The sequence below is a fragment of the Sphingobium sp. HDIP04 genome (genome assembly GCF_000445085.1).
GTDB lineage: Bacteria > Pseudomonadota > Alphaproteobacteria > Sphingomonadales > Sphingomonadaceae > Sphingobium > Sphingobium indicum.
The window spans coordinates 1-44,524 of record NZ_ATDO01000143.1; the positions used below are offsets into that span (position 1 = coordinate 1).

At 67.0% G+C, this 44,524-nt stretch carries 44 protein-coding genes; 26 read left to right on the forward strand and 18 right to left on the reverse strand.

The genetic code is table 11. From position 1 onward, the window contains the following. Positions 1 to 42 precede the first annotated feature (42 nt). The gene (metH, locus tag L286_RS47220; protein WP_021224207.1) at positions 43 to 2,655 is read left to right on the forward strand and encodes a methionine synthase; all 2,613 of its coding nucleotides are present in this window, start codon (positions 43 to 45) and stop codon (positions 2,653 to 2,655) included. A gap of 118 nt (positions 2,656 to 2,773) precedes the next feature. Here the strand turns inward: metH and L286_RS47225 are convergent, their stop codons facing one another. Then, positions 2,774 to 3,943 carry a serine hydrolase gene (locus tag L286_RS47225; RefSeq protein ID WP_193746257.1) on the reverse strand — a complete coding sequence of 390 codons (1,170 nt, stop codon included), beginning with the start codon at positions 3,941 to 3,943 and terminating at the stop codon, positions 2,774 to 2,776. A 157-nt stretch (positions 3,944 to 4,100) separates the two neighbouring features. Here L286_RS47225 and L286_RS47230 point away from each other — a divergent pair, with 157 nt between their 5' ends. Beyond that, positions 4,101 to 4,937: an alpha/beta fold hydrolase gene (locus L286_RS47230; protein WP_021224209.1), complete on the forward strand. Its 837-nt coding sequence runs from the start codon at positions 4,101 to 4,103 to the stop codon at positions 4,935 to 4,937. Positions 4,938 to 5,067: 130 nt separating this feature from the next. Here the strand turns inward: L286_RS47230 and nadB are convergent, their stop codons facing one another. From nadB to purM, 5 genes are all read right to left on the reverse strand, one after another. Further along, entirely contained in the window at positions 5,068 to 6,672 is a 1,605-nt protein-coding gene (nadB, locus tag L286_RS47235) for an L-aspartate oxidase (RefSeq protein ID WP_021224210.1), read from the reverse strand. An 8-nt stretch (positions 6,673 to 6,680) separates the two neighbouring features. Beyond that, the gene (locus L286_RS0125185) at positions 6,681 to 7,121 is read right to left on the reverse strand and encodes an endonuclease domain-containing protein (protein ID WP_031293708.1); all 441 of its coding nucleotides are present in this window, start codon (positions 7,119 to 7,121) and stop codon (positions 6,681 to 6,683) included. Further along, positions 7,118 to 8,059: an ABC transporter ATP-binding protein gene (locus tag L286_RS47240; RefSeq protein WP_021224212.1), complete on the reverse strand. Its 942-nt coding sequence runs from the start codon at positions 8,057 to 8,059 to the stop codon at positions 7,118 to 7,120. Before L286_RS47240 ends, L286_RS0125185 begins: the two co-directional genes overlap by 4 nt. A 133-nt stretch (positions 8,060 to 8,192) precedes the next feature. Continuing rightward, positions 8,193 to 9,143 carry a phosphoribosylglycinamide formyltransferase gene (purN, locus tag L286_RS47245; RefSeq protein WP_031293710.1) on the reverse strand — a complete coding sequence of 317 codons (951 nt, stop codon included), beginning with the start codon at positions 9,141 to 9,143 and terminating at the stop codon, positions 8,193 to 8,195. Between the two features lie 162 nt (positions 9,144 to 9,305). Continuing rightward, positions 9,306 to 10,400: a phosphoribosylformylglycinamidine cyclo-ligase gene (gene purM / locus L286_RS47250; protein WP_021224214.1), complete on the reverse strand. Its 1,095-nt coding sequence runs from the start codon at positions 10,398 to 10,400 to the stop codon at positions 9,306 to 9,308. A gap of 151 nt (positions 10,401 to 10,551) precedes the next feature. Here purM and L286_RS47255 point away from each other — a divergent pair, with 151 nt between their 5' ends. The 4 genes from L286_RS47255 to L286_RS47270 are packed head-to-tail and all read left to right on the forward strand — an operon-like array spanning position 10,552 to position 16,082. After that, entirely contained in the window at positions 10,552 to 11,775 is a 1,224-nt protein-coding gene (locus L286_RS47255; protein ID WP_152522379.1) for a heavy-metal-associated domain-containing protein, read from the forward strand. Then, positions 11,772 to 12,398: a DnaA/Hda family protein gene (locus tag L286_RS47260; protein WP_021224216.1), complete on the forward strand. Its 627-nt coding sequence runs from the start codon at positions 11,772 to 11,774 to the stop codon at positions 12,396 to 12,398. The genes L286_RS47255 and L286_RS47260 overlap by 4 nt, the downstream gene beginning before the upstream one ends. Positions 12,399 to 12,423: 25 nt before the next feature. Then, positions 12,424 to 14,562 (forward strand): RNA degradosome polyphosphate kinase, encoded by a 2,139-nt coding sequence (locus L286_RS47265; protein ID WP_021224217.1) that lies wholly within the window; start codon positions 12,424 to 12,426, stop codon positions 14,560 to 14,562. Between the two features lie 5 nt (positions 14,563 to 14,567). Further along, a complete protein-coding gene (locus tag L286_RS47270; RefSeq protein ID WP_031293712.1) occupies positions 14,568 to 16,082 on the forward strand; it encodes a Ppx/GppA family phosphatase in 1,515 nt (504 codons plus the stop codon). Positions 16,083 to 16,123: 41 nt separating this feature from the next. On the opposite strand, the gene L286_RS47275 is transcribed toward L286_RS47270, so the two are convergent. Further along, on the reverse strand, positions 16,124 to 16,804 hold the full coding sequence (locus L286_RS47275) for an OmpA family protein (RefSeq protein WP_007687515.1): 681 nt from the start codon (positions 16,802 to 16,804) through the stop codon (positions 16,124 to 16,126). A gap of 151 nt (positions 16,805 to 16,955) precedes the next feature. Here L286_RS47275 and L286_RS47280 point away from each other — a divergent pair, with 151 nt between their 5' ends. After that, positions 16,956 to 18,272, forward strand: coding sequence for a hemolysin family protein (locus L286_RS47280; RefSeq protein WP_013041036.1), 1,317 nt, complete (start codon positions 16,956 to 16,958; stop codon positions 18,270 to 18,272). A gap of 1 nt (position 18,273) precedes the next feature. Then, on the forward strand, positions 18,274 to 19,077 hold the full coding sequence (locus tag L286_RS47285) for a kinase (RefSeq protein ID WP_021224219.1): 804 nt from the start codon (positions 18,274 to 18,276) through the stop codon (positions 19,075 to 19,077). 97 nt (positions 19,078 to 19,174) lie between these two features. Here L286_RS47285 and L286_RS47290 read toward each other — a convergent pair whose 3' ends face one another. Beyond that, complete coding sequence (locus L286_RS47290) at positions 19,175 to 19,798, reverse strand: c-type cytochrome (protein ID WP_007687523.1); 624 nt, start codon at positions 19,796 to 19,798, stop codon at positions 19,175 to 19,177. Positions 19,799 to 19,984: 186 nt separating this feature from the next. Between L286_RS47290 and L286_RS47295 the strand changes: the two genes are divergently transcribed. From L286_RS47295 to L286_RS47320, 6 genes are all read left to right on the forward strand, one after another. Continuing rightward, the gene (locus tag L286_RS47295; protein ID WP_013041033.1) at positions 19,985 to 20,875 is read left to right on the forward strand and encodes a prephenate dehydratase; all 891 of its coding nucleotides are present in this window, start codon (positions 19,985 to 19,987) and stop codon (positions 20,873 to 20,875) included. A 64-nt stretch (positions 20,876 to 20,939) separates the two neighbouring features. Beyond that, the gene (locus tag L286_RS47300) at positions 20,940 to 21,653 is read left to right on the forward strand and encodes a sterol desaturase family protein (RefSeq protein WP_021224220.1); all 714 of its coding nucleotides are present in this window, start codon (positions 20,940 to 20,942) and stop codon (positions 21,651 to 21,653) included. A 34-nt stretch (positions 21,654 to 21,687) separates the two neighbouring features. Further along, positions 21,688 to 22,101 carry a DUF2141 domain-containing protein gene (locus L286_RS47305; RefSeq protein WP_380775724.1) on the forward strand — a complete coding sequence of 138 codons (414 nt, stop codon included), beginning with the start codon at positions 21,688 to 21,690 and terminating at the stop codon, positions 22,099 to 22,101. Between the two features lie 146 nt (positions 22,102 to 22,247). Beyond that, entirely contained in the window at positions 22,248 to 23,159 is a 912-nt protein-coding gene (locus L286_RS47310) for a tetratricopeptide repeat protein (protein ID WP_007687531.1), read from the forward strand. A gap of 13 nt (positions 23,160 to 23,172) precedes the next feature. Then, complete coding sequence (locus L286_RS47315) at positions 23,173 to 23,781, forward strand: LON peptidase substrate-binding domain-containing protein (RefSeq protein ID WP_007687538.1); 609 nt, start codon at positions 23,173 to 23,175, stop codon at positions 23,779 to 23,781. Continuing rightward, positions 23,778 to 23,957: a Trm112 family protein gene (locus L286_RS47320; protein WP_021224222.1), complete on the forward strand. Its 180-nt coding sequence runs from the start codon at positions 23,778 to 23,780 to the stop codon at positions 23,955 to 23,957. Before L286_RS47315 ends, L286_RS47320 begins: the two co-directional genes overlap by 4 nt. A gap of 48 nt (positions 23,958 to 24,005) precedes the next feature. Here L286_RS47320 and phoB read toward each other — a convergent pair whose 3' ends face one another. The 7 genes from phoB to L286_RS47355 form a co-directional block, all read right to left on the reverse strand. Then, a complete protein-coding gene (gene phoB, locus L286_RS47325; RefSeq protein ID WP_031293714.1) occupies positions 24,006 to 24,707 on the reverse strand; it encodes a phosphate regulon transcriptional regulator PhoB in 702 nt (233 codons plus the stop codon). A gap of 2 nt (positions 24,708 to 24,709) precedes the next feature. Beyond that, positions 24,710 to 25,405 (reverse strand): phosphate signaling complex protein PhoU, encoded by a 696-nt coding sequence (gene phoU / locus L286_RS47330; protein ID WP_021224224.1) that lies wholly within the window; start codon positions 25,403 to 25,405, stop codon positions 24,710 to 24,712. An 18-nt stretch (positions 25,406 to 25,423) separates the two neighbouring features. Continuing rightward, positions 25,424 to 26,224: a phosphate ABC transporter ATP-binding protein PstB gene (gene pstB / locus L286_RS47335; protein WP_274518542.1), complete on the reverse strand. Its 801-nt coding sequence runs from the start codon at positions 26,222 to 26,224 to the stop codon at positions 25,424 to 25,426. Between the two features lie 5 nt (positions 26,225 to 26,229). Next, the gene (pstA, locus tag L286_RS47340; RefSeq protein ID WP_021224226.1) at positions 26,230 to 27,474 is read right to left on the reverse strand and encodes a phosphate ABC transporter permease PstA; all 1,245 of its coding nucleotides are present in this window, start codon (positions 27,472 to 27,474) and stop codon (positions 26,230 to 26,232) included. Then, entirely contained in the window at positions 27,474 to 28,868 is a 1,395-nt protein-coding gene (pstC, locus tag L286_RS47345) for a phosphate ABC transporter permease subunit PstC (RefSeq protein WP_021224227.1), read from the reverse strand. Before pstC ends, pstA begins: the two co-directional genes overlap by 1 nt. A gap of 10 nt (positions 28,869 to 28,878) precedes the next feature. Next, positions 28,879 to 29,931 (reverse strand): substrate-binding domain-containing protein, encoded by a 1,053-nt coding sequence (locus L286_RS47350; protein WP_013041024.1) that lies wholly within the window; start codon positions 29,929 to 29,931, stop codon positions 28,879 to 28,881. A gap of 155 nt (positions 29,932 to 30,086) precedes the next feature. Further along, positions 30,087 to 31,343: an ATP-binding protein gene (locus L286_RS47355; RefSeq protein ID WP_021224228.1), complete on the reverse strand. Its 1,257-nt coding sequence runs from the start codon at positions 31,341 to 31,343 to the stop codon at positions 30,087 to 30,089. Positions 31,344 to 31,441: 98 nt separating this feature from the next. Here L286_RS47355 and L286_RS47360 point away from each other — a divergent pair, with 98 nt between their 5' ends. From L286_RS47360 to L286_RS47405, 10 genes are all read left to right on the forward strand, one after another. Continuing rightward, complete coding sequence (locus L286_RS47360; RefSeq protein WP_007687549.1) at positions 31,442 to 31,858, forward strand: hypothetical protein; 417 nt, start codon at positions 31,442 to 31,444, stop codon at positions 31,856 to 31,858. Between the two features lie 96 nt (positions 31,859 to 31,954). Beyond that, positions 31,955 to 33,139, forward strand: coding sequence for a glycosyltransferase (locus L286_RS47365; protein WP_021224229.1), 1,185 nt, complete (start codon positions 31,955 to 31,957; stop codon positions 33,137 to 33,139). Between the two features lie 67 nt (positions 33,140 to 33,206). Next, entirely contained in the window at positions 33,207 to 33,488 is a 282-nt protein-coding gene (locus L286_RS47370) for an HPr-rel-A system PqqD family peptide chaperone (RefSeq protein ID WP_007687550.1), read from the forward strand. Continuing rightward, positions 33,485 to 34,348 carry an HprK-related kinase A gene (locus L286_RS47375; RefSeq protein ID WP_021224230.1) on the forward strand — a complete coding sequence of 288 codons (864 nt, stop codon included), beginning with the start codon at positions 33,485 to 33,487 and terminating at the stop codon, positions 34,346 to 34,348. The genes L286_RS47370 and L286_RS47375 overlap by 4 nt, the downstream gene beginning before the upstream one ends. Continuing rightward, the gene (locus tag L286_RS47380; protein ID WP_013041018.1) at positions 34,345 to 35,334 is read left to right on the forward strand and encodes a nucleotidyltransferase domain-containing protein; all 990 of its coding nucleotides are present in this window, start codon (positions 34,345 to 34,347) and stop codon (positions 35,332 to 35,334) included. Before L286_RS47375 ends, L286_RS47380 begins: the two co-directional genes overlap by 4 nt. A gap of 75 nt (positions 35,335 to 35,409) precedes the next feature. Continuing rightward, a complete protein-coding gene (locus L286_RS47385; protein ID WP_013041016.1) occupies positions 35,410 to 36,759 on the forward strand; it encodes a S41 family peptidase in 1,350 nt (449 codons plus the stop codon). Positions 36,760 to 36,900: 141 nt separating this feature from the next. Beyond that, positions 36,901 to 37,386: a disulfide bond formation protein B gene (locus L286_RS47390; RefSeq protein ID WP_021224231.1), complete on the forward strand. Its 486-nt coding sequence runs from the start codon at positions 36,901 to 36,903 to the stop codon at positions 37,384 to 37,386. After that, a complete protein-coding gene (locus L286_RS47395) occupies positions 37,383 to 37,934 on the forward strand; it encodes a demethoxyubiquinone hydroxylase family protein (protein WP_021224232.1) in 552 nt (183 codons plus the stop codon). Before L286_RS47390 ends, L286_RS47395 begins: the two co-directional genes overlap by 4 nt. Before the next feature lie 24 nt (positions 37,935 to 37,958). Then, positions 37,959 to 38,543, forward strand: coding sequence for a hypothetical protein (locus L286_RS47400; protein WP_021224233.1), 585 nt, complete (start codon positions 37,959 to 37,961; stop codon positions 38,541 to 38,543). 93 nt (positions 38,544 to 38,636) lie between these two features. After that, entirely contained in the window at positions 38,637 to 39,032 is a 396-nt protein-coding gene (locus tag L286_RS47405) for a hypothetical protein (protein ID WP_021224234.1), read from the forward strand. A gap of 27 nt (positions 39,033 to 39,059) precedes the next feature. Here the strand turns inward: L286_RS47405 and L286_RS47410 are convergent, their stop codons facing one another. Both L286_RS47410 and L286_RS47415 read right to left on the reverse strand, forming a co-directional pair. Continuing rightward, complete coding sequence (locus tag L286_RS47410; RefSeq protein WP_021224235.1) at positions 39,060 to 39,461, reverse strand: RidA family protein; 402 nt, start codon at positions 39,459 to 39,461, stop codon at positions 39,060 to 39,062. Between the two features lie 64 nt (positions 39,462 to 39,525). After that, entirely contained in the window at positions 39,526 to 42,147 is a 2,622-nt protein-coding gene (locus L286_RS47415; RefSeq protein ID WP_031293718.1) for a TonB-dependent receptor plug domain-containing protein, read from the reverse strand. Between L286_RS47415 and L286_RS47420 the strand changes: the two genes are divergently transcribed. Then, positions 42,117 to 42,368 (forward strand): hypothetical protein, encoded by a 252-nt coding sequence (locus L286_RS47420; protein WP_021224237.1) that lies wholly within the window; start codon positions 42,117 to 42,119, stop codon positions 42,366 to 42,368. The two genes, L286_RS47415 and L286_RS47420, sit on opposite strands and share 31 nt — an antisense overlap. 80 nt (positions 42,369 to 42,448) lie before the next feature. Here the strand turns inward: L286_RS47420 and L286_RS47425 are convergent, their stop codons facing one another. Continuing rightward, a complete protein-coding gene (locus L286_RS47425; protein ID WP_021224238.1) occupies positions 42,449 to 43,024 on the reverse strand; it encodes a TlpA family protein disulfide reductase in 576 nt (191 codons plus the stop codon). A gap of 43 nt (positions 43,025 to 43,067) precedes the next feature. Here L286_RS47425 and argH point away from each other — a divergent pair, with 43 nt between their 5' ends. Then, complete coding sequence (argH, locus tag L286_RS47430; RefSeq protein WP_021224239.1) at positions 43,068 to 44,447, forward strand: argininosuccinate lyase; 1,380 nt, start codon at positions 43,068 to 43,070, stop codon at positions 44,445 to 44,447. Positions 44,448 to 44,524 lie beyond the last annotated feature (77 nt).

The window sequence follows — 44,524 nt, forward strand, 5'->3', positions numbered from 1 at the left end:
CCCCCAGCCCCTCCCGCTTGCGGGAGGGGAGCAGGTAGTAAAATGACTGAGACCTCCCCCGATCTTTCCCGCGCCACTTTCGTCAACATCGGCGAACGCACCAACGTCACCGGATCGGCCAAGTTCAAGAAGCTGATCATGGCGGGCGACTATGCCGCGGCCATCGACATCGCCCGCGATCAGGTGGAGAACGGCGCGCAGATCGTCGACGTCAACATGGACGAGGGCCTGCTCGACGCGGTCGAGGCGATGACGACCTTCCTGAAGCTCATGACCTCCGAACCGGACATCAGTCGGGTTCCGGTGATGATCGACTCCTCCAAATGGGAGGTGATCGAGGCGGGCCTGAAATGCGTCAGCGGCAAGCCGGTCGTGAACTCCATCAGCATGAAGGAGGGGGAGGAGGCCTTCCTGCACCACGCCCGCCTCTGCATGGCCTATGGCGCGGCGGTGGTCGTCATGGCCTTCGACGAGACCGGCCAGGCCGACACGAAGGACCGCAAGGTCGAGATTTGCGAACGCGCCTACAAGCTGCTGCTGTCCATCGGCTTCCCGCCGGAGGACATCATCTTCGACCCCAATATCTTCGCCGTGGCGACCGGGATCGAGGAGCATAACAATTACGGCGTCGACTTCATCGAGGCGTGCCGGGAGATCAAGAAGCGCTGCCCGCACGTCCATATTTCGGGCGGCCTGTCGAATTTCAGCTTCTCCTTCCGCGGCAATGAGCCGGTGCGGCGGGCGATGCACAGCGTCTTCCTCTACCACGCCATTCCCGCCGGCCTCGACATGGCCATCGTCAACGCCGGCCAGCTAGACGTCTATGACGCCATCGACCCGGCGCTGCGCAAGGCGTGCGAGGATGTGCTGCTGAACAGCGATCCCGAAGCGGGCGAGCGGCTGGTGGCGCTGGCCGAAAGCTACAAGGGCAAGGACGCCGCCGCTGAAAAGGCGGCGCAGGAATGGCGCGGCTGGCCGGTCGCCAAGCGGCTGGAACATGCGCTGGTCAAGGGCATCGACATGTATGTGGTCGAGGATACGGAGGAAGCCCGCCTCGCCGCCGAAAAGCCCATCCAGGTGATCGAAGGCCCGCTGATGGACGGCATGAACGTCGTCGGCGACCTGTTCGGCGCGGGCAAGATGTTCCTGCCGCAGGTCGTCAAGTCCGCCCGCGTCATGAAGAAGGCGGTCGCGCACCTCCTCCCCTTCATCGAGGCGGCGAAGGAACCGGGCGCCAAGGGCAAGGGCAAGATCGTGATGGCGACGGTCAAGGGCGACGTCCACGACATCGGCAAGAATATCGTCGGCGTCGTGCTCCAGTGCAACGGCTTCGAGGTGATCGACCTGGGCGTCATGGTGCCGTGGCAGGACATCATCAGGGCCGCGAACGAGAATGACGCCGACATGATCGGCCTCAGCGGCCTCATCACCCCCTCGCTGGACGAGATGGTGACGGTCGCGACGGAAATGCAGCGGGCGGAAATGACCATGCCGCTGCTGATCGGCGGCGCCACGACATCGCGGGTGCATACCGCGCTGCGCATCGATCCCGCGTTCAAGGGGCCGGTGGTCCATGTGCTGGACGCCAGCCGGGCGGTGGGCGTGGCGACGGCGCTCGTCTCCGAAACGCAGAAGGATGATTTCGTCGCCAGGACCAAGGACGATTACGACCATGTCCGCAAGGCGCGCGAGGGCAAGGGCCAGAGCAAGCTGCTCGACATCGAGGAAGCGCGGGCCAACGCCTTCGAGATCGACGAGAGCCTGAAACCCGGCAAGCCCCGCCTGCCCGGCGTCCATCGCTTCCCGGACTGGGACTTGAAGGATCTGCGCCACTATATCGACTGGACGCCCTTCTTCCGCGCCTGGGAACTGGCGGGCAATTATCCCGCGATCCTGGACGACGAGGTCGTCGGCGAAAGCGCGACCAGCCTGTTCAACGACGCGCAGGCGATGCTGGACCGCATCGTCAACGAGAAGTGGCTGACGGCGCGGGGCGTGGCGGGCCTGTGGCCCTGCCGCCGGGAGGGCGACGACATCATCGTCCATGTCGAGGATGAGAAACATGTCACCCTGCCGATGCTGCGCCAGCAGATCGCCAAGCGGGAAGGGCGGGCCAATATGTGCCTCGCTGACTTCATCAGCCATGACGGCGACTGGATGGGCGGTTTCGCCGTCTCTATCCACGGCATCGAGCCGCATCTGGCCCGCTTCAAGAACGCCATCGACGATTATTCGGACATATTGCTCAAGGCGCTGGCCGACCGTCTGGCCGAAGCCTTCGCCGAGCGGCTGCACCATTATGTCCGCACCGCGCTATGGGGCTATGCGGAGGGCGAGCAGCTCACCAACGATGCGCTGATCAAGGAACAATATCGCGGCATCCGCCCGGCGCCGGGCTATCCCGCCTGTCCGGAACATAGCCTGAAGCCGCTGCTGTTCGACATGCTGGACGCGCATCACGCGACCGGCATCACCCTGACGGAAAGCTTCGCGATGCTGCCGACGGCGGCGGTCAGCGGCTTCTTTTTCGGCCACCCGCAGGCCGAATATTTCGGGGTGGCGCGGATCGGGCGCGACCAGTTGGAGGATTACGCCCGGCGGCGCGGGGTGGACATGGAAACGGCGGAACGCTGGCTGCGGCCCAATCTGGACTGAACCCTGGCCTTATGAACACCGTGCTCCTGCGGAGGCAGGAGCCCGGTTCAGACGGTTCGATGATATACGGACGGCGGAACTGGGTTCCTGCCTTCGCAGGAACGCTAGGTGCTTGCGCCTAACGCGCCTCGTGGTTCGCCGCGACCGCCTTCGCCACCGCCTGCATCAACTGCCAGCGCGTGGGGATCGGCTCGGTGGTGCTGCCGATCATCACCGCCACCGCATAGCTGGTGCCGTCCGGCGCGGTCATGATGCCGATGTCGTTGAACCCGGTCGACCGCGCGCCCAGCTCCTGCCCCGTGCCGGTCTTGTGCAGATAATGCCACCCCGCCGGCACGCCGCCCTTGATCCGTTGCGGCCCGGTCTTCGCCTCGCTCATGATCGACATCAGCAGTTGCGACGACGCGGGCGAGAGCATGTCGTTCTGCTTCAACTTCGCCAGCGCCTGCACGATGGAGGAGGGCGCGGCCCCGTCCGGCGGGCTGGCGAGATAATTGTCCAGCGCCTTCTGCCGCACCGCCATGGGCAGCCTGGCCCGCGCCGCGTAGAAATTGCGGCCGATCGAATAATCCTGCCGCCATTCCAGCCCCGCCGTGGTGGATTGCAGCAGCCGCTCGCCGGGGCCGAAGCGGATGTCCTTGATGTACCGCCGCGCCAGATAGCCGCGCACCGCGTCCGGCCCGCCGACGGCGCGCAGCAGCGTGTCGTTGGCGGTATTGTCGCTCTGCGTCATGGCGCGGCGCATCAGGTCGGAATAGGTGGTGGTCCAGCCCGAATTGCCGACCAGCGCGGCGGTCGGCTGGTGGAAGAGGGTCAGGTCCTTCTTCGTGATGGTGGTGCTGTCGCTCAGGCGGATCTTGCCCCGGTCCACCGCGTCCAGGAAGGTCATCGACACCCACAGTTTCGACACGCTCTGCTGCGGGAAGAGCAGATTGCCGTTCCACGCGACCGTCCAATCGCTGCCGATGCGGCGCACGGCGATGCCGACCTTGCCGTTGAAGCTTTGCCCCAGATTGCGGACCACGCTGACCAGTCCGGGCGGCGGGGTTTCCCGCTGGTCGACCTTCAGCGCCTCGAAGGGCTTGGGCGGATTGGCGACCGGCTTGATCGGGAAGGTCGCGGTGGAGGGCTGCGGCCGCTGCTGGACCGCCGCATAGGGTTGCTGCGGCGCGCTGACGCAGGCCGAAAGCGCCGCCATCAACAGCACGGGACGGCCCCAGCCGCCCCTGCCGCCATTCGGGCCGCCGCCATTTGGACGCCCGCCGCGCCCTTCCTTGGAAATGATCATCGAAATCCCCGCACTCTCCTCGTCCATTAGGGTTCAGACCCGCGACGGGTGACAAGAATCATGCGACGAACGATTCCACAAATGCGATGTAAGGAGGCTGAACGGGACATGCCTTAACTCAGTTGAGGTTCAGGCGAAGGCCTGCAAGAAAGCGTCCATGATGAACCGGCGAACCATGATGCAGGGCGCGGCGGCGCTGATCGCTGGCGGCATGCTGCCCGCGAAGGCCTGGGCGGCGCCCTTCGTCTCCCGCCGGATCGCGGTGACGGCGCGGGGGGCCGGGCGCGACGTCGTGCTGATCGCCGGGCTGGCGAGCGGGCCGGGGCTGTGGAACGGAGTGGTCGGCGCGCTGCCCGGCTATCGCTGGCATCTGGTTCATGTGCGGGGTTTCGCGGGCCTGCCCGCCGACGCCAACGCCAGCGGCCCGCTGGTCCAGCCGCTGGCGGACGAGATCGCCCGCTATATCGCGGCGGCGGGGCTGGACCGGCCCGCCATCGTCGGCCACAGCATGGGCGGCACGCTGGCGATGATGCTGGGATTGAAGGGGCTGGCCGGGCGGCTGATGGTGGTCGACATGCTGCCCGAAGGGGCGGCGATGGTTGGCGGCACGGCGCAGGGGCTGGGCTTCCTGGCCGACCAGCTAGGCCAATATTTCACGGGGACCAAGGCGGGACGCGCCTATCTGGCGCAGATGCTGGCGGAAATGCCGGGTGCCAGGGGCAGCGATCCCGACGTCATCGCCAATGCGCTGCGCGACCTCGCCAATGTCGACCTCGGCCCGCAACTGGCGCGGCTGACCGCGCCGATGGAGGTGGTCTATGCCGTGGGCGGCGACGCGAAGCAGGCGGGCGAGATCGGCCGCACCTTCCGCACCGCCTATGCCGCCAAGCGCGGCGTGCGGCTGGTGCCCATCGGTCCCAGCGGCCATGTCGTCATGGCGGACCAGCCTGCGCGCTTCAACGCGGTGCTGGGCGATTTTCTGAAGACGGTTTGACGCCGATCAAAGCGGGGGCGGCATGGCCCGCCCATAAGGATCGCGGCGCTTGCAGCGTCACTCCTCTTCCTCATGGCGCAGCGCGATGGACCGCTGCGCCACCTTTTTTCGTGCATTAGGTTGATACAGCCTAGTGCGCCAGCACGGTATCCACCGCCTGCGGCAGCATATCCGGATAATCGAGCGTATAATGAAGCCCCCGGCTCTCCTTGCGATGCAGGGCCGAACGGACCACCAGCCGCGCCACCTCCAGCAGGTTGCGCAATTCGATCAGGTCCGGCGTCACGCGGAAATGGCCGTAATATTCGTCCACTTCCTTGGCCAGCAGGTCGATGCGATGCTGGGCGCGCTCCAGCCGCTTGGTGGTGCGGACGATGCCGACATAGTCCCACATGAAGCGGCGGATTTCCTTCCAGTTATGCTGGACGATGACCTCTTCGTCGGAATTGGTGACGCGGCTTTCGTCCCACGGGCGGACCGGCGGCGGCGCGGGCAGTTCGTCCCAATGGGCGCGGATATGCCGGGCGGCGGCCTCCCCGAAGACGAAACATTCCAGCAGCGAATTGGACGCGAGGCGGTTGGCCCCGTGCAGCCCGCTCTCGGTCACTTCCCCCGCCGCGTAGAGACCCGGCAGGTCGGTGCGCCCGTCCAGGTCGATGACCACCCCACCGCAGGTATAATGCTGCGCCGGGACGACCGGGATCGGCTCCTTCGTGATGTCGATGTCCAGGTCCAGCAGGCGCGCATAGATGGTCGGGAAATGGGTGCGCACGAATTCCGGCGGCTTGTGGCTGATGTCCAGATGGACATAGTCCAGCCCCAGCCGCTTGATCTCATGGTCGATGGCGCGGGCGACCACGTCGCGGGGGGCCAGCTCGGCGCGCTTGTCGAAGCGGGGCATGAACCGCTCCCCGCCGCCGGGCACGCCGGGGGGCAGCTTCAGATGCCCGCCCTCGCCGCGCACGGCCTCGGTGATCAGGAAATTCTTGACTTCCAGATTGTAGAGGCAGGTCGGGTGAAACTGGTTCATCTCCATGTTGGAGACGCGGCATCCCGCGCGCCAGGCCATGGCGATGCCGTCCCCGGTCGCGCCCCTGGGCGCGGTGGAGAAGAGATAGGTCCGCCCCGCGCCCCCGGTGCAGAGGATCGTCGCCCTGCCCAATATGGCGTCCACATGCCTGCTCTGCTTGTTGAAGGCGTAGACGCCCCAGACATGGCCGTCGCCCGAATAGCGCTCCCCATGGCGGCTGGTGATCAGGTCGACGGCGATCCGGTCCTCCAGCAGGGTGATGTTGGGATTGGCGCGGGCGGCCTTCAACAGGGCGACCTGCACGGCATGGCCGGTGGCGTCGTCGACATGGACGATGCGGCGGTGGCTGTGGCCGCCCTCGCGGGTCAGGTGCCAGCGCTCCCCGAATTCCTCGCCCCCGTTAAAGGGCACGCCCAGTTCCGCCAGCCGTTCGATGGCGGCGGGGGCTTCGGAAACGACGAATTCCACGGTGCTGCGGTCGTTCAACCCCGCGCCGGCGACCATCGTGTCCTCGATATGCGCCTCGAAACTGTCCCCGGCGTCGAGCACGGCGGCGATGCCGCCCTGCGCCCAGTTGGTGGACCCGCCGTCCAGCGCCCCCTTGGCCAGCACCACGACCTTGCGGTCCTGCGCCAGGTTGATGGCGGCCGTCAGCCCCGCCGCGCCGGAACCGATGATGACGACGTCATAGGTGGTAGTGGGCATCTTATACCTTACTCCCCTCCCGCTGGCGGGAGGGGCTGGGGGTGGGCTTGCGCAAGCGTCGCCTGAACATGCGATACGACGCCTTCGAGATTTTCCATCACATCGGCATTTGAAAAGCGCAAGATTCGATAGCCCCGGGAACGGCAGTAATCGTCTCGCCTCGAATCATATTGCACGCTGTGATCGTGGCTTTCGCCGTCCAGCTCGATCATGAGCCTGAGTTCACGGCACAGGAAGTCCGCGAAATAGGGGCCGATCGGCATCTGGCGGCTGAACTTGAAGCCCAGCTTTCGGCCGCGAAGTTGTTGCCATAACAGCCGTTCTGCTATCGGGGCGGCGTTGCGCAGTTCTTTTGCGCGAGCGGTAGCGCGTGTTTTGAAAGGTTGCGCCAGCCCACCCCCTAACCCCCTCCCGCCTGCGGGAGGGGGAACATTTCGGCTCTCCCTCACGCCGCGGCGGTCAGGTTCAGGAACACATCCTCCAGGTCCGGGTCGCGCGTCACCACATCGACGATGGAAAGCCCGCTCGCCTGCACGGCGCTCAGCACCTGCCCGGCATTGGCGCGGTTCTTCATATAGGTGATGGTCAGCGTGCGCTCGTCCGACAGTTCGACCTTCTCGAAACAGAGGTCGGCGGGCGGCGTCGCGATGTCGCGGTCCACCGTCACCTGCACCACCTTCTCCTGCGCCATGGCGATCAGTTCGCGGGTCGGCTTGTCGGTGATCACTTTCCCATGGTTGATGATGCCGATGCGGTCGCACAACTCCTCGGCCTCCTCCAGATAGTGGGTCGTCAGCACGATGGTCACGCCCTGCCGGTTCAATTCCCGCACATAGGCCCAAAGCTGTTGCCGAAGTTGCACGTCGACGCCGGCGGTCGGCTCGTCCAGCACCAGGATCGGCGGCGAATGCACCATCGCCTTCGCCACCAGCAACCGGCGCTTCATGCCCCCCGACAGGGTGCGGGCATAGGCGTCCGCCTTGTCCTCCAGATGCACGGCGCGCAGCAATTCCATCGACCGGCGGCGGTCCTTCGGCACGCCATAATAGCCCGCCTGATTCTCCAGCGTCTCGAACGGGGTGAAGAAGGGATCGAAGACGATCTCCTGCGGCACGATGCCGATGCTGTTCTTGGCGTTGCGGGGATTCTGGTCGATGTCGAAGCCCCATATCCTGGCGCTGCCGCTGGTCTTGTTGACCAGCCCGGCCAGAATGTTGATCGTGGTAGACTTGCCCGCGCCGTTCGGCCCCAGCAGGCCGTAAATCTGCCCTCGGGGGATCGAGAGGCTGATATTGTCGAGCGCGCGCTTGCCGCCCTTATAGACCTTGGAAAGGTTGGTGATCTCGATGGCGGCTTGCGGGGCGGGGGAGGGGAAAGTGTCGGTCATGGCTGCCTATCTGGTGCGAAACAGCAGAAAATCAAAGCTGCGTGCTCCTGCGAAGGCAGGAGCCTAGATCAAACATCGGAACTGGGCTCCTGCCTTCGCAGGAGCACGGCAGGCTGTAAAGCCAAGGCGTCCTCTAAAATTCGTCGGCGGCGTCCAGCAGGGCGGTGAGCTTCCTCGGCGCCACCTCCCGCCAGCTACGATGCAGCCGCTCTCCGATCTGGTCCCAGTCCGTATCCCCCAGGTCGAGCCGGATGCCCACCCAGCCGTCCCCGAAATAGGCGGGCCGGTAATAGCGCGCCGGATCGCTTTCGATCAGCATCGCCTGCTCTTCGGGCGCGGTGGTCTTGACGAGGATGGCGATCACCCCGTCGCCATGACGGTCCTGCGTGAAATAGGCGAATTTCTTGCCCTTCTCGATCCCGAAGCAGGGCATGCCGTGCGACGTCACCTCATCCGCCTGCGGCAGGGCCAGGGCGCGCTCCCGCACCTTGTTCAGCAGCCATTCCGGCTGCCGCTCGCGAGTCACGAAATCGGCCAGCGTGCGGGAATAAAGCTGATGCTCGGCGATCAGGATGCGCGCCGCCAGGCTCTCGGCGGTGTCGCCGGGCAGGATCGCGACTTCGGTCTGGCCCAGCACCGGCCCGTCGTCCAGTTCGGCGGTGACGATATGGACGGAGCAGCCCGCATGGGTATCGCCCGCGTCCAGCGCCTTCTGGTGGGTGTCCAGCCCCTTATATTTGGGCAGCAGGCTGGGATGGATGTTGAGCATCCGGTCTTCCCACCCCGCGACGAACTCCGGCGAGAGCAGGCGCATATAGCCCGCCAGCGCCACATATTCCGCCCCCACCCTGCGCAGTTCCGCGTCGATGACGGCGTCGAACTCGGCGCGCTTCATCCCCTTGTGGCTCTGCCCGAAGGTGGCGACGCCCTCGGCAGCCGCCAGCGCCAGGCCGGGCGCTTCGGGATCGTTGGCCGCGACCAGCACGATCTCATAGGGGCAGGACGGATGCCTGGCGGCATAAAGCAACGCCGCCATGTTCGAACCGCGCCCGGAAATCAGAACGCCGACTTTGGCTTTGGTCATTTCTTGCGACCTCCGTTCGTCCTGAGTCGCCGCTTAGCCCTTCGACAGGCTCAGGACAGGCTTGTCGAAGCGGCGTATCGAAGGATGTTGTGCGCCCAGAGCCATGCTTCGATACGGGCCTTCGACTTCGCTCAGTCCCTACTCAGCACGAACGGGGGAAATTTACCCCAGATGCGTCGCGGTCCAGTCCGCCTTCGCGCTCCATGTTTCCTGCGATCCCCTGACCGTGCAGCCCTTCTCGCCCGCTTCCACGGCGCCGACGCGGACCACCGTCTCGCCCGCCGCTTCCAGTTCAGCGGCCACGGCGTCCGCACCATCCGCATCCACCGCCAGCACCATGCCGACGCCGCAGTTGAAAGTCCGCGCCATTTCCTCCGGCTCGATATTCCCCTGCGCCTGCAGGAAGGCCATCAGCCGCGGCTGTTCCCAGCCATCGGCATCGACCACCGCATGGGTTCCTTCGGGCAGCACGCGCGGAATATTCTCCAGCAGGCCCCCGCCGGTGATATGGGCCAGCGCATGGATCTTCCCCGCCCGCACCAGCGGCAGCAGCGACTTCACGTAAATCCGCGTCGGCGCCATCAGCGCGTCGATCAGCAGCACTTCATTGTCGAAGATCGCCGGACGGTTGAGCTTCCAGCCCTTGTCGGCGGCCAGGCGGCGCACCAGCGAAAAGCCGTTGCTGTGCACCCCAGACGAAGCAAGGCCCAGCAGCACGTCGCCCGCCTTCACCCGGTTGCCGGTCAGCGCCTGGGACCGCTCCACCGCGCCCACGCAGAATCCCGCCAGGTCATAGTCGCCCGGCCCATACATGCCCGGCATCTCGGCGGTCTCGCCGCCGATCAGCGCGCATCCCGCCTGCCTGCACCCCTCCGCGATGCCCGCGATCACCCGTTCGGCGACGCCGCTCTCCAGCTTGCCCGTGGCGTAATAGTCCAGGAAGAAGAGCGGCTCGGCCCCCTGCACGATCAGGTCGTTGGCGCACATGGCGACCAGGTCGATGCCCACGCCGTCATGGGCGTCATGATCGATGGCCAGCTTCAGCTTGGTGCCGACGCCGTCATTGGCCGCGACCAGCAGCGGATCGTCGTAACCGGCCGCCTTCAGGTCGAAGAAACCGCCAAAGCCGCCCAGTTCCGCGTCGGCGCCGGGGCGTCGGGTGGCCTTGGCCAGCGGGGCGATGGCGCGGACCAGCGCATTGCCCGCGGCGATGTCGACGCCAGCCTTGGCGTAGCTGTAGGATTCGGTGTCGCTCATGCTGAGCGCCACTAGAGCAATGTACAGGAAAACGGAACGGGAAATGGGTTGCCGCTTGGCAGGGCAGGCAAATCCCGCCAAAAGGACGCGCGTGAGCCTGCCCATTGTCCTTCGCGGCCTGTCCTTTCGGCCTCTGAACCTGATTCGCGTGATGTCGCGGCCCTTCCAGATTCTGGGCGCCATTGCGCTCGGCCTCGCGGCGGCGGCCCTGTTCGCGCAGATGGAGGGGGAACGCGGCGTGCCCCCCATCGCCAGCGGCGGCGATTTTCAGGTCAGCCATGTGAAGGTCGACGTCTTCGCCAAGGATGCGGCCAGCGCCCGGCAGGCGGGCTGGCGGCTGGCGCAGCGGCGGGCATGGCAGATGCTCTGGACCCGCACCCATGGCGGAACCGGCGCGCCTGGCTTGTCCGATTCGCAGCTTGAAGGCATGATCTCCGGCATAGAGATCGAATATGAGCAGGCCGGGCCGAACCGCTATGTCGCGACGCTGGGCGTCATGTTCGACCGGGCGCGCACCGGGCAGGTGCTGGGCGTCACCGGCAGCAATGTCGTGCATTCGCCGCCGCTGCTGGTGATCCCGGTGCTGTGGGACGGCGGTTCGGCCGTGTCCTATGAACGGATCAATGAGTGGCAGAAGGCATGGGCGCGCTTCCGCACCGGGGACAGCGCCATAGACTATGTGCGCGTGGCCGGGTCGATCGCCGATCCGATCCTGCTGAACGCCGGGCAGACCGGGCGGCGCGGGCGGCTGTGGTGGCGCGTGCTGCTCGACCAATATGGCGCGGCGGACGTGGTGATCCCCATCGCCCGGCTCGACCGCCAATATCCCGGCGGCCCCGTGACCGGCACCTTCACCGCCCGCTACGGCCCCGACAATTTCCTGATCGGCAGCTTTTCCCTGCGCGCCTCCAGCGACAGCGCGATCCCGCAGATGATGGACCAGGCGGCGCAGCGGATCGACCAGCTCTACACCCAGGCGCTGAACGACGGCCGCCTGCGCCCCGATCCGTCGCTGATCATCGAGGAGCCGGTCGATCCTGACGCGCTGGCCATCGAAAACGCCGCCGACCTGCCGGTGGAGATGCTGGACGCGCCGACGCCCGCCGCCGCGACCGGCAGCTTCGCGATCCAGTTCGACACGCCCGACGTCGGATCGGTGGCGCAGGGGGAGGCGGCGCTGCGCTCCATCCCCGGCGTCCGCTCCGCCGCGACCAGCAGCCTGGCGCTGGGCGGCACGTCGGTCATGCAGGTCAGCTTCGACGGCACGGTCGACGCGCTGCGCGCCGCGCTGACGGCGAGGGGCTATGGCGTGGCGGTGTCCGGCAACACGCTGCGCATCCGCCGCGCCGCCGCCGGAGCCGCCCCGGCGCAATGAGACAGATCAGCCTGCCGTTCGACCGGCCAATACACGCAGGCTCTCAGGCGAAGGCCGACGAATTTCTGGTCAGCGACGCCAACCGCATCGCCGTCCGCCATCTGGAGAACTGGCGGAACTGGCCGCTGGCGGTCAGCGTGCTGAGCGGCCCGCCTCTGTCCGGCCGTTCGACGCTGGGCCGCCATTTCGCCGCGCAGAGCGGCGGCACGGTGATCGACGACGCGCAGCGGCAGGACGAGCGGACCCTGTTCAACGCCTGGAACGACGCGCAGACGGCGCAGCGCCCCCTGCTGCTGATCGCCGACGCGCCGCCCGAACAATGGCAGGTGGCCTTGCCCGACCTGCGTTCCCGCCTGGCCGCCGCGCCGCACGTCGCGCTGGAGGAACCGGACGAGGCGCTGGCGCGCGCCCTGATCGAACGTTCCCTGTCCTCGGCGGGGGCCAGCTATGCCGCCGACCTGCCCGAATGGCTGCTGCGCCGCATCGAACGCAGCTATGCCGCCATCGCGGCGGCGACGCGCCTGCTGGATGAGGCCGCATTGTCATCGGGACGCAAGATTTCTACCGCTATGGCGAAACATGTCCTGCAAGGCGCGGGATTTTTGCCTATAGTCCCGGACTGACCGGTTCTGAAACGATGAGAGACATGTGGCCGAAGCCGACCCCTCCGCCAGCCTGACGCTGCCCGGCGACCGCTATTTCAACCGGGAACTGTCCTGGCTGGCGTTCAACCAGCGCGTGCTGGAGGAGGCGATGAACCGCGCCCATCCGCTGCTGGAACGGCTGCGCTTCCTGTCCATCTCCGGCGCCAATCTGGACGAATTCTTCTCCGTCCGCGTGGCGGGCCTGAAGGGGCAGCAGTTGCAGGATGTCGACATGCGCTCCGCCGACGGGCTGACCCCCGCGCAGCAGCTTGCCGCCATCACGGAGGAGACGGCGCGGCTGATGGGCGCGCAGCAGAAGGTGTGGGGCGCGCTGCACGGCGAACTGGGCCGGGTGGGGATAGAGGTGATCGGCCCTTCGACCCCGCTGGACGCAAGCTGCGAAAACTGGCTGCGCGACCATTTCCTGACCCAGATCTTCCCCATCCTGACGCCCCAGGCGCTGGACCCGGCGCATCCCTTCCCCTTCATCCCCAATCAGGGCCTGTCCATCGTCTTCGACCTGGAGCGGCTGTCGGACAAGGAATCGATCCGCGAACTGGTGATGATCCCCTCCTCGCTCGCCCGCTTCGTGCGCATGCCGGGCGACATAGCGCGCTACATGGCGCTGGAGGCGGTGATCCGGCGCTTCTCCGCCGATCTCTTCCCCGGATACCGCGTCCGCAACAGCGGCGTGTTCCGCATCATCCGCGACAGCGACATAGAGATAGAGGAAGAGGCGGAGGATCTGGTCCGCTATTTCCGCAGCGCCATCAAGCGCCGGCGCCGGGGCCGCGTGATCCGCATGGAGATAGAGGAGCGCATCCCCGAACCCGTCGAGGAGATGTTGCAGGACATGCTCCAGGGCCATGAGGCGATCATCGCGGAGGTGGAGGGCTTCGTCGGCATCGGCGACCTCAGCGGCATCGTCGAGGAGGATCGGCCGGACCTGAAGTTCGAACCCTATGCCCCCCGCTTCCCCGAACGCATCCGCGAATATGGCGGGGATTGCTTCGCTGCGATCCGGGCGAAGGACATCGTCGTCCACCATCCCTATGAAGCGTTCGACGTGGTGGTCTCCTTCCTGAAGCAGGCGGCGTCCGACCCCGATGTCGTCGCGATCAAGCAGACGCTCTACCGCGCCGGCAAGCAGTCCGCGATCATCCGCGCCCTGATCGACGCGGCGGAGGCGGGCAAGTCCGTGACCGCCGTGGTCGAACTCAAGGCCCGCTTCGACGAGGAGCAGAACCTGATGTGGGCCGACGCGCTGGAACGCGCGGGGGTGCAGGTGGTCTACGGCTTCATCGACTGGAAGACCCATGCGAAGGTGTCGATGGTCGTCCGGCGGGAGGGGGAGCAGTTCCGCACCTACTGCCATTTCGGCACCGGCAACTATCATCCGGTGACGGCGCGCATCTACACCGATCTCAGCTTCTTCACCGCCGACCCCGCCTATGGCCGCGACGCGGCGGCGCTGTTCAATTACATCACCGGCTATGTCGAGCCGCAGCGGCTGGAAAAGCTGGTCATGTCGCCCCGCGACCTGCGCGACCGGCTGTGCAATCTGATCGACGCGGAGATCGAGCATGTCCGCGCCGGGCGGCCCGGCACCATCTGGGCGAAGATGAATTCGCTGGTCGATCCGGCGATCATCGAAAAACTCTATGCGGCCAGCAATGCGGGGGTTCAGATCGACCTCATCGTGCGCGGCATATGCTGCCTGCGGCCGGGGGTGCCGGGCATGTCGGACAATATCCGGGTGAAGTCGGTCGTCGGCCGCTTCCTGGAACATAGCCGCATCACCGTGTTCGGCAATGGCAAGGCGCTGCCCAACAACGGCGCGAAAGTCTATATCAGTTCGGCCGACTGGATGCCGCGCAATTTCGACCGGCGCGTGGAGTTCCTGGCCCCGGTCGAGAACCCCACCGTGCATGACCAGATATTGGACCAGGTGATGGTCGCCAACCTGATCGACACCGAACAAAGCTGGGTGCTGGACAGCGAGGGTCATTACAGCCGGGTGGAAGCGGGCGACCGCCCCTTCAACCTGCACCGCTATTTCATGACCAACCCGTCGCTTTCGGGCCGCGGCGCGTCGCTGGACAGCGTGGCGGTGCCGACGCTGCGCCTGCGCGGGCGGGCCTGACGCGCATGAATTCCATGCTGAGCCAGGTCCGGGCGCTCGCGCCGGGCATGGCGACCTCGCCCCAACAGGCGAAGGCGCGCACGGCGATCATCGACATCGGCTCCAACAGCGTGCGGCTGGTCGTCTATGACGGGCCGCGCCGCATTCCCTTCATCCTCTTCAACGAGAAGGTGATGGCCGGGCTGGGCGCGTCGCTGGGCAGGACCGGCCGGATCGAGCCGGAGGCGATGGAGCGCGGCCTGCGCGCCGCCGGCCGCTTCGCCCATCTCTGCCGGGAGATGGAGGTGCAGGAGGTGCGCTGCGTCGCCACCGCCGCCGTCCGGGACGCGGAAAATGGCGACGAATTCATCCGCCGCGCCAGGGAGATGGGGCTGGAGGTCGAACTGCTGACCGGCGGGCAGGAGGCGGTGGCGGCGGCCCATGGCGTGCTGTCCGGCATTCCCGGCGCGGACGGCATCGTCGGCGACCTGGGCGGCGGCAGCCTGGAACTGGCCCGCATCCGCGACGGCGCGGTGCATGAGACGATATCGCTGCCGCTGGGCGTGCTGCGCCTGCCGCAGATCCGCGCCAAGGGTCCGGCGGTGCTGGAACGGATGGTGCGGAAGATGCTGGCGAAGGCGGGCTGGGACGCGCCTGCGGACCTGCCCTTCTACCTGGTCGGCGGGTCGTGGCGCGCATTGGCCCGGTTCGACATGGAACTGACCCGGTTCCCGCTGCCGGTCGTCCACCAATATGAAATGCCCGCCACCCGCGCCGAACAGTTGACGCGCATCGTGTCCCATGTCGGCAAGGCGCGGTTCAAGGATATTCCCCAGATCACCGGATCGCGCGTGCCCACCCTGCCGGACGCGGCGGCGCTGCTGTCGGTGATCGTCCGCCAGTTGAAGTCGAGCAGGCTGGTGGTCTCAGCCTATGGCCTGCGCGAAGGCCTGCTGTTCGGCGACCTGCCGCCGGACATCCGGGCGCACGACCCGCTGCTGGTCGCGGCGGAGGCGGAGGGGGAGGCGCAGGCCCGCTTCACCGGCCATGGCGACATGATCGAACGCTGGATCGCGCCGCTGTTCCTGGATGACGGCGACGCCTGGCGCCGCATCCGCCGCGCCGCCTGTCTGCTGGCCGATGTCGGCTGGCGCGCCAACCCTGATTTCCGGTCGGAACGGGGCGTGGAGATCGCGCTGCACAGCAATTGGGTGGGCATCAACGCCGCAGAGCGCGCCATGCTGGCGCAGGCGCTGCACAGCAATTTCGGCGGCGGCCTGTCCACCCCGCCCGGCATCGAACGCCTCGCCCCGCCCGAAGCGCTGCGCCGCGCGACCCTATGGGGTCTGGCGATCAGGCTGGGGCAAAGGCTGTCCGGCGGCGTGGAGGGGCCTTTGCTGGCGTCCCGGCTGGGGATGGAGGGCAATGTGCTCGAACTGCGGTTGCGGAGCGTGGACGCCGACCTTTTCGGGGAAGCGGTCGAGCGGCGGCAGCGGCAATTGGCCCAGGCCATGGGCGTGAAGCACCGGCTGGCCTGGTAGGCCGATGCCCCGGCTGAAACGGGGCATCGGCTGCTGGCGCCTCAGCTCCGGACGTCCTGCTCCGTCACGGGAGCGATCTTGATTTCGACGCGGCGGTTGGACGCCTTGCCCTCCGCCGTGGCGTTGGATGCGATCGGCTGGGTTTCGCCGAAGCCGCGGGTGGCGATGCGTGCCGACTGGACGCCGTGGGTCGTCAGATAATCGCCCACCGCCTGGGCGCGCCGTTCCGACAGCGCCTGGTTATAGGTGTCGGTGCCGTCGCTGTCGGTGTGGCCGTACACGTCGATATAGGTCTTGGGATATTGCGCCAGCACCGAAGCGACGTCGTTCAGCGTCGGCTGGAATTGCGGCTGCACGGCGGAACTGTCGGTGGCGAAGGTGATGCCCGACGGCATGCGCAGCACCAGATTGTCGCCGTCGCGGATCACGTCCACGCCGCTGCCGGCGGTTTCCTCCCGCAATTTGCGTTCCTGCGCGTCCATATAGGCGCCGATGCCCGCGCCCGCGACCGCGCCGATGCCCGCGCCCAATATCTTTTCGGTGCGGTCATGCCGGCCGCCGACCAGGTCGCCCAGCAGATAGCCGCCCAGCGCGCCGCCGATGCCGCCGATCGCGGCCTTCGAAATGGTGCGGTTGCCGGTGTTGGGATCGGTGGTGCAGGCCGTGGTCGCCAGCATGGCGGCCAGGCCGGTCGCGCCGACGATGCGATGAAAATTCCGCATGGATATGTTTCCCTTTCTCGTGCGCCCGAACGGATCGGATGCACCCCCAATGGTTGAGACGGGGCCTTTGTTCCACAAGCGAACTGAACTGCACATGATGCGACGGTTGTGAAATTGACAGAATCAAGGCTATAGGTGGCCGCCGACCGCCATGGCCAATATCCCCCCGCACGCTCCGACGCCCTTTCCCTGGGTCGACCTCGTCATCATCCTGGCGCTCGTCGCGCTGAACGGCCTGTTCGCCATGTCGGAACTGGCCATCGTCTCCGCCCGCAGGCCGCGCCTTCAGGCGATGGAGAAGGCCGGGCGGCGCGGGGCGCGCTCCGCGCTGGCGGCGGCGAGCGATCCCGGCAAGTTCCTTTCCACCGTGCAGATCGGCATCACCCTGATCGGCATCGTCGCGGGCGCCTATTCCGGGGCCAGCCTGGGCGGGCCGACCGGCGAGCGATTGCAGATGCTGGGCCTGTCGCCCAACGCCGCGCAAAATGCCGGTTTCGCGCTGGTGATCGGCCTGACCACCTATGCCTCGCTGATCGTCGGCGAACTGGTGCCCAAGCAGTTCGCCCTGCGCGCTCCGGAACCGATCGCGGTGCTGGTCGCCGGGCCGATGCTGTGGCTGGCGAAGCTGACTGCGCCCATCGTCTGGCTGCTGGACGGGTCCAGCGCCCTCATCTTCCGCCTGCTGCGAATGACCCGCGAATCGGAACAGCATGTGACGGCGGAGGAACTGCACCTGATCGTCGCCGAAGCCAGCAGGTCCGGCGTGATCGAGGAGAGCGAGCGGGCCATCATCTCCGGCGTGGTGCGGCTGGCCGACCGGCCGGTGCGCGAGGTGATGACCCAGCGCATGGACGTGGACTGGATCGACATCCACGCCGATGAGGATGCGATTCGCGCCAAGCTGCTCGACACGCCGCACACCCGCCTGCCGGTGGGCCGGGGCACGGTGGAGGACATCATAGGCGTCGTGCAGGCGCGCGACATCATGACGGCGCTGTTCCGGGGGGAGGGGCTGAACCTCGAAACCCTGATGCGCAAGGTGGAGGTGGTGCCCGACCAGGTCGACGCCATGGACGCGCTGGAGGTGCTGCGCCGGGCCGAGGTGCCGATGGTCATGGTGCATGACGAATATGGGCATTTCGAAGGGATCGCGACGCCCGCCGACCTGCTGTCGGCCATTGCCGGCCATTTCGTGTCCGACCTGGACAGCGCGGACGAGCCTGAACTGGTCGAGCGGGAGGATGGCAGCCTGCTGGTGTCGGGGCAGATGCCGGTCGACCTGCTGGCGGACCGGATCGGCATCGACCTGCCGGAGGATCGCGACTATGCGACGGTCGCCGGCCATGCGCTGTGGCTGCTCAAGCGCTTGCCGGAGGTGGGCGATTTCATCGACGATCAGGGCTGGCGGTTCGAGATCGTGGACATGGACGGACGCAAGATCGACAAGCTGCTGATCGCGGAACGATAGCATGGACGGCGCTGCGCTGGACGCGGTGGAGGGATTGGCGCGGCGGGCGCTAGCGGGGTCGGGCGATCGGCTGCTGGCGATCGGGCTGTGCGGGGCGCAGGGCAGCGGCAAGTCGACGCTGGCGGCGGGATTGCGGCAAAGGCTGGAAAGCGGCGGGGTTCCCGTCGCTGTCCTTTCCATCGACGATCTGTATCTGACGCGGGCGGAGCGGGAGGCGATGGCGCGGTCGATCCATCCGCTGCTGCGCACCCGCGGCGTGCCAGGGACGCACGACGTGGCGCTGGGGCTGCGGGTGATCGACGCGCTGGAACGGGGAGAGGCGGCCTTGCTGCCGCGCTTCGACAAGGCGTCCGACGACCGCTTGCCGGAGGCGCGCTGGGAAAGGACGGCTGCGGGGACGCGGCTGCTGCTGCTGGAGGGCTGGTGCGTCGGCGCGCTGCCGCAGGCGCCGGCGGCGTTGGCGGAGCCGGTCAATGCGCTGGAGCGGGAGGAGGATGCGGACGGCGTCTGGCGCGCTTTCGTGAATCGCGCGCTGGCGGAGGATTATCGGCCGCTGTTCGGGCGGCTGGACCGGCTGGTGCTGCTGGCCGCGCCCGGCTTCGGGATCGTCCGGCGCTGGCGGACGCAGCAGGAGCATGAACTGCGCAAGGAAAGGGGAGGCGGCATGTCGGACGCCGGGGTGGCGCGCTTCATCCAGCATTATGAGAGGCTGACCCGGCATATCCTGACGGAGATGCCGGGCCGGGCCGAACTGACGATCGCGCTGGACGAGATGCGCCGGGCGGTCGCGATTCGCGGCGGCTGACGGGCTGTTTCCGGGCAGTGCATGCCCGTCGCGCCGGACCCGACCCAGGCGACGGGATGGAGGAGGGCGCGGCCGGCAGGGACCGCGCCGTCAGTCCTTATTCGGCGGCGTTGGCGGCGGGCGCCTCTGCCGCGTTGGCGGAGGCATTGCCGCCCTCGGCAGCGGCATTGTCGCCGCCAGCTGCCGGGGCCGCATCGGCGGCGGGCAGCGGCAGGTTCGAACCCTGGGTGTTCAGCCAGGCGATCAGATTGGCGCGGTCGGCCGGGTTGCCCAGGCCCGCGAAGGTCATCTTGGTGCCGGGCGCGAATTCACGCGGGCTGGTCAGCCAGTGATCGAGATTCTCGAACGTCCAGTTGCCGCCCTTGCTCTTGAGCGCGTCGGAGAAGGCGAAGCCGCCCTTGCCCTGGCCGATCGGCTCGCCAACCGTGCCGTAGAGGTTGGGGCCGATGCCGTTGGCGCCGCCCTGGTTGACGGTGTGGCAGGCCGCGCACTTGGCGAAGACCTTTTCGCCCGCCGCGACGTCCGCGCTGGCGAGCAGGGTGTTGAGGCCGGGGCCGCTGGCCGCTCCGCCTTCGCCTTCCGCTTCGACGCCTTCGATGGCGTAGCCCATTTTCTCGGGCCGTTCCTCATGGAAGAATTTGGAACTGACGATGGCACCGCCCAGCGCGATGATACCCGCGAACAACGCCCAACCGGCAGCGGTGTTGAAACGATCGCCCATTCGCTCGAATTCCCCTGGATTTCTGTTCTGGCCGCTAGTGTCGCGTCCCCTCTAGCGCGCTGCCATAATGGCGCAAGCGCGAACGCGCAAGCGGGCTTGAACGGGATCGCGCACGCTTTTCATGGCTTTGCGGCCGGAGAGGATGCTTGCGCGGGCGCGATGAAGTGAATAAGCGCGCAGGCGCCCATGGAAAACTATCCCGCCCCCGCCCGCGACCTCGTCGCGGACCTCGCCGCGAAGGCCGCCGTCGATCCCGCTCGCGCCGTCGCCTTCCAGGGCGCGCCGGGCGCCAATTCGCACCTGGCCGCGCTGGATTATGCGCCCGATTGCGTGCCGCTGCCCTGCTTCGCGTTCGAGGATGCGATAGACGCCGTGCGGGAAGGGCGCGCGGCGCGGGCGATCATCCCGATCGAGAACAGCCTGCATGGCCGCGTGGCCGACATGCATTTCCTGCTGCCCGAATCCGGGCTGCACATCGTCGACGAATATTTCCTGCGCATCCGGCACTGCCTGATGGCCGCCGACACCGCGCCGGTGACGAGCGCGGTCAGCCACCCGCAGGCGCTGGGCCAGTGCCGCCATTATCTGCGCGAGCGCGGCATCCAGCCGGTCAGCTATGCCGACACGGCGGGCGCGGCGGCGCTGGTCGCGGAAACGAAGGTTCCCGGCGAAGCGGCCATCGCCCCCTATCTGGCGGCGGAACTCTATGGCCTGCGGCTGGTGGCGGAGAATATCGAGGACAGCGACGACAATATGACGCGCTTCCTGGTGCTCTCGCGAGAGCCGAAGATGCCGGCCGCGGGCGTCGGCCCGGTGATGACCACCTTCCTGTTCGAGGTGAAGAACATCCCGGCCGCCCTCTACAAGGCGATGGGCGGCTTCGCCACCAACGGCGTCAACATGACGAAGCTGGAAAGCTATCAGCGCGGGGCCAGCTTCGCGGCGACCGAATTCTTCTGCGACATAGAGGGAATGCCGGGCGATCCCGCGATAGACCGGGCGCTGGCGGAACTGGAATTCCACACCAAATGGGTGCGCATCCTCGGCAGCTATCGCCAGGCGCGGCCCCGCACTTAAAATCCGCGTCCCCGCACCTGAACGGCGCGTGACGGCGGGCGCGGGACTGCCTATGGTCGGCCCCATGTTCGCCGCCATCCTTCTGTCCGCCCTCGCCATGAGCCTGATCGTGGGCGCGCGCTACCTGCTGGCGAGCGGGGCCTTCGCGCTGGCCACGCGCCATCGCAGGCCGGGCCTCTATACCGGGCTGGACCGCCAGATCCGACGCGAAATCGCCTGGTCGCTGGCGTCTGCGCTGATCTACGGCATGCCCGCCGGGATCGTCGCCTGGGGCTGGCAGGCGCGTGGCTGGACGCTGGTCTATGCCGACGTCCACGCCCGGCCGCTCTGGTATCTGCCTTTGTCGGTGCTGCTTTACCTCGCCGCGCACGACACATGGTTCTACTGGACGCATCGGTGGATGCACCGGCCCCGGCCCTTCCGCATCGCCCATGCCGTGCATCATGCCAGCCGCCCGCCCACGGCCTGGGCCGCGATGAGCTTCCACCCGTGGGAAGCGGTCACGGGCGCGGTCGTCATCCCGGCGCTGGTCTTCCTGATCCCCATCCATGTCGGCGCGCTGGGCGCGGTGCTGACGATCATGACGGTGATGGGCGTCAGCAACCATATGGGGTGGGAGATGTTTCCGCGCCGGATGGTGCGGGGCCCCGCGGGCCGCTGGCTGATCACCGCGAGCCATCACCAGCGGCACCATGAACGATATGCGTGCAATTACGGCCTCTATTTCCGATTCTGGGACCGGCTGTGCGGGACCGACAGGGGATTGGGCGATTTTTGAGGGAAGGACGGGCGTGAAGGGCAGGGCGGCGATGATGGCGGCGGTTCCGCTGGTCATGGGCGCGGCGGCGGCCGACCGGGCGCAGTCGCTCAGCATGGACGTGCAGGGCCTGCGGTCCTCCAGGGGCAATTTCCTGATCTGCGTGACGCGGCAGGCGGACCATTTTCCCGATTGCCGGGGCGATCCGGATGGACGGCATTTCACCGTCCCCGCCACCGCCGGCGTCGTGCCGCTCGGCCGGATGGAGCCGGGAACCTACGCCATCGCGATCATTCATGACGAGAACGGCAATGGGAAGCTGGACAGGCTGGCCGGCATCCCGCGCGAGGGCGTGGGCTTTTCCCGCAACCCCGCGATCCGCTTCGGCGCGCCCAGCTTCCGCTCGGCGCAATTCGCCGTGACGGGCGCGGCGGTGCGGCAGGACATAAAGGTCAAATATTTCCTCTGAGAAATGAATCCCCCCTCCCGCAAGCGGGAGGGGAAGTTCGACCTCGCCTCCTTCCACCCTTCCCTTGTTCCAATGGGGTGACGCCCCACATAAGGCGCTGTATGAGGGCGGCTTGAAAACCGCGTTTGCAGCAGGAGATGAGTGAAGTGGCGACCCTTGGACTGAGCGAGGCCGACAAGGCATCGGTGGAGGCTTTCCGCCGCGATGTGGTGGAGCCGTCGCGCAACCAGTTGGTGATCGTCGATTTCTGGGCCGAATGGTGCGGCCCCTGCAAGCAGCTTGCGCCCGTGATCGAGAAGGTGTGCGCCGACTATGCGGCCAAGGGCGTCAAGCTGGTCAAGATCAACGTCGATGAGGACAAGTTCATCGCCGCCCAGTTCCGCGTCCAGTCGATCCCCACCGTCTATGCCGTGTTCCAGGGCCAGCCTGTCGCCGACCTCAGCCAGGCGCGGACCGAGGGGCAGTTCAAGCAATATCTCGACCAGTTGCTGAGCCAGTTGCCGATCGAATCGGAGGAGAAGGCGCAGCTTGAGGAAATCGCGCCGCTGATCGCCATGGGCGAGGAGATGCTGGCGGGCGGAGAGCCGGAACGGGCGCTTTCCGTGTTCCAGCAGATCGCGCAGATGGTGCCGGACAATGCCGACGTCGCTTCGGGCGAGGCGCGGGCGCTGGTGGCGCTGGGGCGGCTGGACGAGGCGGAGGCGGCGCTCGCGGCCCTGCCCGCCGACGTGGCGAAGGATCAGGCGGTGGAGCGCGCCCGCGCCGCCATCGCGCTCGCCCGCGACGCGAAGCCGGTGGCCGACCTGTCGGGCATCGAAGCGAAAGTGGCTGCCGACGCGGACGATCATGAAGCCCGCTTCGAACTGGCGAACGGCCTGATGGCCAATGGCGACCGCGACGGCGCGGCCGAACAGTTGCTGGAGATCGTGCGGCGCGACCGGGCGTGGAACGACGGCGCGGCGCGGGCGCAACTCCTCAAGCTGTTCGAGGCGACGGGGCTGGAAGACCCCTGGGTCGCGGCCCAGCGGCGCAGGCTTTCGCAGATTCTCTTTTCCTGACCGGCGCTGCGGCATGGCGCGCGTCTCGATCTTTCCCCTGCCGGGCGCGCTGCTGCTGCCGGGCATGGAATTGCCGCTCCATATCTTCGAGCCGCGCTATCAGGCGATGATCCATGACGCCATGGCGCGGGACAGGCGCATCGGCATGATCCAGCCGAGGGAAGAAGGGGTGAAGCCCGCGCTGTTCGACATGGGATGCCTGGGCCACATCACCCATATCGAGGCGCTGGACGGCGGCCGCTACAATATCCTGCTGAAGGGGATTGCGCGCTTTCGGGTGGTGCGGGAACTGGCCGTGCCGACCGCCTTCCGCCAGATCGAGGCGGATGTGGAGCCGGTTGCGCAGGAGGATGAAATTCTCTCCGCCGTGGAGCGGGCGGCGCTGGAGCAGGAATCGCGGCGCTTTGCCGATGCGCTGGGCTATGTGGTCGACTGGACGGCGGTGTCGCGGCTGGACGACATGGCGCTGGTGAACGGGATCGCCCAGATCGTGCCCTTCGATCCGGCGGCCAAGCAGACCCTGCTGGAGGCGGATACGCTGGGCGAAAGGGCCGACCGGATCATCCAGTTGATGCAGATCGTCGGGCGGATCGAACGCGACGGCGGCGCGACCATGCAATGAACGCCACGCTCGACCCGGCGCTGCTCGCGAAGCTGGTCTGCCCGGTGACGCGCATGCCGCTGCGCTGGGATGCGGAGCGGAGCGAATTGCTGTCCGATGCGGCGGGGCTTGCCTTTCCGGTGCGGGATGGCGTCCCCGTGCTGGTGGTGCGGGAGGCGCGGCCCATGGCGGAGTGACGCGGCGCTACCGGCCTATTTCCGTCTCCGGCGATCCCAAGCGCCGGTTCACGCCGCTCCGTCGGTATCCAGCGCATAGCCGGCCGAGCGCACCGTGCGGATGATGTCGCGATGGCGGCCGTCCGCGTTGATCGCCTTGCGCAGGCGGCGGATATGCACGTCCACCGTGCGCAGTTCGATGTCGCTGTCCTGCCCCCATACGCTGTCCAGCAGCCGTTCGCGGGAGAAGACCCAGCCGGGATGCTCCAGGAAATGCCTGAGCAGGCGGAATTCCGTGGGGCCGAGCGGGATCACCTGGCCGCCGCGACGGACCTTGTGCCCCACCGTGTCCATCTCCACATCCGCGAAGGTCAGCGTCTCGCCCGCCAGCGCCGGGCGCACGCGCCGCAGCACCGCGCCGACCCGCGCCACCAGTTCGCGGGGCGAGAAGGGCTTGGTCACATAATCGTCCGCGCCTGTTTCCAACCCGCGCACGCGATCCTCCTCCTCACCCCTCGCGGTCAGCATGATGATCGGCACGTTGGCCGTGCCGTTCATGCGGCGCAGGCGGCGGCAGACCTCTATGCCCGACAGGCTTTCCACCATCCAGTCGAGCAGCACGATGTCTGGCATGTTTTCCTGCGCCAGAAGCAGCGCTTCCTCGCCGTCCACCGTATGGACGACCTCGAAATCCTCGCGCTTGAAGTGCCAGATGAGCAGTTCGGCCAGCGCCGCGTCATCCTCCACCAGCAGCATCCTGGCCCGCGCCATGTTCAGCCCTCCGCCGCCGCCGCGCCGCCACGTTCGCGGTCGGGCAGGGTCTGGCCGGTCGCGGCATAATAGACCATCTCCGCCACATTGGTGGCATGGTCGCCGATCCGCTCGATATTCTTGGCGATGAACAGCAGATGGGCGCATTCGCTGATAGTCTTGGGATTTTCGACCATGAAGGTGACGAGCGTGCGGAAGACGCTGTTGTAGAAATCGTCCACCACCGTGTCGCGCTCGACCACGGCGACGGCCAGTTCCGCATCCCGCGCCGCGAAGGCGTTGAGGGCATCCTGCACCATCTCCGCCGCGACCTGCCCCATGGAGGGAAGAAGCGCGATGGGTTCCTGCGTCCGCTGGTTGGCGGCGATCAGGGGCACGCGCTTGGCGATATTCTTGGCATAGTCGCCGATCCGCTCGACCACGCCGACGATCTTCAATGCCGCGATCACGTCGCGCAGGTCGTTGGCCATCGGGGCACGGAGCGCGATGATCTCGATGGCGAGCTTCTCCACCTCCGCCTCTATGGCGTCGATGCGCTTGTCGTCGGCGACGACCTCCGCCGCCAGCGCCTCGTCATGGCGTTGCAGCGCCAACATCGCCTTTTCGATGGCCGATTCGGCGCGGCCGCCCATTTCGGCGATCAGACCGCGCAGCTTGTCCATCTCCTGATCGAACGCCTTGATAGTATGTTCTGCCATGTCCGTTCTCCCCCGGTCTCAGCCGTAGCGTCCGGTGATGTAATCCTTCGTCCGTTCCTGCTTCGGATTGGTGAATATGTCCGACGTCACGCCATATTCGACCAGTTCGCCCAGGTGGAAGAAGGCGGTCCGCTGCGACACGCGGGCCGCCTGCTGCATATTGTGCGTCACGATCACGATGGCGTAGCGGCCGCGCAGTTCGTGGATCAGCTCCTCGATCTTCGCCGTCGCGATGGGGTCCAGCGCGGAGCATGGCTCATCCATCAGGATCACTTCCGGTTCGACGGCGATGGCGCGGCCGATGCACAGGCGCTGCTGCTGCCCGCCGGAAAGCGCGGTGCCGCTGTCGTGCAGGCGGTCCCTCACCTCGTCCCAAAGCCCCGCCCGGCGCAGCGATTTCTCGACGATCACGTCCAGGTCCGCCTTCGCATGGGCCAGGCCATGGATGCGCGGGCCATAGGCGATGTTCTCGTAGATCGACTTGGGAAAGGGATTGGGCTTCTGGAACACCATGCCGACGCGGGCGCGCAGTTGCACCACGTCCATGCTGGGGGCGTAGATGTCCTCCCCGTCCAGCGTGATCGCGCCTTCGACACGCGCGCTGGCCACGGTGTCGTTCATGCGATTCAGCGTCCGCAGGAAGGTCGACTTGCCGCAGCCCGACGGGCCGATGAAGGCGGTGACATTGTCCATGTCGACATCGATCGACACGCCCTTGATGGCCTGCTTGTCGCCATAGAAGACCTTGACGTCGCGGGCCGTCATCTTGGGCTCTGCGGCGGGGGCCAGCGTCTGTTGTTCATGCATCATGGCTGTCATCGCGGTCACCACCGCCTTTCGAACTTGTTGCGCAGGTAGATGGCGAGGCCGTTCATCGCGAGCAGGAAGACCAGCAGGACGATGATGGCGGCGGAGGTCTTTTCGACGAAGCCCTTGGAGACTTCGTCGGACCAGAGAAAGATCTGCACCGGCAGCACGGTCGCCGGATCGGTGATCCCGCCCGGCGGCGTGGCGATGAAGGCGCGCATGCCGATCATCAGCAGCGGCGCGGTTTCCCCCAAGGCGCGGGCCATGCCGATGATGGTGCCGGTGAGGATGCCGGGCAGGGCCAGCGGCAGCACATGGTGGAACACCACCTGCACCGGACTTGCCCCGATGCCGAGCGCCGCGTCTCGGATGCTGGGCGGCACGGACTTGATGGCGTTGCGGCCCGCAATGACGATGACCGGCATGGTCATCAGCGCCAGCGTCATGCCGCCGACCAGTGCCGCCGAGCGGGGCAGGTGCAGGAAGTTGAGGAAGATCGACAGGCCCAGCAGGCCGAAGATGATGGAGGGGACGGCCGCGAGGTTGTTGATCGACACTTCGATGATGTCGGTCATCCAGTTCTTGCGCGCATATTCCTCCAGATAGACGGCGGTCGCGACCCCTATGGGGAAGCTCAACGCCAGAGTCACCAGCATGGTCAGCAGCGACCCCTTGAACGCGCCCCAGATGCCGACCTGCGTCGGATCGGTGCCGTCGCTGGCGGTCAGGAAGCCCCAGTTGATGCCGGTCGTCAGCAGACCCGCCTTGTCCAGCCGGGCCACCGCCGCTTCCGCTTCGGGCGACCCGTCGCCCTTGGCGGCCAGGTCGATTGCGGTGGCGGCGGGCAGCCTGATCGTCACCGTCTGCGCCAGGATCTTCGGATCGGCCTTGATCGCGTCGCGCAGCGCGGTCCATGCGGTGGGCGCCACCCAATCCTCGGCATTCGCGCCCAGCGCCTTCTTCACGACCTCGCCCGTCACCATCGGCAGGTTGGCGTTGGCGAGCGCCTGGTCGGTGATGGCGTTGGGGTCGAGCAGCAGCGGGGAGGCGGGGAAGTCCACCTTCACCGCGATCTCCGTCCCGGTGAAGCCGCGCAGGCCATTGCCGACCATGGTGAACAGCAGGAAGGCGAGGAAAGCGGCGGACAGCAGCACGGCGAACAGCCCTGCGGCCCGGAAGCGGCGCTCGGCGGCATAGCGCCGGGCGATCCGCCTGCGCATCGCGTCCGACTTCCAGTCGGTGGGGAGGCGTTCAGCGGTCATCAGTCGTAAGCCTCGCGATATTTCTTCACGACCCGCAGGGCCACGATGTTGAGCAGCAGCGTGACGATGAACAGCACCAGCCCCAGGGCGAAGGCGGCAAGCGTCTTGGCGCTGTCGAATTCCTGGTCGCCGGTCAGAAGCTGGACGATCTGCGTCGTCACCGTCGTCACGCTGGCGAAGGGGTTGAGCGTCAGGTTGGCGGCCAGGCCCGCCGCCATCACCACGATCATCGTCTCGCCGATGGCGCGGCTGACGGCCAGCAGCACGCCGCCGACGACGCCGGGCAGCGCGGCGGGGATCAGCACCCGGCGGATCGTCTCGCTGGTGGTGGCGCCCATCGCCAGGCTGCCGTCGCGCATCGACTGCGGCACGGCGGCGATGCTGTCGTCGGCCATGGAGGAGACGAAGGGAATGATCATCACGCCCATCACCAGCCCCGCGGCCAGCGCGCTTTCCGAAGAGGCGCCGTGGATGCCGATCGTCACGGCGAAGTCGCGCAGCGCCGGGGCGATGGTGAGCGCCGCGAAATAGCCGTAGACCACGGTCGGGACGCCCGCCAGCATCTCCAGCGTCGGCTTCATCCACCTGCGCACGGTCGGGCTGGCATATTGGGTGAGGTAGATGGCGCTCATCAGGCCGAGCGGGATGGCGACGGCCATGGCGATGATCGCGCCGATGAAGATGGTCCCCCAGAACAGCGGCACCGCGCCGAAGGCGTCGTCATTGCCATAGCCGAGCGCGGCCGATTGCGGGCTCCACTTGGCGCCGAACAGGAAATCGACGGGGCTGACCATGGAGAAGAAGCGGAAGCTCTCCCACAGCAGGGATGCGACGATGCCCAGCGTCGTGACGATGGCCAGCAGGGAAGCGATCAGCAGGGTCGCCATCACCAGCCGCTCGACCCGCGTGCGCGCCCGGAAATCGGGGCGGACGCGGGTGAAGGCATAGGCCCCCCCGGCAAAGGCCAGCATGATCGCCAGCGCCGTGCCCGCCAGCCCATATTTGCCGATGGCGTCCCTATAGGGTTCGACCAGGCCCTGCGACAGCGGGTTGAACGCCCCCGCCTGCACCCCCGTGGCGATGGCCCGCGCTTCGCCCAATATGGCGGAGCGCGAGAAATCGTCGGCGGGCAGGGCCTGCGCCGCCGGGCTGCCCAGCACGTCCTGCGTGACCAGGCCCGGCGCGACATTCGTCCAGACCGCCAGGAAGATGCCGGCGGGCACCAGCGTCCAGAGCGCGACATACCAGCCATGATAGCCCGGCAGGCTATGCACGGCGTCGCGGCGGCCGGAGGCCCGCGCCGCGCCTTGCAGCCGCAGGGCGCGGGCGCGGGCGCTGACCCAGGCTATGGCGCCCAGGCCAGCCAGCAGCAGGAAGGTGGCGGAACCTGTCATCTCGCCTGTCTTACTTGAGCTGCGAACCGTCGAGGACCGCCAGCGACTTGACGGTTGCCGCGCTCGCCTTGCGCACGTCCTCCGGCGCGGCGACCATGCCGCGCCTGGTCAGCGCGCCGTTGGGATCCCAGTTCGCCGCGAAAGTGTCGAGATAGGCCTGAAGCCCCGGAATGGCCTGCATATGCGCCTTCTTGACGTAGATGTAGAGCGGGCGCGCGCCGGGATATTGGCTGGTGGACACGGTTTCATAGGTCGCCTCGACGCCGTTGATGGAAACGTCCTTCAGCCTGTCCTTGTTCTCCTCCAGGAAGCTGTAGCCGAACACGCCGAGCGCGTTGGGATTGGCGCCCAGCTTCTGGACGATCAGATTGTCGTTTTCGCCGGAGTCCACATATTTGCCGTCCTCGCGGATGCGGGTGCAGGTGGCCTTGAACTCGTCCTCGCTCTTTTCCTTGAGCGCCTTCATCGCCGGGTCGCTCTCGCAGCCCTTGGTCAGGATCAGTTCGGCCAGCGAATCGCGGGTGCCGCTGGTGGACGGCGGGCCGAAGACGGAAATCGGCGTGGCGGGCAGGCTGGGGTCGACATCCTTCCAGCTTTGCGCCTTGTTCGGACCCTTGCCATAGGGATTGGCGGCCAGCGCCTCATAGACGATCCTGGGGGTCAGCTTGAGGCCGGGACCGTTTTTCGATTCCGCGAAGGCCAGGCCGTCCACGCCGATCTGGATTTCGACGATGTCCGTGACGCCGTTCTTCCGGCAATCCTCGAATTCCGACTTCTTCATGCGGCGCGAGGCGTTGGCGATGTCGGGGTGCTGCGCCCCCACGCCCTGGCAAAACAGCTTCATGCCGCCGCCAGTGCCGGTCGATTCGACGATGGGCGACTTCATGCCGGGATTGCCCTGAACGAACATCTCGGCAATCGCGGTGGCGAAGGGGTAGACGGTGGAGGAGCCGACGGCGCGGATCTGGTCGCGGGTGGCGCCGGCTCCCCCGCCGGACTGCTGGCCGCAGCCGGCAAGAGTGAGTGCGGCGGCGGTCGCGGTCATCAGGGCAAAATGCTTCACCGGAAAATCTCCTTCGTCAAAAGGCCGCGATTCGCTTTTCGCCGCCCCCCTCTGGGCACGCGCCGTAGCCGCGGTACGTCGCGCCTTTGTGACAATGGGATTGCACTTTTATGACATTGACGGCGGAAGGCCGCGCTGTCGCCGTCTTTTTTCGTTCAGGCCTTTGCCGCGACCGCCTTTTCCTCGGCTGCGAAGCGGGGCAGCAGGATGGAGATGGTGGTGCCCTTGCCCAGCACGCTGGCGATGTCCAGCCGTCCGCGATGCCGTTCCACGATATGCTTGACGATGGCGAGGCCCAGCCCCGTGCCGCCCACCGCCCGGCTGCGCCCCGAATCGACGCGGTAGAAGCGTTCGGTGAGGCGCGGCAGGTGATCGGGGCCGATGCCTTCGCCCTCATCCGCGACGGTCAGCCGCAACAGGCCGTTCGGCCCATCGGACAGGGACACGCGGATCGGCGTGCCGGCCCGGCCATATTTGACCGAATTGCCGATCAGATTATGGAGCAGTTGGGACAGTTGGGCGCGGTCGCCCTGCGCTTCGGGCAGGCCGGGCGCGATCTCCATCTCCACGTCGCGCCCGCGTTCGCCGTGGCTGGCGCGGAACACGCCCACCACCTCTGCCACCAGGCCGGACAGGTCGACCGCGCTTTCGGGCAGCCTGTGTTTCTCCGCCTCGATGCGGGAAAGGGAGATGAGGTCGTCGATCAGCCGCTGCATCCGCCGCGCCTCCCCGTCCATGATCTTCAGGAAGCGCTGCCGGGTTTCGTCGTCCTTGCCCAGTTCCGGGTCGGCCAGCGTCTCTATGAAGCCCAATATGCCCGCGAGCGGGGTGCGCAGTTCGTGGCTGGCGTTGGCGACGAAATCGACGCGCATCTTTTCCGCCGCATGGGCGCCGCTATGGTCGGCCAGATGGACGAGCCGCCGGACATGGCCGTCCTCCCCCACTGGCGCGATCCGCATCTGCCAGCGCTGGTCGCGGGCGCCCAGGCCGACCAGTTCGATCGTCACCGGCTCGGACAGCGGCGCCTGGCTGGCGAGCCGTTCGGCGGCGGCGGGATGGCGGATGGCGATGCGGGCATCCTCCCCCTCTATATGCGCGCCCAGCAGCCGCTGCGCGGCGCGGTTGGCGGCGACGATCCGGCCCCGCTCGATCAGCATCAGCGGGTCGGCCATGGCCTCCATCAGGTCGCGCGCGTCGGGATGGGCGACGATGTCCGGCACCTCCGCCAGCATGGTCGACAGGGCGGGTTCGGCGCGATCCGGCCCGGCCGCGCAGATGGCGAGCACCAGCAGCGCCGCCAGCACCGGCAGGAGGATGTCGAGCGGCCCCGCCCCCATCATCAACGCGCCCCCGGTGCCGAGCAGCAGAACGGCCAGCGAGGCGGTGATCTGGGAAGCGGTCAGGCGATTCATGGTTACCATGCTGGAAATTTGAGGCATTTGCTGCAAAGAGGGCCGCAGTAGCCGGCAATTTTTACAATTTGGCAAGCGCGATAGCGGATCAGGATGACATGAGCGAGCCGTTCCCCCCACAGAAGGAAGCCGAGTCGCGGGACGATGCCCCTGCCGCGCCGTCGCGCCGCCAGTTGCTGATGGGCGGCGCCGTCGCGGCATCGGCGATCATATCGATCCGGCCGGCGCTGGCGAACACGGCCGCGTCGGTGCTCAACTGCACGATACCCGTTCCCGACCAGGGCAGGGCCGGCAATTATATCGCGGCCAACGGTCAGGTGGTGCCGGCGGGCACCCAGGGCGCGTTCCCCGCCGGCAAGAGCTTCAGCGGGGAACAGGTCCGCCAAGCCATGCGCGGCGGCCGGCTGCCGGGCACCGGCTATGAGCAGAATCAGGCCTATCTGAACTATATCCGCCGCCTCCAGTCGGGGACGAGCGGCTTCACCTGCTACGCATCGCTGCAAATGCCCCGCTGAGGGGGGCGCATCATTTCCACCCGAACTTTTACGGATCGATGGCGTTGACGGCGTCGAGGCTTCGACGATCCGGTCAGGCGCAGCAAGGGCGGCCCCATGTTCCATGCACCCCATTGGGTGAAGCAAGATTATTCGGTCGCGATCTACCTCTATGAACCCGGCGATGGCGGCCTGGATCGGGTGGCGATTCTGCTCGCCAATCATCTGCTGAAGCGCGGCGTGGACGTGGAATTGTGGATGACGCGGACTGACGGCCCGGTGGCGGGCCTCATCGATCCCGCCGTGCCGGTCCGTCGCGTACCGGCGCCGCCCTTTTCGCGGCGGCTGTCGATGATCGCCCAATTCCCGGCGCTGGCCGCCATGGTGCGGCGGCGGCGCCCGGATATTCTCTATTCCGCGGGCAATCAGAGCAACATGCTGTGCGCGCTGGCGGCGCTGGGCACGGCGACGCGGGCGGTGGGCCGGATTTCCAACCCGATCGTCCGCCCCGGCCAGCGCGGCCTGTCCGCCTGGATCAGGCGCAGCCGATTCCGCGCGATCGCCCGGGCCAGCGCCATGACCATCGTGATGGGCGAGGCGGACCGGATGACGCTGACGCAGGCCGGGCCGCTCGCGGGCCGGCAGGTGACGCTGCTGCCGCGCCCGACAGTGACGCCGCTGCTGGAACGACTGCGGCGGCAACGCGGAGCCAGGACCGACGGGCGCCCATGGCATTTCCTGATGGTCGGGCGGCTGGTCGAGCAGAAGGACCATGCGACGGCGCTTCTGGCGCTTGCCCGGCTGAAGCATCTCGACTGGCGCCTGAAGATCGTCGGACGGGGGCCGTTGCGCCGCGACCTGAAGGCGCTTTGCGAGCGGCTGGGGATAGCGGAACGGGTGGATTTTGCGGGCTTCGTCGGTGATCCGGCGGAACTGGCGGCCCTGATGGCGGATGCCGATCTGCTGCTGCAACCCTCGCGCTGGGAGGGGCTCGTCGCGACGCTCATCGAGGCGCTAGGTTGCGGAACGGGGGTGGTGGCGACCGATTCGACGCCGAATATCCGTCCCGTGCTCGCCGCCGCGGGCCAGCATGCGCCGGTGCCGGTGGGCGATGCCGATGCCTTTGCCGATGCGATCCTCTGGGCGCTCGCCCATCCAGCGCCGGCGGCGCGGCTGGGGGAGGCGGTGAAGGAGCATGGGGTCGAAAGCGCGCTCGACGCCTATTTGCGCGCCTTTGTCCGGCTGGCGCGATCCGGCGGCATGCGGTGGCGGGGCGTCGCGCAAAACAGCTTGTCGCGTTAGGCACTTGGCTACGCCTTTATCTTAAGGATAGCGCGACAGTCCCATCCGAAGGCCGAATTCCGCGACCATGCCAGCCCGCTATTGCCAGGACAGCCCCGACGCCATCCTATGCTGCGCGCTGGAGGATATGGTGCTGCTCTACCACCGCCCATCGGGGCAGACCCATATGACGATCAGCCCGGTGCCGGAGATACTGGCGACGCTGGACGATGGCGCGGCGCTGACGGCGGACGAGATATTGGGGCAGTTGGCCCGGCGCTACGATCCGGGCGAGCCGGGGGAGGCCCTGCCGCTGGTGGAGGCGCATCTGGCGGAACTGGCCGCGCTTGGACTGGTCCGCATCGCGTGAACCATGACCTGACCCTGACGATCGGTCCGGCGACCTTCCGCATCGGATCGGCATGGCGGCAGCCGGTGGAGGCGCTGGCGCGACTCTATGCCGATTATCCCATGCCGGCCAACGCGATAGCCGACTTCACCGTGCGGCTGGAGCCTGCGGGGCCGTTCCGGCGCTGGTTTCGGCCATCCATCTTCATCACCGGCGATCATGGGCTGGCCGACGCCGCGCCGATGAGCCTTGCCCACGGGCTGCTGGCGGCGGAAATGGGGATGAACCTGCAAATGGCGCTCGGCTGGCGGCGGCACCTGCTGCTCCATGCCTCCAGCGTGGAAAAGAATGGGCGGGCGCTGGTGATGACCGGCGAATCGGGTTCCGGCAAGTCGACGCTGGCCGCGCAACTGGGCGAGCGGGGCTGGCGGCTGATGGGCGACGAATTCGCGCTGCTCGACCTGGAAACCGGGGCGATCTTTCCCTTTCCCCGCCTCGTCTCGCTCAAGAACCGCGCCATCGACGTCATCGCGGCGGAGGCGCCGGCGCAGCGCATGGGGCCGATGCTCGCGGGGACGGCCAAGGGCGATATTCGCCACCTCGTCCCCCGCGGGGAAGCGGTGGCGCGGATGACGGAAGGCGCGCCGCCCGCGCTGCTGCTGTTCCCGCGTTTCGGCCATGAAGCGGACGTGCGCCCGGTCGGCCAGGGGGAGGTCTTCATGCGGCTGACCCAGGCATCGACCAACTATGTCGCGCTGGGCGAGCCGGGCTTTGCGGCGTTGAGCCGCTTTGTCGGGAATGTCCCCGCGCGCGCCATCGACTTTCCGTCGGGCGACGAAGCCATCGCCCTGGTGGAGCGGCTCTGGGAGGAACTGGCATGAATGCCCGGCGGCTGGCGCAGGCCCTGCGCGACCCCGACGGGGTGGCGGCGCTGGATGCGGGCGGGTGGAACGCCCTTGTCGCGATGGCGAGGGCGGAACGGCTGATCGGCACGCTCGCCCTGCGAATCGGGGATCGGCCCGTGCCCGCGGCGGTGCGGCCGATATTGTCCGACGCCCGCCTGGATGCGGAGCGCGAGGCCAGGCAGGCATTGTGGGAGGCGGATCGCGCGGCGGAGGCGCTTGCCGGCCAGGACGTGCCGGTCGTGCTGCTCAAGGGCACGGCCTATGCGGCGGCGGGGCTGCGCGCCGGGCAGGGGCGCTTCATCGGCGATCTCGACATATTGGTGCCGCGCGATGCGATGGAGCGGGTGGAGCGGGCGCTGATCGACGCGGGATGGGAATGGGTCAAGGACGACCCCTATGACGACGCCTATTACCGGCAGTGGATGCATGAACTGCCGCCGATGATCCATGCGGCGCGGGACCGGATGATCGACGTGCACCACACCGTCCTGCCGCTGACGGCGCGGCAGACGCCGGATGCGGCGGCGATGATCGCGCAGGCGGTTCCCATCACCAACCAATTGTCCATGCTCTCGCCCGAGGACCGGGTCTGCCACGCGGCGGCGCATCTGCTGGCGGACGGCGATCTGGCGGGGGGGCTTCGCAACCTCTGGGACATATATTGCCTGCTCGACGGCGTTGACGGCGCGGCGCTGGAGGCGCGGGCGGCGCGGCATGGCCTGCTGCCCCATGTGCGGCAGGCGCGGCGGCTGGCCAACGCGCTCTATGGCGAAGGGGCGCGGCTCACGCTCTGGGACCGGATCGTCATGGCCCGGCTGCTGGCGCGCGACGGGTGGGGACGGGAAAGGCGCAGGCTGCTGCGTTTCGCCTTCTACCTGCGGTCCCATTGGCTGCGGATGCCGCCCGCCATGCTGGCGCGGCACCTGTTCGCCAAATGGCGCAGGGGGCATCGGCCTGTTTAGGGGCGCGAGCAAGATTTTTGCGTCTGCACGGAAATGCCCTATATTGCCGTTTCGATGCCAGGACTCAGGACACGCATGAAATCCAATTTCTTCCGGGGCGCCGTCGCCCTTGGCGCGCTCGCGCTCATCCCTGCCACCACCGCGGCGCTCGCCGATGGGGAGGCAAGCAGCTACAAGGCGCTCGACGAGTTCATGGACGTGTTCCAGAAGGTCCGCAGCGACTATGTCGAGAAGGTCGACGACGAAAAGCTGATCAAGGGCGCGATCGACGGCATGCTGGCCAGCCTGGACCCGCATTCGAGCTTCCTCGACGCCCGCGATTTCCAGAACCTGCGCACCCAGACGGAGGGCAGCTATGGCGGCCTGGGCCTTTCCGTCACGCAGGAGGACGGCGCGGTGAAGGTGATCGCGCCGACGCAGGACACCCCCGCCTGGCGCGCCGGGATCAAGGCGGGCGACTATATCACCCATCTCGACGGGCAGCTCATCTATGGCGGCACGCTGGACGAGGCGGTCGACAAGATGCGCGGCGCGCCGGGCACGCAGATCAAGCTCACCATCGTCCGCCCCGGCCGCGACAAGCCAATCGACCTCACCCTGACGCGTGAGATCATCCAGTTGAAGCCGGTGAAGTGGGAGGTGAAGAACGGCATCGGCGTCATCAACATCGTCAGCTTCTCCGCCAATACCGGCGCCGACGTGCGCCAGGCGATCCGCAGCATCGACAAGTCGCTGGGGCGCAAGCCCACCGGCTATATCCTCGACCTGCGGTCCAACCCCGGCGGGTTGCTGGACGAAGCCGTGTCGGTCAGCGACACCTTCCTGGAGCGCGGCGAGATCGTGTCGCAGCGCGGCCGCAACAAGGGCGATGTCGAGCGCTATTATGCCAAGCCCGGCGACGACGCGAAGGGCCTGCCGGTGATCGTGCTGGTGGACGCTGGCTCCGCCTCCGCATCGGAAATCGTCGCGGGCGCGCTGCAGGACCAGCATCGCGCGCTGGTGATGGGGGAACGCAGCTTCGGCAAGGGCAGCGTCCAGACCATGCTGCCGCTCAGCAACACCACGGCGCTCAAGCTGACCACGGCGCGCTATTACACGCCGTCTGGCCGATCCGTGCAGGAAGGCGGGATCGAACCGGACGTCAGGGTGCCGCAACTGAGCGACCCCGATTACAAGAATCGCCCGAAATTCCGCGAAAGCGACCTGCGCCGGCACCTGATCAACGAGATCAAGACCGACAATGCGGCGCTGGAAGAGGACAGCAAGGACGACCCCCGCTTCGCCGCCACGGCCGAGGAGTTGAAGAAGAAGGGGATCGAGGATTTCCAGCTCGACTATGCGTTGAAGACCATCGCCCGCCTGGCGGCCAGGCCGGGCGGGGCGGTGGCGCAGGCCACTCCCGCCCGCAAACCCGCCACGCACTGACAGCTAGGGCGATCTCCACAAACCAACCTGCTCCTGCCTTCGCAGGAGCACGTTACATAAAGCGGATAGAACCTTCCCCGTTCCCTTTCACCACCGCAAGTTCAGCATGACGAAAGCCGCGGGACGGTTTAAGCGAACGCTATGACAAACCTGCCCCTCGCCCGCGCATTGGCGCTGATCTTTCCCCTGGCCATGCTGGCGGGCGCCTATGCCTTCCAATATGTTGGGGGGATGCACCCCTGCGAAATGTGCTGGTGGCAGCGTTACGCCCATTTCGCCGCGATCCCGCTGGCGCTGGTCGCCTATGCGATGCGCGGCAAGGCCTGCGTGAGCGCGCTGTTCACGGGCCTGGCGGGCCTTGCCATCGGCATCGGCGGCGGCATCGGCCTGTTCCATGCGGGCGTCGAATATGGCTGGTGGGAAGGGCTCACCGCCTGCTCGACCAGCCCGGCCGGCGGCAATCCGGCGGACATCCTCAACCAGATCATGGCGACGCCGATCACCCGCTGCGACGTGGCGCCCTGGAGCCTGCTGGGCATTTCGATGGCGGGCTATAACGGCCTCTTGTCGGGCGTGGCCGCGCTCCTCATCTTGGTGCTGCTGATCGGAAAAGGGAGCAAGGCATGAGCGTAAAGGACTTCCCGCGCCCCGGCCGCCGCGTGACCGACGCGGAGCGCGCCTCGATGCTGCGCGTCGATCAGGCGGGGGAATTCGGCGCGACCCGCATCTATGCCGGGCAACTGGCCGTCATGGGGGATCGGCATCCCGATTCCCGCCTGATCGCCGGCATGGCCGCGCAGGAGGAACGGCATCGCAAGCATTTCGACGCCATGATCGCGCGGCGGGGGGTGCGGCCGACCGCATTGCAGCCGATCTGGAATGTCGCCGGCTTTGCGCTGGGCGCGGTGACGGCGGCGATCGGGCCGCGCGCCGCCATGGCCTGCACCGCCGCGATCGAGACGGAGATCGACCGGCACTATGCCGAGCAGCTGGAGCAATTGGGAGAGGACGATCCGGAACTCTCCACCGTCATCGCGGATTTCCAGGCGGAGGAGGTGGAGCATCGCGAAACCGCCATCGCCCATGGCGCGGAGCAGGCTCCGGCCTATCCCTTATTGTCGGGCGCCATCCGATTGGGCTGTCGTGCCGCCATCGCCCTTTCTAGGTATATCTAAGGCGAAGCGCATCTGAGGAGAAGCATGATGAAGACCAGCCTGATCGCCGCCATGCTTTTGCTGGGCACGGCTTCCCCCGTGCTGGCGCAGCAGGGGCCAAGCGTGCCGCAGGAACAACCCCCCGCCGCGCAGGCGGGGCCGGAACGCGTCAACCTGGTCATCGTCTATGGCGACGATCCCTGTCCGCAAAGCCAGGGCAGCGACATCGTCGTGTGCGCGCGCAAGGGCGAGGAGGAACGCTACCGCATTCCCGAACCGTTGCGCGGCGATCCGAACCAGCCCAGCCACCAGGCCTGGGGAGAACGGGTGAGGTCGATGGAATATGTCGGCCGCAGCGGCACCGAAAGCTGCTCGCCGGTCGGCGGCGGCGGGGCCACCGGCTGCTTCGCGCAATTGGCGCGGCTCGCCAAGGCGGAGCGGCAGGCCGCGGACAATGCGAACTGGAAGGATCTGGTCGAGGCGGAGCGGGCCCGGCGCCTCTCCACCATCGATGCGGAAAGCAAGGCGATCGAGGCGCAGGCCGTCGCGGAGGAAAAGGCGCGGGCCGCCCAGCAACAGCAGCAAGGTGCGGCTGAAGCGACGCCGCAGGGAACGACTCCGCAGCAGTGACGGCATGCGCCGCGGCGCGCCGTCTGGAAGAAGGCTGCCGCAAACCGGGCAATCCGGACGGCGGGACAGGGGACGAACAAGGAATATGGATCGATGCGCCTCCTCACCGCCCTTCCCCTCGCCGCCGTCGCGCTGGCGCCCCTGACTTTCGCCGGCGCGGCCCATGCGCAACCGCCCCAAAAAATCTTCAACCTGGTAGTCTATGGCGACGATCCTTGCCCCAAGGGGCAGGGCGACGAGATCATCGTCTGCGCGCGCAAGCCCGAATCCGAACGCTATCGCATTCCCCGGAAATTGCGCGAAAAGCCGGAGCCGGCCGGCGGCCCCGGCTGGGGCAGCCAGGTCGCGACCATGGAGCAGGTGCAGCGGCAGGCCCTGCCGGGCGGTTGCTCCGCCATCGGCAGCAACGGCTTCACCGGCTGCACCGCCAAGATGCTGGAGCAATGGTTCGCGGAACGGCGGATGCGGGAGTCGAAGGGCGAACCTTAGGGCCTTCGGTCGTCGCCATCGGCGCTTCTATTTGAAGCTCGCGATGCACTCGATCTCCAGCGGCGCTCCCATGGCCAACCCGTCCGCGCCGAATGCGCTTCGGGCGGGCAGCCGCTTGCCCTGGAAATAGCTGACATAGGTGCCGTTGAACCGGGGCCAGTCCGCCATATCGTCCAGCATCACCGTGCATTTGACGACATGGCCGAAGTCGAGGCCATTGTCCTTGAGGATCCTGCCGATCGAATCCATCGCGCCGCGAACCGCGGCGTCGAAGCCCTCCTTATGGGGGTCCATGCCGTCCGGCACCCGGCCGATCTGGCCCGAAAGATAGAGAATGTCGCCCGCCCGCACGGCGGGGGAGAAAGGGGGCTGCTGCGCGGCCAGCGGCGTGGCGCCGAGGGCCAGGAACAGGGCGAGCCATTTCTTCATATGCCTATTTCCCCGATGCAAAAAGGGCCGGTCCTTTCCGGACCGGCCCTCCCTTCGTGACGCTTTAGAACTTGAAGTCGAGGCGGGCGTAATAATAGCCGCCTGACGTGCTGTAGGGACCATGGCCATAGTAGCTGTTATAGGCCCCGGCGCCGTTGATGAAGGGCGAGACGCCCGCGCCCGGCGTGACGCCTTCCATCACCTTCGGCACTTCCGGACGCTTGTTGAACAGGTTGTTCGCGCCCACCGAGAAGGTGACGAAATCGGTGAAGTCGTAACCCGCCTCCAGATCGGTGAGAGCGGTCGCCTTGACCACCCCGTTGAAATAGAGCTGGTTGGCGTTGACCCCGTTCACGATAGCGCCGTCCGCGATCAGGAAGCCGCCGTTCGGGATGAAGCCCCCGCCGGGCGTGAAGCCGGGACGGACCAGGATGCTGGTCTTGCCGTAGAAGGTTTCGCGCAGGTTGAGCGTGAACTTCCCGCTCTTGAACAGCGCGCCGGCGACGACCTTATAGTCGGGGTTGGAACGCTCGATATTGCTTTCCGACGCCGCGTTGAAGATCGGATAGCCGACCTTGTTGTTGGTGATCTTCGTCTTGTTGTAGTTCGCCGTCAGCGACAGGTTCAGCGTGCCGAAGTCCAACGCGACCGGATAGGCGGCCGAGAAATCGATGCCCCAGGTGCGCGTGTCGATGCCGTTGGTGAAGCTGGACACGCCGATCGTGCCGCTGGTGAACAGCGCGCTGTCGAGGACGATGCCCGCGGAGTTGAGCGCGCTCAGGATCTGCGCCCCGCCCGGTTGCGGCACGCCGTTCAGGACGGCGTTGCGCGCCGCCGTGCCCGTGATGCGGTCCTTGATCTTGATCAGATAACCGTCGACCGTGATGGCCAGCTTCGGCACCGGCCGCAGCACGATGCCGGCCGAGAAGTTCTTCGACTTTTCAGGCTTCAGCGAATTGAAGCCCAGCAGCGCGGCGGCCGGGGTGCCGGCAGGGAGCTGCGCGACGGCGCTGGTCGGGCCGACGTTGATGGTCGAATATTTCTGCTCCGCCAGCGTGGGAGCGCGGAAGCCGGTGCTGACCGTGCCGCGCAGTGCGAAGGCGTCGCTGAAGTCGTAGCGGGTCGTGATCTTGCCGATGGTCGTGTCGCCGAAGTCGGTATAATCCTCGTAACGGCCGGCAAGGTCGACGGACCAGTTTTCGACCGGCTCCGCGATCAGGTTGATGTAGCCCGCGCGCGAGCTGCGGCGGAACTTGCCCGCGTCGGTCGACTTGTAGCCGGGGAAGGACTGAACGCCGGTCTTATAGGTCGAATAATAATCGCCCGCGACGATCTCATAGGTGTCCCGGCGATATTCGCCGCCGAACGCGAAGGTGAGGGGACCGGCCATGCCGGCGTCGAATTCCTTGCGGATGTCGGCGGTGACCGTGGTCTGGCTCAGGCGGAAGCCGCCGTCATAGGCCTTGTCCACCGTATTGGGCCTGCCGATTCCCTGCAGCGACGCGGCGTAGCTTTCCTGCCAGACTTCGCGATGGGCCGACGATTCGGTCCAGATGTCGTCCTTCTGATAGCCATAGGTGGTGCTGAGGTCGTAATTCCAGCCCGAAGCCTCGCCCTTGGCGCCGACGGTGAAGCTATATTCGTCCTCGATCACATGCTGGAGCGGAACCATGCCCCAGGTGCCGGTATCGCTGTAGCAGATATTGGGATTATAGGCCGCGGGCGTGATGCCGCCGCCAAGATTGCCGGTTTCGTAGCAGATGCGCTTGGGATGGCGGTAGCCCTGCTTGGCGTAGCCGATGCGGCGGGCATAGTCACCGAAGCTGTACAGTTCGATCCCGCCGAAATCATAGCCCATATTGTAGAAGGCTTCGGTCAGGTAGGTTTTGGGCTGGCCGCCGTTGATGCCCGCCAAGGCGTCGCCCGCCAGGTTGGACCATTGGGCGGGGGTGTTGGGCTGAAGCGTGCCGTCGGGCCTGGTGATCTGGACCTGGCCGGTGCCGACGGTGGTGTAATCCTGGCGGCGGTGGAACAGGCTGAGGTTGAAGAAGCCGTCCTCACCCAGCTTGAAGCCCATATTGCCGGAGGCGGAGAACAGCTCGCCTTCGCTGTCATAATATTGGCCGCCCGTGACCTTGAAGCTGCCGCCCTCGTTGTTGTCCTTGAGGATGAAGTTGATGACGCCCGCAATGGCGTCCGTGCCGTAGACGGCCGCCGCGCCTTCCTGAAACACTTCGACGCGGGCGATGGCGTCCGGCGGGATGAGGTCGATGCTGGGCGCGGCCGAACCCTGGAACGCGCCGGAGATCACTTGGAGGATGCCGTTGCCGTGGCGGCGCTTGCCGTTGACCAGCACCAGCGTGTGGTTCGGGCTGAGGCCGCGCAGGCGGGCGGAAAGCGAGAAGCTGGAAAGGTCGGTGCCCTGCGTCTGGGCGGTGAAGCTCGGCACGATCTGGGTCAGCACCTGGTTCAGGTTCGGCTGGCCGACATGGCTGATCGCCTCCTGGCTCAGCACCTGGATCGGCGCGGCGCTTTCGGCTGCCTGCATGCCGACGGCGCGGGTGCCGGTGACGATGATGGCGCCGCCGTCATCGACCTGCGGCGACTGCGCCTCTTGCGCCATTGCGCAGGCCGACCAGGACGAGGCCAGCACCAATGAAAGGCGAAGTGCGGATAATCTTGTCATCTATGCCCCCTGTTCTGCATTTATTTATGACAAGGGGCTCAACGAAGTTCCTGGAGGAAACCTCTACCGCACTGCACAAAATGATAGAAAAAATTAAATATTTCTTCTTCATTTCCGCTAAAAATCAGGACAGGCTGCCATGCTGCGCGGCGAAATGGCAATTGATTAGCGCGCATGTGGCGCTGCGCATTTTGCAAGCAGCGCGCATGGCGGATTTTTGACCGAAGTTCGTTTAGATAAAATTCCGCCCTCAGCCGTCATGCCTGCCATGTCGGCATGACGAGCGGGGAGGGGATGGGGATCAACTCGCCATCGCCGCCTCGATCAATGCGCGGCCTTCCCTGCTGTTCCAATCCATCGCGCCGACCACCCGCGCCGTTTCCTTGCCCTGCGCGTCATAGATGACCGTGGTGGGCAGCATGCCGGTGTTGTAGTGGAAGCCGAACTGGTTTTCCGGGTCGATCCAGCCCTTGAGATGCGGCAGCGGATGCTTTTCGAAAAAGGGCTTGATCACCGCCTCGCCCTGGCTGTCCTGCGATATGGTGAGGACGGCCAGCCCCTTCTTCCCATAATCCGCCGCCACCGCGTCCAGCGTCGGCATCTCCGCCACGCAGGGCGCGCACCATGTCGCCCAGAGGTTGACCAGCATCGGCCTGCCCGCGAAATCGCTCAGCTTCGCATCGCTCCCGTCGGGGTTCTGGAAGGTGAAGCCGGGGGCAGGCGTCCCCGCCTTCGACCTGTCGAGCGTATAGCTGAACGCGCCCTTCCCGCTCTGCGCCGGCCCCGTCGCCTCGCCGCTGGTGGCGTTCGGGCCTTGCCCGGCGGGCGGGGATTGCTTATCGCACGCGCCAAGGCCAGCCAGCAGGAGCAGTGTCATTACGCAGCGTAAGGATGATCGCACGGGAAAAAGCTCCAACAGCATGTGGGGCGGACGCTTCGCGGCCGGTCCGGCTTCGGTCATGCGGGAGATAAATGCGTCCATCCCGTTCGACAAGCGCCTGTGGAAACAGGACATCGCCGGATCGAAGGCGCATGTCGCGATGCTGGCCAAGCAGGGCATCGTCGATGGCGAGGACGCGCAAGCGATCACCGAGGGGCTGACCCGTATCGCCGCCGAATATGAGGCGGACGGCGTGCCGGTGAACCTGGACCTGGAGGACATCCACATGGTCACGGAGTCGCGCCTCGCGGAACTGATCGGCCCGGCAGCGGGGCGGCTGCACACCGCGCGCTCCCGCAACGACCAGGTGGCGACCGATTTCCGCCTCTGGGTGCGCGACGCCATCGATGAGGTCGAGGCGGGCCTGCAGGGCCTGTCGGACATGCTGCTGACCCGCGCGGAGGAGCATGCCAACGCGGTGATGCCCGGCTTCACCCATCTCCAGTCCGCGCAGCCGGTGACGCTCGGCCATCACCTCATGGCCTATCATGAGATGATCCGCCGCGACCGCAGCCGCTTCGCCGACGCCCGCGCGCGCCTCAACGAATGCCCGTTGGGCGCGGCGGCGCTGGCCGGGACGGGCTTTCCCATAGACCGTCACGCCACGGCGGCGGCGCTCGGTTTCGCCAAGCCGACCGACAACAGCCTCGACAGCGTGTCGGACCGCGACTTCGCGCTCGATTACCTGATGGCCGCGACCCAGTGCAGCCTGCACCTCTCGCGCCTGGCCGAGGAATTCATCATCTGGGCCAGCCAGCCCTTCGGCTTCGTGAAGCTGCCCGACGCCTATTCGACCGGCAGCTCGATCATGCCGCAGAAGCGCAACCCCGACGCCGCCGAACTGGTGCGCGGCCATGCGGGCCGGATCATGGGCTGCATGAACGCGCTCTGCGTCACGATGAAGGGCCTGCCGCTCGCCTATTCGAAGGACATGCAGGACGACAAGCCGCCGGTGTTCGAGGCGCACGACCTGCTCGGCCTTTCCATCGCGGCGATGACCGGCATGATAGAGACCGTGACCTTCCGCACCGAGCGCATGCGCGGCCTTGCGGAAAGCGGCTTCGCCACCGCCACCGACCTTGCCGACTGGCTGGTTCGCGAAGGCGACGTCCCCTTCCGCGAGGCGCACCACATCACCGGCCGCGCCGTCGCGGCGGCGGAGGCGGCGGGCGTGCAGCTTGCCGATCTGCCGCTGGAAACGCTCAAGGCCATTGATGCGCGGATCGATGAGCGTATCTATGCGGTGCTGACGGTCGACGCCTCGGTCGCCAGCCGCAGGAGCCATGGCGGCACCGCGCCCGATCAGGTGCGCGCGCGCATTGCCGAGGCCCGGAAGAAGGCGAAAGGGCAGGGCAAGTGATGACCGCACGGATCGCCAAGGCATGCGCGCTCGCCGCGCTGGCGCTGACCCTGGCGTCCTGCGGCGGCCGCCAGCCG

Coding starts and splice junctions, on each gene's coding strand:
- L286_RS47240 (WP_021224212.1), bottom strand. CDS start 8,059: ATGACCGACACTTTCCCCTCCCCCGCCCCGCAAGCCGCCATCGAGATC.
- L286_RS47415 (WP_031293718.1), bottom strand. CDS start 42,147: ATGACAAGATTATCCGCACTTCGCCTTTCATTGGTGCTGGCCTCGTCC.
- L286_RS47315 (WP_007687538.1), top strand. CDS start 23,173: ATGGCGCGCGTCTCGATCTTTCCCCTGCCGGGCGCGCTGCTGCTGCCG.
- L286_RS47300 (WP_021224220.1), top strand. CDS start 20,940: ATGTTCGCCGCCATCCTTCTGTCCGCCCTCGCCATGAGCCTGATCGTG.
- L286_RS47275 (WP_007687515.1), bottom strand. CDS start 16,804: ATGCGGAATTTTCATCGCATCGTCGGCGCGACCGGCCTGGCCGCCATG.
- L286_RS47280 (WP_013041036.1), top strand. CDS start 16,956: ATGGCCAATATCCCCCCGCACGCTCCGACGCCCTTTCCCTGGGTCGAC.
- L286_RS47425 (WP_021224238.1), bottom strand. CDS start 43,024: ATGACACTGCTCCTGCTGGCTGGCCTTGGCGCGTGCGATAAGCAATCC.
- L286_RS47295 (WP_013041033.1), top strand. CDS start 19,985: ATGGAAAACTATCCCGCCCCCGCCCGCGACCTCGTCGCGGACCTCGCC.
- L286_RS47285 (WP_021224219.1), top strand. CDS start 18,274: ATGGACGGCGCTGCGCTGGACGCGGTGGAGGGATTGGCGCGGCGGGCG.
- L286_RS47370 (WP_007687550.1), top strand. CDS start 33,207: ATGCCAGCCCGCTATTGCCAGGACAGCCCCGACGCCATCCTATGCTGC.
- L286_RS47405 (WP_021224234.1), top strand. CDS start 38,637: ATGCGCCTCCTCACCGCCCTTCCCCTCGCCGCCGTCGCGCTGGCGCCC.
- argH (WP_021224239.1), top strand. CDS start 43,068: ATGTGGGGCGGACGCTTCGCGGCCGGTCCGGCTTCGGTCATGCGGGAG.
- purN (WP_031293710.1), bottom strand. CDS start 9,143: ATGACCAAAGCCAAAGTCGGCGTTCTGATTTCCGGGCGCGGTTCGAAC.
- purM (WP_021224214.1), bottom strand. CDS start 10,400: ATGAGCGACACCGAATCCTACAGCTACGCCAAGGCTGGCGTCGACATC.
- L286_RS47320 (WP_021224222.1), top strand. CDS start 23,778: ATGAACGCCACGCTCGACCCGGCGCTGCTCGCGAAGCTGGTCTGCCCG.
- L286_RS47390 (WP_021224231.1), top strand. CDS start 36,901: ATGACAAACCTGCCCCTCGCCCGCGCATTGGCGCTGATCTTTCCCCTG.
- L286_RS47255 (WP_152522379.1), top strand. CDS start 10,552: ATGTCGCGGCCCTTCCAGATTCTGGGCGCCATTGCGCTCGGCCTCGCG.
- phoB (WP_031293714.1), bottom strand. CDS start 24,707: ATGGCGCGGGCCAGGATGCTGCTGGTGGAGGATGACGCGGCGCTGGCC.
- L286_RS47355 (WP_021224228.1), bottom strand. CDS start 31,343: ATGAATCGCCTGACCGCTTCCCAGATCACCGCCTCGCTGGCCGTTCTG.
- L286_RS47290 (WP_007687523.1), bottom strand. CDS start 19,798: ATGGGCGATCGTTTCAACACCGCTGCCGGTTGGGCGTTGTTCGCGGGT.
- L286_RS47395 (WP_021224232.1), top strand. CDS start 37,383: ATGAGCGTAAAGGACTTCCCGCGCCCCGGCCGCCGCGTGACCGACGCG.
- L286_RS47305 (WP_380775724.1), top strand. CDS start 21,688: ATGGCGGCGGTTCCGCTGGTCATGGGCGCGGCGGCGGCCGACCGGGCG.
- L286_RS47410 (WP_021224235.1), bottom strand. CDS start 39,461: ATGAAGAAATGGCTCGCCCTGTTCCTGGCCCTCGGCGCCACGCCGCTG.
- L286_RS47270 (WP_031293712.1), top strand. CDS start 14,568: ATGAATTCCATGCTGAGCCAGGTCCGGGCGCTCGCGCCGGGCATGGCG.
- phoU (WP_021224224.1), bottom strand. CDS start 25,405: ATGGCAGAACATACTATCAAGGCGTTCGATCAGGAGATGGACAAGCTG.
- L286_RS47360 (WP_007687549.1), top strand. CDS start 31,442: ATGAGCGAGCCGTTCCCCCCACAGAAGGAAGCCGAGTCGCGGGACGAT.
- L286_RS47385 (WP_013041016.1), top strand. CDS start 35,410: ATGAAATCCAATTTCTTCCGGGGCGCCGTCGCCCTTGGCGCGCTCGCG.
- L286_RS47380 (WP_013041018.1), top strand. CDS start 34,345: ATGAATGCCCGGCGGCTGGCGCAGGCCCTGCGCGACCCCGACGGGGTG.
- L286_RS47400 (WP_021224233.1), top strand. CDS start 37,959: ATGATGAAGACCAGCCTGATCGCCGCCATGCTTTTGCTGGGCACGGCT.
- metH (WP_021224207.1), top strand. CDS start 43: ATGACTGAGACCTCCCCCGATCTTTCCCGCGCCACTTTCGTCAACATC.
- pstB (WP_274518542.1), bottom strand. CDS start 26,224: ATGACAGCCATGATGCATGAACAACAGACGCTGGCCCCCGCCGCAGAG.
- L286_RS47230 (WP_021224209.1), top strand. CDS start 4,101: ATGATGAACCGGCGAACCATGATGCAGGGCGCGGCGGCGCTGATCGCT.
- L286_RS47260 (WP_021224216.1), top strand. CDS start 11,772: ATGAGACAGATCAGCCTGCCGTTCGACCGGCCAATACACGCAGGCTCT.
- L286_RS47225 (WP_193746257.1), bottom strand. CDS start 3,943: ATGATCATTTCCAAGGAAGGGCGCGGCGGGCGTCCAAATGGCGGCGGC.
- pstC (WP_021224227.1), bottom strand. CDS start 28,868: ATGACAGGTTCCGCCACCTTCCTGCTGCTGGCTGGCCTGGGCGCCATA.
- L286_RS47420 (WP_021224237.1), top strand. CDS start 42,117: ATGAAAGGCGAAGTGCGGATAATCTTGTCATCTATGCCCCCTGTTCTG.
- pstA (WP_021224226.1), bottom strand. CDS start 27,474: ATGACCGCTGAACGCCTCCCCACCGACTGGAAGTCGGACGCGATGCGC.
- L286_RS47365 (WP_021224229.1), top strand. CDS start 31,955: ATGTTCCATGCACCCCATTGGGTGAAGCAAGATTATTCGGTCGCGATC.
- nadB (WP_021224210.1), bottom strand. CDS start 6,672: ATGCCCACTACCACCTATGACGTCGTCATCATCGGTTCCGGCGCGGCG.